The following is a 56,370-nucleotide window of genomic DNA, read 5'->3' as shown; positions in this document are numbered from 1 at the left end:
GCCAGCACCCGGTCTTAACCCTCAATTTATCAGAATAAAACCCTAGTAAAATTATAGTTCATGACATTATGAACCACAAACTCACTTTACCTTTGCTTATCATAACTAAAATCCCTCGTTACGACATGCATTTGCACCAAAGGCGTGCAAAACCCTTCAAAAGCAACTACGCCAGGAGTACATTGGGCGGGTTGCGGCGTCCCACGGTAGGAGCGCCCCTATCCCAGCAAAAGGCTCAACTTTTTATGTCCCCCATTGAGAAATCCAGCAAACTGGACAACGTCTGCTATGACATTCGCGGCCCGGTGCTTAAAGAAGCTAAACGTCTTGAAGAAGAAGGCAACAAAGTCCTGAAACTGAACATCGGCAACCCTGCCCCGTTCGGTTTCGACGCCCCGGACGAAATCCTGGTCGACGTGATCCGCAATCTGCCCACGGCGCAAGGCTACTCCGACTCCAAAGGCCTCTTCTCGGCGCGTAAAGCGATCATGCAGCACTATCAGGCGCGCAACATGCGTGACGTGACCGTTGAGGATATCTACATTGGCAACGGCGTCTCGGAGCTGATCGTTCAATCCATGCAGGCGCTGCTCAACAGCGGCGACGAAATGCTGGTGCCGGCGCCGGACTACCCGCTGTGGACTGCCGCAGTGTCGCTGTCCGGCGGCAAGGCCGTGCATTACCTGTGCGACGAGCAGGCCGGCTGGTTCCCGGATCTGGACGACATCATCAGCAAGATCACCCCGCGCACCCGCGGCATCGTGATCATCAACCCGAACAACCCGACCGGCGCGGTTTACAGCAAAGCGCTGCTGGAACAGATCGTCGAGATCGCCCGTCAACACAACCTGATCATCTTCGCCGACGAGATCTACGACAAGATCCTGTATGACGAAGCCGAGCACCACTCGATCGCCGCGCTGGCGCCGGATCTGCTGACCGTGACCTTCAACGGCCTGTCGAAGACCTACCGCGTGGCGGGCTTCCGCCAGGGCTGGATGGTGCTCAACGGGCCGAAAAAGCACGCCAAAGGCTATATCGAAGGGCTGGAAATGCTGGCTTCGATGCGCCTGTGCGCCAACGTGCCGATGCAACACGCCATTCAGACCGCGCTGGGCGGCTATCAGAGCATCAGCGAGTTCATTCAGCCCGGCGGCCGTTTATATGAGCAGCGTAACCGCACCTGGGAACTGCTCAACGACATCCCGGGCGTCTCTTGCGTGAAGCCGCAGGGCGCGCTGTATATGTTCCCGCGCATCGACGCCAAACGCTTCAACATCCGCGACGACCAGAAGCTGGTGTTGGATCTGCTGCTGCAGGAAAAAGTGCTGTTGGTGCAGGGCACCGCGTTCAACTGGCCGTACCCGGATCACGTGCGCATCGTCACCCTGCCGCGCGTGGACGAGCTGGAAATGGCGGTCGGCAAGCTGGGCCGCTTCCTGGAAGGCTACCACCAGTAATCGCCCTGGGGCGCAGCGCCTTGCTGCGCCCTTCCCTCACAGCCCGGTTGCAAAATTCGCCGTCACTGCTTCACAATGGGGCCCTCACTTGCCGTTAAAGAGAGCACCATGAGCCAGAGCCATTTCTTCGCCCATCTGTCCCGCCTGAAACTGATCAACCGCTGGCCGCTGATGCGCAACGTGCGTACCGAGAACGTTTCCGAACACAGCCTGCAGGTGGCCTTTGTCGCCCATGCGCTGGCGGTGATCAAGAACCGCAAATTCAACGGCAACCTCAACGCCGACCGCGTTGCGCTGCTGGCGATGTACCACGACGCCAGCGAAGTGATCACCGGCGACATGCCGACGCCGATCAAGTACTACAACCCGCAGATCGCCCACGAGTACAAAAAGATCGAAAAGATCGCCCAGCAAAAGCTGCTGGATATGATCCCCGCGGAGCTGCGCAACGATTTCCGCACCATCCTCGACGAGCACTACTACAGCGAAGACGAAAAATGGGTGGTGAAGCAGGCGGACGCGCTGTGCGCCTACCTGAAATGCCTGGAGGAGCTGTCCGCCGGTAACCACGAGTTCACCCTGGCCAAGGCGCGGCTGGATAAAACCCTGGAACAGCGCCGCAGCCCGGAAATGGACTACTTCATGGACGTGTTCGTTCCCAGCTTCAGCCTGTCGCTGGACGAAATCAGCCTCGACAGCTCGCTGTAACCCCGCCGGCGCAGCCTGGCTGCGCCGTTAAAAACCGTAGAGCCACGGCACCACGATCACGCTGACTACCATCACCAACAGGGTGAACGGCACGCCGAGACGCACGAAATCGCCGAACTTGTAATTGCCCGGCCCCAGCACCAGCGTGTTGACCGGTGAAGAGACCGGCGTCATAAAGGCGGCGGACGCGGCGATGGCGATAATCATCGCGAACGGGTATGGCGAGACGCCCATTTCGCGCGCGGCGGCGATGGCGATCGGCGCCATCAGCACCGCCGTCGCGGTGTTGGAAATAAACAGCCCGATGGCGGCGCACAGCACGAACAGGCACAACAGCATCACGCGCGGCCCCGCGCCGCCGGCGACATCCATCAACCCGCTGACGATCAAATCGACCCCGCCGGTCTTTTGCAGCGCCTGGGCGAACGGCATCATACCGACGATCAAAATGATGCTCGGCCAATGGATCGATTTATAGGCGCTTTCCATATCGATACAGCGGAACTTGCCCATCAGCAGGCAGGCGATCAGCGCCGCGATCGGGTTGGGGATTTCATCGGTCAGCATCATCGCCACCATCAACGCCAGGCAAAACAGCGCGTGCGGCGCCTGCGTGATGGCCGGCGCCACTTCGTCCACCTCGGCCGGCAGGTTGAGCACGATAAAGTCGTGGGTTTTGGCCTGCAGCTGACGGATCGCCTTCCAGTCGCCGATCACCAGCAAAATATCGCCAAGCTCCAGCGGCTCATCCACCAGTTTGCCCCCCAGCGTCTCGCCGTGGCGGCGGATGCCGACCACGTTCAGATCGTAGCGGCTGCGGAACGCCGCTTCGCGCAGGCTTTTGCCCAGCAGTGCCGAGTCCGGGATCAGCGACACCTCCGCCATGCCGACGTTACGCGACTGTTCAGAGAAGTAGTCGCCGCGCAGCACCATCGGCTCCAGCCTCTGCTCGCCACAGAATTCGCGCAGATCGACCTGGCTGTCCGACATGTCGATCAAGAGTACGTCGCCCTCGCGCAGTTCGGTGCTGCCGGAGGCACTGACCATCACCCGCCGGAAGCGTTTCCAGCGCTCGATACCCACCACGTTGGCGCCATAACGCGCACGCAGATGCAATTCATCCAGCGAGTGTCCGATCAGCGGCGAGGCGCTGCGGATCGCCAGCCGCCGCGCGCGGCCGGTCAGCTTGTAATCGCGGATCAGATCGCGGAAGGTACGGCGCTGCCAGTGGTCGCCGGTTTTACCCGTTTCGCTGCTGCCCAACCAGCGACGGGCGATCAGCATGTAACCGACGCCCAGCGCCAACACCGCCAGGCCAATGGGGGTCACGCTGAAGAAACCGAAACCATGGATGCCTTCACGCACCAATTCGCTGTTGACCACCATGTTGGGCGGCGTGGCCACCAGCGTCATCATGCCGCTGATCAGCCCGGCGAAGCTGAGTGGCATCATCAGCCGCCCCGGTGCGATCTTCATTCTGGCCGTCACGCTGAGCACCACCGGGATAAAGATCGCCACCACGCCGGTCGAACTCATGAACGCCCCCAACCCGGCGACCGTCACCATCAGCAGCATCAACATTTTGGTTTCGCTGCTGCCGGCCACTTTCACCAGCCAATCGCCAACTTGATAAGCCACGCCGGTGCGCACCAGCCCTTCGCCGATCACGAACAGCGCGGCGATCAAAATCACGTTGGGATCGCTGAAACCGACCGTCGCCTCCTGCAGGCTGAGCGTGCCGCTCAGTACGAAGGCGATGATCACCAACAGCGCCACCACGTCCATACGCAGCTTGTTGGTGGTAAACAGCACGATGGCAATCAGCAGTAAACTCAGCACCCACAGTAATTCGCTGTTCAAAACGGCCTCATCCGGCAAATGTCCAAGGGCTTAAAAAATAGCATAAAAAAAACCCGCCGAGGCGGGGTCTAATCAATTAGAGTGAAGATAATGCCGCTCAGACCAGGCGACGGACGATCGCGCCCTGCGCCGTTTTATCGACGGCGATCTGTTCCAGCGAATCCAGCCGCAGGTCGACCTGATCCAGCTTCGGCGCATCCGCCGGCGCGTTAACGGCGATCACCTGGCAACCCGCCGCCAGACCCGAGAGAATGCCGGCCGGCGCGTCTTCAACCACCACGCACTCGTGCGGCGCCAGCCCCAGACGCTCGGCACCCAGCAGATAGGCGTCGGGCTGCGGCTTACCGTGTTTAACCTGCTCGGCGGTGATGAACACCTCCGGCTGCGGCAAACCGCCGGCCTGGCGGCGAGCGCCGGCCACCGGCACCGAGCCGGAAGTGACGATCGCCCAGGGAATGCCGAGCGCGTTCAGGCGATCCAGCAAGGCAATGGCGCCCGGCAGCGCGCGAACGCCGTCGGTATCCTGCGCTTCCACCTGCTCCAGCAGCTGAAACTCGCGCTGAATTTCCGCTTCGCTTTCGCCCGGCATAAAGTGGCGCAGAGAAGTAATGGCCTGTTTACCGTGAATGAAATCCAGCACCGCTTGCGGATTGACGCCGCGGCGTTCGGCCCAGTGCGTCCAGGCGCGCTCTACCGCCGGCAGCGAGTCCACCAGGGTGCCATCAAGATCGAACAGAAAACCCTTACACTCCACAGAAAACCTCTTTTTAATCAAGCATTGATGATTTGCGCTATCTCAACGGCGCTCAAGTGATACTGGCGCGGACAGGCCAGCCAGATCGCCAGCATGCGCTGGTATTTTTCCCACATTTTGGTCTGTGCGTTGAAGCCGTGGCTGCCGGAATCGAAGTGAGTATAGCGCCCCTCGGTGCTGACCAGGAAACGCACGTAGCTCAGGTAACGAGCCTCGGTGGCGGCGTCGAAACCGAGAAACGCCAGGCGGCGCTCGTCCAGATCCTGCTTCTCTTTCAGGTTGCCCCAGGAAACCTGCAGCGCATGGTGCATCTCCATCACGTTGATGATAGTACGGCACACTTCTTCGCTCAGTTCGCCGAAGTCGCGATCCAGCTCGCGCATTTGCAAACCGAAGCCGCGTTCGACGATGGTTTGCAACCGGCGATAACGATCGCCGTTGTCCGGATCGAGCAGGGTCATCATCTTGTACTGGTTCGACAGGATCAGCCGCTGGGCGTTGGTCATTTCCATCAGGATTTCCTCATTTCTGTGTGATGGCGGGAGCATCGCACAGCGCAAGAATGCTGGAAATCACAACTCGACCGTTCTTTGATTTAAACCGGGGTTATTGGCGCTTAGACGAAAAAGGCCGCACAACGCGGCCTTTTTTCATTTACAGATCGTCGAGGAAAGTTTTGTCCAGCTGCTTGAAGGCTCGCTTGAGCAAATCGGCCAACGTCTGATAGGTCGGTGTACCTTCGAGCGGCGCCACCGCCTGCCCGGCTTCCGTCAGCTTGTTGCGCACCTCATGGAACCATTGCAGCAGCGTCGGCGGCAACGGCGTGACCGAACGGCGCCCCAGCCACCATAGCCCCTGCATCGGCAGGCTGCAGGCGAACAGCGCGGTGGCGATAGCCGGGCCGAGCTGACCGCCGAGCGCAATCTGCCAGGTCAGCGTGAAAATCGCCAACGGCGGCATGAAACGGATGGCGAAACGGGTGGCACGCGCAACGCGGTTCTCCGGAAAGACCGGTGCCAGACGTTTGTCTGACGGCCAGGTTTTCATATAATGCTGCCCGCGCTGGAAGACCTGAAACCAGCTTACGGAACCGGACGGTTTGCTCGTCATCGCGTACCTCAACTTCACGTAAAGAGACTAAAAGCGTGCTGTCAGCACACAATACTAAAAAATTTGAAGCTTTAAATTTATTTTGTGTTTGCGCCGGGCTATCGGTATCCTAAGCCGGCCTTGTGGCCGGTAGAAGATGACGCAAATTTTGTCAACTTTTAGCCCTATAAAAATCAAGATTATTTAAACCGCAGAGAAATCTTCGGTTTTTCCATCATCCTGTGATTTGTGCACTTCACATGATGTTAATCATAAATGTCATCGGCACTATGCGCTACGCTTGTTGTCTGATTGACGATTAATTCACCACGTGTTTTCGATTTTCTTTTAACAACACGACTATTTAAGTAGGTACTTCCATGTCGAGTAAGCTAGTACTGGTTCTTAACTGCGGCAGTTCTTCTCTGAAATTCGCCATCATCGATGCCGTTAACGGCGACGAATTCCTCTCCGGTTTGGCCGAGTGTTTCCACCTGCCTGAAGCTCGCATCAAGTGGAAAATGGACGGCGCCAAACACGAAGCTGCCCTGGGGGCCGGCGCGGCACACAGCGAAGCGCTGAACTTCATTGTTAATACTATTCTGGCACAAAAACCAGAGCTTTCCGCGCAGCTGACCGCTATCGGCCACCGCATCGTGCACGGCGGCGAGAAGTTCACCGCTTCTGCCGTGATCAACGACGAAGTACTGCAGGGTATCAAAGATTCCGTGCCGTTTGCACCGCTGCACAACCCGGCTCACCTGATCGGCATCGCGGAAGCGCTGAAATCCTTCCCTAACTTGGCCGACAAGAACGTTGCCGTGTTCGACACCGCGTTCCACCAGACCATGCCGGAAGAATCTTACCTGTACGCCCTGCCGTACAGCCTGTACCGCGACCACGGCGTTCGCCGCTACGGCGCACACGGCACCAGCCACTTCTACGTGACTCAGGAAGCCGCGAAGATGCTGAACAAGCCGGTGGAAGACGTAAACGTGATCACCTGCCACCTGGGCAACGGCGGTTCCGTAACCGCAGTGCGCAACGGCCAGTGCGTTGACACCTCCATGGGTCTGACCCCGCTGGAAGGCCTGGTGATGGGCACCCGCAGCGGTGACATCGATCCGGCTATCATCTTCCACCTGCACGATTCTCTGGGCATGAGCGTTGACCAGATCAACAAGATGCTGACCAAAGAATCCGGCCTGCTGGGCCTGACCGAAGTCACCAGCGACTGCCGTTACGTTGAAGACAACTACGACAGCAAAGCCGACGCCAAACGCGCCATGGACGTGTTCTGCCACCGTCTGGCCAAATACATCGGCGCATACAGCGCGCTGATGGAAGGCCGTCTGGACGCGGTGATCTTCACCGGCGGCATCGGCGAGAACGCCGGCATGGTGCGTGAGCTGACCCTGAACAAGCTGGGCCTGCTGGGCTTCGAAATCGACCACGACCGCAACATGGCCGCTCGCTTCGGCAAATCCGGCGCCATCACCAAAGACGGCAGCCGCCTGGCGCTGGTGATCCCGACCAACGAAGAGTTGGTCATCGCGCAGGACGCATCCCGCCTGACCGCGTAATGCTCTCAAAACACCGTCAGCCCAGGCTGACGGTGTTGTTTTAGCCTCATGTTAATCGTGAAGAGGACTATTCTGTGTCACGTACTATTATGTTGATCCCCACCGGCACCAGCGTCGGCCTGACCAGCGTCAGCCTGGGTGTCATCCGCTCCATGGAGCAAAAAGGCGTTCGTCTGAGCGTGTTCAAACCTATCGCTCAACCGCGCACCGGCGACAACGCGCTCGACCAGACCACCACCATCATCCGCAGCAACTCCACCATCCCGGCGGCCGAACCGCTGCGCATGGACTACGTTGAGGGCCTGCTGAGCTCCAACCAGCAAGACGTGCTGATGGAAGAGATCGTGGCGCGCTACCACGAGAACACCAAAGACGCGGAAGTGGTGCTGATCGAAGGCCTGGTGCCGACCCGCAAGCACCAGTTCGCCAACGCGCTGAACTACGAGATCGCCAAAACCCTGAACGCCGAGATCGTCTTCGTGCTGGCGCTGGGCAACGACTCCCCGGCGCAGCTGAAAGAGCGCATCGAACTGGCGCGCACCAGCTTCGGCGGCAGCAAGAACAAAAACATCACCGGCGTGATCATCAACAAGCTGAACGCACCGGTCGACGATCAGGGCCGCACCCGTCCTGACCTGTCCGAAATCTTCGACGACTCCACCAAAGCCAGCATCACCCACGTCGATCCTGCACAGCTGTTCGCCAACAGCCCGCTGCCGGTTCTGGGCTGCGTGCCGTGGAGCTTCGATCTGATCGCCACCCGCGCCATCGACATGGCTCGCCACCTGAAGGCCCGCGTGGTCAACGAAGGCGACATCATGACCCGCCGCGTGAAGTCCGTGACCTTCTGTGCGCGCAGCATCCCGCACATGCTGGAACACTTCCGCCCAGGCTCCCTGCTGGTGACTTCCGCAGACCGCCCTGACGTGCTGGTCTCCGCCTGCCTGGCGGCGATGAACGGCGTGGAAATCGGCGCCATCCTGCTGACCGGCGGCTACGCCATCGACGAGCCGATCAAGAAACTGTGCGAACGCGCCTTCCAGACTGGCCTGCCGGTGTTCATGGTCGACACCAACACTTGGCAGACCTCGCTGAGCCTGCAGAGCTTCAACCTCGAAGTGCCGGCGGACGACCACCAGCGCATCGAGAAAGTGCAGAACTACGTGGCCAGCCACATCAACACCGAGTGGATCGACTCGCTGACCGCCACCTCCGAGCGTTCACGCCGTCTGTCTCCACCGGCGTTCCGTTACGAGCTGACCGAACTGGCGCGTAAAGCCGGCAAACGCATCGTGCTGCCGGAAGGCGACGAGCCGCGCACCGTGAAAGCGGCGGCCATCTGCGCCGAACGCGGCATCGCGGAATGCGTGCTGCTCGGCAACCCGGACGAGATCCAGCGCGTCGCTGCGGCGCAAGGCGTTGAGCTGGGCAAAGGCATTGAAATCGTCGATCCGGTCGCCGTGCGTGAAAACTACGTGCCGCGTCTGGTTGAGCTGCGTAAGAGCAAGGGCATGACCGAAGTGGTCGCGCGCGAGCAGCTGGAAGACAACGTGGTGCTCGGCACCCTGATGCTGGAACAAGGCGAAGTCGACGGTCTGGTCTCCGGCGCGGTTCACACCACCGCCAACACCATCCGTCCGCCGTTGCAGCTGATCAAAACCGCACCGGGCAGCTCGCTGGTGTCCTCCGTGTTCTTCATGCTGCTGCCTGACCAAGTGCTGGTCTACGGCGACTGCGCGATCAACCCGGATCCAACCGCCGAGCAGCTGTCTGAAATCGCCATCCAGTCTGCAGATTCCGCCGCAGCCTTCGGCATCGAGCCGCGCGTGGCAATGATCTCCTACTCCACCGGCAACTCCGGTGCGGGCAGCGACGTAGAGAAAGTGCGCGAAGCGACCCGTCTGGCGCAGGAAAAACGCCCGGATCTGATCATCGACGGCCCGCTGCAGTACGACGCCGCCATCATGGCCGACGTTGCCAAGTCCAAGGCACCGAACTCACCGGTGGCCGGCCAGGCGACCGTGTTTATCTTCCCGGATCTGAACACCGGCAACACCACCTACAAAGCGGTACAGCGTTCCGCTGACCTGGTCTCCATCGGGCCGATGCTGCAAGGCATGCGCAAGCCGGTGAACGACCTGTCGCGCGGCGCACTGGTTGACGATATCGTCTACACCGTCGCGCTGACGGCGATCCAGTCTTCCCAGGCTGACGCTGCCGCCGCCAAGGCCTGATCCCCTTCGGGTTAGGTGATAAAAAACGCCGGTCATTGACCTAATGCCAGTCAGTTAAACCTGACTGGCATTTTTTATCCCATCTCTGTACGCGCCGTGCAAGAGGAATTGCCGTCAATATCCCGCATTTCTCTGATGCCGTAGTGAACGGCAATTGTAGGGGCCGAAGGCGCGGCCCCTACACCCGCGCCTTCGCTTAACACTGTCTGCCCGCGATGCGGGTACCCTCGCCGCGCCTGCGCTGTCGGGCGGGTCGGCTACGACAAACGTCCCTGTTAGTCTCGCCTCAACCGGCCTTCCCTGGCCGGTTGCCCCTGACAGCGCCGTCTTGCTCGGCAGCCAGTGATGCGCGCCAGGGGCAACACCAGAATCGGCCGCCACCGGGCTATTCATTCTGAAAGACAGTGAAAAGAGTGGGATAAGCAGGGTGTTGGGCGCCCTTGAAGACGTCGAACGCAGGCGCGACGCATAGGCGAAACCGTCAGGGACGGCGGTTTCAGGCGAGACAGGCAGGGACGCCTGTCGTAGCCGGCCGTGATGCGGCGCGATGAAGTGAGAGCCGTTGGCGCAGCCAACCGTCTGATAGGGCAAAGGCGCGGGTCGCCAGGGGCCGCGCCTACGGCCCCTGGCTCGGTCGAGGCGCGTAAGCCGCATGGCGCACCTCGCCTTTATCGACCGAAAACGTCACGAGCATCTGCAGAAAAAGGCTAAGTGACCAGCATTAGGTCATTGACCGGCGTTTTTCTTTTTACTCCCTCTAACGCGCCAGCAACTGCCCGGCGGCCTCCAGAATATGCTCGGCGGTCAGGCCGTACTCTTGCTGTAGAAATGCCTGGGTGCCCACCTGGCCGTAACGCTCCTTCACCCCCACGCGCCGCATCGGTGCCGGGCACTCTTCCGCCAGCACCTCCGCCACCGCCGATCCCAGCCCGTTATGAATACTGTGGTTTTCACAGGTGACGATGCGCCCGGTCTTGGCCGCGTAGGTTTTGATGAGTTCACGGTCGATCGGCTTGAGGGTAAACATATCGATCACCGCCGCGCTGACGCCCTGTTGCGCCAGCATCTGCGCCGCCTTCAGCGCCTCTGCCACCATGATGCCGTTGGCGATCAGCGTGATGTCGTCGCCGTCGCGCAGCAGGTTGCCCTTGCCGATGGTAAAGTGCGAGCCCTCCTGATAGATGCGCGTCGCCTGCTTGCGAATGGTGCGCACCCAGTAGAAGCCGCGCAGATCCATCAGCTGGCGCAGAATGTCGGCGAACATGGTGGCGTCGGTCACTTCCAGTACCACCGAATGCGCCAGCCCGCGCACGATGCCCATGTCCTCGAACGACATGTGGGTGCCGCCGTTGTGGCAGGCGCTCACCCCGGCGTCGGAGGCAATCACCTTGACGTTATTGCGCTGGTAATCCAGCGACATGAACAGCTGATCGAAGCAGCGGCGGCTGGCGAAGGCGGTAAAGGTATGCACGAAAGGCACCCGGCCGGTGAGCGACAGCCCGGCGGCAACGCCGATCACGTTGGCCTCCATTATGCCGCAGTTGATCACGTGCTGCGGGTGATCCTTGTGCACGCCGTCCATCGCCATCGAGCTCATCAGATCCGCCTCCAGTGCGATGATCGGTGCGCCCGCTTCAATCTGCCGACGCACCGCGCCGGCATAGACTTTGCGCATTTCGATGGCGTCGTTTTCCAACTGCGTCACTACGTTAAACATGGGCGGCCTCCAGTTCGGCGATGGCTTTTTCGATCTCCTGCTGCACGTCCGGCGTCAGGCGCAGGTGGTGAGAATTCGACAGGTTTTCCAGATAGGTCACGCCTTGCCCCTTGATGCTGTCGAGCACGATCGCCAGCGGCCGCTGCTCGCCGCTGCGCACCGGTGCCACCGCCGCCAGCAGCGCTGCGATGTCGTCGCCCTTGATGGTCTGTACCTCAAAACCGAAGGCGCGGAACTTGGCGGCCAGATCGAACGGTTGAATCACCTCGTCCAGCGCACCGTCCAGCTGCTGCTTGTTGTAATCGATAAACAGCGTCAGGTTGTTCAGGTTGTGATGGGCAATGAACTGGAACGCCTCCCAGCACTGCCCTTCGTTCAGTTCGCCGTCACCGAGGATGCTGAATACCCGATTGCGGCGCCCCGCCAGCCGATGGGACAACGCCATGCCGGCGGCGATCGACACGCCCTGCCCCAGCGAGCCGGTGGTGGCGTCCACCCCGCGCGTGCGCAGCCGATCCGGATGGCTCGGTAGACGCGTGCCGTTCTGGTTGAGGGTCTTCAGCTCCGCCAGCGGGAAGTAGCCTTTGATCGCCAGCGTACTGTACAGCGCCGGGCCGGCGTGCCCTTTCGACAGCACGAAGTCATCGCGCTCCGGCCAGTCCGGATCCGCCGGATCGATGCGCATCACGCTGCCGTACAGCACCGCCAGCGTCTCCACCACCGACATGCAGCCGCCGTAGTGGCCGAAGCCCAGCCCGGTCAGCGCTTTCAGCGTTTCCAGGCGGATCGCGCGCGCCAGGGCGTGCAGCTCTTCAATTTCCGTTTCGCTCGTTATGTAGTTCATCAGTCTGCCCTCGTTATTTCTCGACGCGGTCAGCGGCCGGTACGCCTTTGCGTTTTCCCAGGAAGTTATGCGCCACCAGCAGCGCGAACACGGCGACGATCGCCAACATGATCATCTCCTTCGACATAAAGCGCGCCATATTGCCCAGCAGGATGCCGACTACGCCGAAGTCGGCATCGGAGAAGGTGGTATTGGCGAAGCCGAGCGCCCCCAGCACCGGCAACAGCAACACCGGCAGGAAAGTGATCAGCAACCCGTTGGCGAAAGCACCCAGCATCGCGCCGCGCCGCCCGCCGGTGGCGTTACCGAATACCCCGGCGGTGGCGCCGGTGAAGAAGTGCGGCACTACGCCGGGCAGGATCAGTACCATCTTCAGTTGCCCCAGCAGGAACAGCCCGGCCAATCCGCCAAGGAAGCTGAACAGGAAGCCGATCAGCACCGCATTGGGGGCATAGGGATAGACCACCGGGCAATCCAGCGCCGGCCGCGCGTTAGGCACCAGCTTTTCCGAAAAGCCGGTGAACGCCGGCACGATTTCCGCCAGAATCAAGCGCACGCCCTGCAGGATGATGAACACCCCGGCGGCGAAGGTGATGGCCTGGATGATCGAATACACCAGGTAGTTCTGGCCGCCGCTGAGCTCGCTTTCCACATAGGCCCGCCCGGCGCAGATCGCCAGGATCAGGTAGATGACGATCATGGTCATCGAGATCGAAATGGAGCTGTCGCGCAGGAAGCTGAGGTTTTTCGGCAGGTTCATCTCCTCGGTCGAACGCGAGTTTTTGCCCACCTTCGAGCCGATCCAGCCGGACAGCACATAGCCCAGGGTGCCGAAGTGGCCGAAGGCAATATCGTCGTTGCCGGTGATGCGGCGCATATAGCGCTGGGCGATCGCCGGGAAGAACGCCATCACCAGCCCCAAGGTCAGCGCGCCGGTAAACACCAGCTGCACGCCCTCAAAGCCCGCCACCGTCAGGATGATGCCGATCATGCAGGCCATGTAGAAGGTGTGGTGGCCGGTCAGGAAGATGTATTTCAGCCGGGTGAAGCGCGCCACCACGATGTTCGCCACCATGCCGAACGCCATGATCAGCGCGGTGGAGGCGCCGTATTTCTCCAGCGCGATGGAGACGATCGCTTCGTTGTTCGGAATAATGCCCTGAATATTAAACGCGTGTTCGAACATGCCGCCCAGCGGATTGAGCGATCCGACCAATACCGTGGCGCCACCGCCCAACACGATAAAGCCGAGAATGGTTTTTACCGTGCCTTTCACCACGTCGGAAAACGATTTCTTTTGCGCCAGCAAACCGATCAGCGCAATAAGCCCGACCAGTACCGAAGGCACCTTTAATATATCCACCACAAACTTGAGCGTTTCCTGGATAAACATATCCACCTCGCCAGTCGTTTTATTCAGAGGATTGAGTGAGCTTCGAAGTAAGCGCGCAGCTTGGCTTCCAGCTCATTGATGTCGATGATATTGCTGATCACCACCAACTGCTCGGCCGGTACGCTGGCGCTGTCGGCGATGTCTTTCGCCATCACGAACACGTCGGCGGCGCCGGGGGTGGCGGACGACAGATCGGAGTGTTCGACCTCGGCCTCCACGCCCATCTTTTTCAGCACCTTTTTAATGTTCATTTCCACCATAAAACTGCTGCCGAGACCGGAACCGCAAATCGCCATGATTTTCATGATATCCACCTGTTGAATTTAGCGTGTAGGGTAGCGCCGCCGGTCATATTCCCGGCGTTGTTAGCATTAATAGTGTTCCTGGTGATTAAGCGTTAATAGCGGGCGATAATATCCTCAATGTGTCGTTTATCTTTGGCGTGAAATAACGCCTCCATCGCCTGATTGTCTGAAAATAATTCCGCCAGTTGCGAAATCAATTCGATGTGGCTGTCACCGTCGGGCGCGGACAGCATCACCACCACCTGAACCGGATCGTTATCCGCTGAATGAAAGTTCACCCCCTGATGGATCTTCAACAGCGACAGCCCCAGCGCGTTGGCCCCCTCCTCCGGCCTGGCATGTGGCATGGCGATACCCGGCGCCAGGACGAAGTAAGGGCCGAGCTTCTCCTGCTGATGAAAGATAGCCGTCAGGTAATTCGGCGTAATTACGCCGTCTTGCAACAGCGGCTGGGCGCTCAGCGTTACCGCCTGGCGCCAGTCCTCCACCCGTTCGCACAGCTGTATATGATCGGCGGTCAGCCACGCTTTCAGCACGTTATCCTCCCGAGAGTCGATGATTGCGGCCGGTGATTAATTCACCGGAGACGGTAAAACTTTAATCAACCCCTCCCGGCCACACAGTGATGGATATCACAAAGATAGCGCTACCAAAACGCTATCATGCAGATCTGTGATAGCGCTATCAAAACGCCGCGCCGCGGCATGGCGTTGACCACAATTTTTTCTCGCTCTTTCGGGTAACGGGGTAGAATGTGCCGCATACGGGGATCGTCGAAGCCGCGCCGTCGGCTTCCCAGCCTCACAATTTTTATGCGCCGCGCGCGCATTTCAGTCGGGATTAGGCATGTCGATCGGTAAAAAACGACGCAGCACAGGCAGGGTGACGTTGGCTGACGTTGCGCAGTTGGCGGGCGTCGGCACCATGACGGTGTCGCGCGCGCTGCGCACGCCGGAGCAAGTTTCAGACAAACTGCGCGAGAAGATCGAAGCGGCGGTGAGCGAACTGGGCTACTTGCCCAATCTGGCCGCCAGTTCGCTGGCGTCGGCCTCGTCCTACACCATCGCCATGGTGGTGCCCAGCCTGTCCGAATCCGGCTGCGCCGAGATGTTCGCCGGCCTGCAGAAAGTGCTGCAGCCGGCCGGTTATCACATCATGCTGGCGGAGTCGCAGCATCACCTCGAACGCGAAGAGAAATTGCTGGAGACCCTGCTCTCTTACAACCTGGCGGCGGCGGTGCTGCTCAGCGTCGAGCATTCGCAAAATGCCCGCAACGCGCTGATCGCCGCCAACATTCCGGTGGTGGAAATCGGCGCCGTGCGTGCCGATCCGATCGACATGAGCATCGGCATCGACTACGTGGCGGCCATGTATCAGCTGACGCAAACGGTGATCGCCAGCGGCTATCAGAACATCGGGCTGCTGTGCGCCAATCAGGAACAGTGGATTTTCCAACAGCACCTGCAGGGCTGGCACAAGGCGTTGCTGCGCAACCATATGTCGCCGCATCGGGTGATCAACGCCGCGCAGCCCGCCAGTTTCAGCACCGGCGCGCAGCAGCTGCCGGAATTTTTGCTCGCCTGGCCGGAGCTGGACGCACTGGTGTGCGCCTCGGACGAACTGGCGGGCGGTGCGCTGTATGAGTGCCAGCGGCGGCGCATCAAGGTGCCGGACAATCTGGCGGTAGTGGGTTTCGGCAACAGCGAGTTCAGCCGGGTCTGCCAGCCGCCGCTGACCACCATGACCATCCCGCATCGCGACATCGGCATTCAGGCCGGCCAGGCGCTGCTGGCGCGGCTGAACGATCAACCCTGGCAGCCGGCAGGCTCCCTGCCCGCCACGCTGTGCCGTCGCGACAGCTGCTGAATTCGCGCCATAAAAAAAGCCGGTCGATGACCGGCTTTCTCGCGCGTTGGCGTATCAGTGGTTGTCGAGCGGCTTACCGTAATCCTGTTCGTTGTTGCGTGTCAGCCACAGTGACAGCGCCTTCAGCGAATCCGGGGTAAACTCGTCGCAGCGCGCGGTGATCTCTTCCGGCGTCAGCCAGCACACCTCAGCCACTTCTTCTTCCTGCAGCGCGAACGGCCCGTGCGACACACAGCTGAACAGCGCCCCCCACACCCGGCACTGCTCTTCTTCGAAGTAGAACAGGCCGTGCTCGGCGAAAGGCACGCCGGCGATACCCAGCTCTTCTTCCGCTTCGCGGCGCGCCGAATCCAGCACATTTTCACCGCTTTGCACTACGCCACCCGCCGTCGCGTCCAGCCAGCCCGGGTAGAAGTCTTTGATCTCGGTGCGACGCTGCACCAGAATTTTTCCCATCCCATCATGCACCACAATATAGGTAGCACGATGGCGCAGCCGCTCCGCCCGCATCTGTTGACGACTGGATTGAGCAATCACCTCGTTTTGCTCGTCGACGATATCAACCCATTCGGTATCTGCAGCCTGACCCTGTTCCGCCATCCTCTAAAACCTTCTATTTTGGCGCGATGCATCCCGCGCGCTGGTTAATCAATGAGTGTTTTTCAAAGATTTTTATTGTGTGTGTATAAATTAGTGCGTTTAGCGTGTTAACGCCACCTCCGCGACGACCTTGCCGTCGTCGAGCGTCAGCACGCTCAAAGTGCCCCGATCCAACATGCCGTAGCTGGCCGGAAAGCCCCCTTTCGGGATACTGACCGAGCCCGGATTGAAGCAATAGATCTCACCCTGCCGCTCCGCCTGCGGCAGATGCGTATGGCCGTAGGCCAAGACGTCTCCGCGGGATAACGGCGGCAGTGCCGAGGGATGATAAAGGTGACCGTGGGTCAAAAACAATCGTCTTTTTTGCAGTAAAACCTGTTGCCAGGACGCCTCGATGGGAAACGTCAGCAGCATCTGATCGACCTCGCTGTCGCAATTGCCGCGAACGGCGATGATCTTGTCGCTATAGCGATTCAATCGTTCGGCAACCTGAGCGGGCTGATAGCCGACCGGCAGCGCGTTGCGCGGGCCGTGATTCAGCAAATCACCCAGAAGAATCAACCAGTCGGCGCCGTTTTGTTCAAACAATCCCAGCACGCGTTCGGCGGCCGGCAGCGATCCGTGGATATCCGAGGCGAACATCAGTTTCATAACCTTATCCTTTACAGGGAAATAAGCGCCATTTTACCGCGCCGCCGCCGTGCGGCAAACCGCCGCCCACCCCGGTGGAGAATTGTGATCCAACCGCGCAGATAGCATCGGACGAATCCCACATAGCCTGCTATCCTTAGCTGCTATTGTTGGATCTCTGATATACCTTTGTGCGCGGCGAAGACCGCAGCAACGTGTAATGAATTACAGATCACCTTACCGCAGGAGGCAACATGATTGACCTGTATTACGCGCCTACTCCCAATGGTCACAAGATCACCTTGTTTTTGGAAGAGGTCGGCTTACCCTACCGTATCCATCGCGTAAACATCAGCGCCGGCGAGCAGTTCAAACCGGACTTTCTGAGCATTTCTCCCAACAACAAAATCCCGGCGATCGTCGATCAGCAACCGGTGGACGGCGGCGCGCCAATCAGCCTGTTCGAGTCCGGGGAAATCCTGCTGTATCTGGCGGAGAAAACCGGCAAGCTGCTGAGTAAGGGCCTACGCGAACGCGCCGCCACCCTGCAGTGGCTATTCTGGCAGGTGGCCGGGTTCGGGCCGATGCTCGGGCAGAATCACCACTTCAACCACTACGCGCCGCAGCCGGTGCCTTACGCCATCGAGCGCTACCAGCTGGAGACCAAGCGGCTGTACGGCGTGCTGGAAGCCGAACTGCAAAAACACCCGTACCTGGGCGGCGACAACTACAGCATCGCCGATATCGCCACCTACCCGTGGGTGGTGTCGCATCCGCGCCAGCGCATCGATCTGGCGGATTACCCGGCGGTACGCAACTGGTTCGAGCGCATCAGCAACCGCCCGGCGACCGAGCGCGCCTACAAGCTGGCCGAACAGGGCTAAGCTCGCTCCTCCGACTCCCCGCCGGCCGGGGAGTCGCATCGTCCCCGCGTTATCATTTCCCTACTTTCCGTGTATTCTGAACGCCAATAATCAGACCTATGGAGAATCTCTGATGTCTTTCAGTCAACCCGACGCCGTTATTCGCATCAAAAATCTGCGGTTGCGCACGTTCATCGGTATCAAGGAAGAAGAAATCAACAACCGACAGGACGTCCTGATCAACGTGGTGATCCACTACCCGGCGGACAAGGCGCGCAACAGTGAAGACATCGCCGATGCGCTCAACTACCGCACCATCACCAAAGCGATCATCCGCCATGTGGAAGATAACCGTTTCGCGCTGCTGGAAAAATTAACGCAGGATGTGCTCGATATCGTAAAAGAACACGCCTGGGTAACCTATGCTGAAGTAGAGATAGATAAACTTCTGGCCCTGCGCTACGCCGATTCGGTTTCCATGACCATGAGCTACCGCCGGGACTAACCCAGGGAGGTTGACCATGCGGATCCTGATCACCGGCGCAACGGGATTGATAGGCAGCAGCCTGACGGCGAGGCTGCTGGAGCTTTCTCACCAGATCACAGTGCTGACCCGCGACGAGCGGCGAGCGCGGGCCAAACTGGGCGATCGACCGGACTACTGGCAAACGCTGGACGACCGGCAATCGCTGGACGAGTTCGACGCGGTGATCAATCTGGCCGGCGAGCCCATCACCGACAAACGCTGGAGCGCGCAGCAGAAGGAGCGCCTGTGCCACAGCCGCTGGGATCTGACCGAGCGGCTGGCGGCGTTGATCAAGGCCGGCAACGCGCCGCCCAGCGTGCTGATTTCCGGTTCCGCGCTCGGTTACTACGGCGATCAGGGGCAAGCGGTGGTCACCGAAGAGGAGCCGCCGCACGACGAATTTACCCACCGGCTGTGCCAACGCTGGGAAGCGCTGGCGCTGCAGGCGCAGAGCAGCGCCACCCGCGTCTGCCTGTTGCGCACCGGCGTGGTGCTGGCGCCGCAGGGCGGCGCGCTGGCCAAAATGCTGCCGCCGTTCCGCCTCGGGCTGGGTGGCCCGATCGGCGACGGCCGTCAATACCTGCCGTGGATCCATCTTGAAGATATGGTCAACGGCATTATTTATTTGCTGGATCACGCCACTCTGGAAGGCCCGTTCAACATGGTCGCCCCCTACCCGGTACATAACGAACAGTTCGCCGCGCAATTGGCCAACGTGCTCGATCGCCCGGCGTTTCTGCGGCTGCCGGCGTTCGTTATTCGTCTGTTGCTGGGGGAAGCGGCGGGGCTGGTGCTCGGCGGTCAACGGGCGGTACCGAAGCGGCTGGAAGAGGCCGGTTTCCACTTCCGCTATCTGGAACTGGAACAGGCATTGGATGACGTGATCAATCAGCGGGCCGAAGCCCGCTGATCCGAGGTTACTTCAGCGCGCCGGACAGGAACTGCTGCAGGCGCGGGCTCTTGGGGTTGCCGAACAGTTCTGCCGGCGGCCCCTGCTCTTCAATCAACCCTTTGTGCAAGAAGATCACATGGTTGGAAACGTGGCGCGCAAACTCCATTTCGTGCGTTACCACCACCATGGTCTTCCCCTCCTCCGCCAGCTTCTGCATGATGCGCAGCACTTCGCCCACCAGCTCGGGATCCAGCGCCGACGTCGGTTCGTCGAACAGCAGCACTTCCGGCTCCATCGCCAATGCGCGGGCAATCGAGACACGCTGCTGCTGGCCGCCCGACAGATGCACCGGGTACTTGCCGCGCGCCCGCTCATCGATGCCCACCTTATCCAGATAGCGCACCGCGCGTTCGCGCGCTTCGGCCTTGCTCAGCCCCAGCACCTGCACCGGCGCCTCCATCACGTTCTCCAGCACCGTCATGTGGCTCCATAGGTTGAAGTGCTGGAACACCATAGTCAGGCGGGTGCGCAGCAGCTGCAGCTGTTTCTTGTCGAACACCTTCAGCTGGCCGTCCTTGTCGCGCACCATGCGAATGTCTTCGTTGTTCAGGCTGATAGAGCCTTCACTCGGCTTCTCGAGGAAGTTGATGCAGCGCAGAAAAGTGCTTTTACCGGAGCCGGAGGAGCCGATGATGCTGATCACATCCCCGGCGTTGGCCGCCAACGAGACCCCCTTCAGCACTTCGTGGTCGCCATAGCGTTTGTGCAGTTCCGTGACGGCTAATTTATTCTCAGTCATGGTTTTTCTTCCCGTCATTTATCAGTGACTAACGTGTGCCATCCAGCGTCTTTCAGCTTTGCGGAACAGGCTGATTAACACGTAGGAGATGATCAGGTACAGCACCGCCGCGATGCCGAAAGCATAGAACGGCTGATAGGTCGCGGCGTTGATGTCGCGCGCGATCTTCAGCAAATCCGGCACGGTGGCGGTAAACGCCAGCGCGGTGGAGTGCAACATCAGGATCACTTCGTTACTGTAAGCCGGCAGCGCGGTGCGCAGTGCCGAAGGCAAAATAATGCAGCGATACATCTTGAAGCGTGAAAAACCGTAGGCGTTGGCGGCCTCGATCTCGCCATGCGGCACCGCGCGGATCGCCCCGGCGAAGATCTCGGTGGTATAGGCGCAGGTGTTGAGCGTCAGCGCCAGGATGGTGCAGTTGAGCCCGCTGCGGAAAAACGCATTGAGAAACTCGCTGCCGCGCACGATTTCCAGGCTGTACATGCCGGAATAGAACACCAGCAGCTGCACGTACAGCGGCGTGCCACGAAACACATAGGTGTAGAGCCACACCGGGAAACGCAGCCAGGGAATGGAAGAGACGCGCGCCACCGCCATCGGGATCGCCAGCAGCCCGCCCATCACCACCGAGGCAATCAGCAGCCACAGCGTGACCGCCACGCCGGTGAAGCGGTAACCGTCGCTCCACAGCAGCGACTGCCAATACTGTTGCAAGATATCGATCATAGTTCGGCCCTCTTGACGCCCAGTGAGTAACGCCGTTCAAGCCACAGCAGCACGCCGTTGGAAACGGTAGTGAAGATCAGGTACACCACACCGGCCACGATGGCGAAGAAGAACGGCTGGTAAGTGCCTTTCCCCGCCAACTGCGTGGCTTTCACCACATCGTTCAGGCCGAGTATCGACACCAGCGCCGTCGCCTTCAGGATCACTTGCCAGTTGTTGCCGATGCCCGGCAAGGCAAAGCGCATCATCGCTGGGAACAGAATGCGCCGGAAGATCTGCGCGCCGCTGAAGCCGTAGGCCGTCGCCGCCTCGATCTGCCCTTTCGGCACCGCCAGATAGGCGCCGCGGAAGGTCTCGGTAAAATAAGCGCCGTAGATAAAGCCGAGGGTAATGATGCCGGCACCGAGCGGATCGATATCGATCTGCGCGAAGCCCAGCAGCGTGGTGATATTGTTCAGCGCAATCTGCAGGCCGTAAAAGATCAGCAGCATCAGCACCAGATCGGGCACGCCGCGGATCAGCGTGGTATAGGCGCCGAACAGACCGGAGATAAAGGGATTATGAGACAGTTTGCCGCCGGCGCCGATCAGACCGATCACCACCGCCAGCACCACGGAACTGAGGGCCAACTCCAGCGTTACCAGAGCCCCCTCGAAAATCAGTTGGGAATAGCCTTGCAGCATCTACTTCACCCTGTGGTCTAGGATCCGAACCATCGGGGCCGGCGCACCGGCCCCGCAGTCACAGCATGGAACGGGAAGCGGATTACCCGCCGTAGACGTCAAAGTCGAAGTACTTTTTCGCGTATTTGTCGTAGGTGCCGTCTTTACGCATTTCGGCGAAGGCTTTGTCCAACGCCGCTTTCAGTTCGGTATCGGTCTTGCGCAGCCCCATGCCGGTGCCAACGCCGAAGAACTTGTCATCCTTCACCGACTCGCCGGCGAACGCATAGTCTTTGCCCGGCGGCTGTTTCAGGAAGCCGTCGCTGCCCGCCACTTCATCCTGGAAGGCGGCGTCGATACGGCCGGAGGCCAGGTCGGCATAGGCCAGATCCTGGTTCTGGTAAGGCACCACGGTGACGCCCTTCGGCTGCCACATAGCGTTGGCGTAGGCTTCCTGAGTGGTGCCCTGCAGCACGCCCACGCTCTTGCCTTTCAGCGCTTCGGGGGTTGGCAGCAGCTTGGAGCCCTTCGGCGCGATCAGCCGCGCGTTGGCGGCATACAGCTTGTCGGTAAAGGCGATTTCCTGCTGGCGTTTTTCAGTAATGGACAGCGAAGAGATAATGGCGTCGATCTTCTTCGCTTTGAGGGATGGGATCAGCGCGTCAAAGTCGCTCTCCACGAAAGTGCATTGGGTATTGATGCGTTTGCACAGCTCTTTGGCCAAATCGATGTCAAAGCCGACCAGCTCGCCTTTGGCATTTTTGGATTCAAACGGTGCGTAAGTCGGATCGGTGCCAATCTTCAGCGTTGAAGGAATGGCGGCAAAGGCGCTGCTGGCGGCGCTCAAAGCCAGAACTAACGGCAGAATCAAAACCCGCTTTTTCATAAATTACCCTCAAATTGATTTTTTTGATGCCACTACGGGCATTACTTTCCCCACCAAATCAATTTGCAGTAATCGTGCCACATTAAGTGCTACGGACGGAGGGAACGGCTCCGGCCTTCACAATACTGTTTCCTGGGACGATAACCGCAAAATTGAATCGGCCGGTCGGGGCCGCGCCACTGGCAGCCGCGACAGGGCGGCGCCATGAAACAGTGAGCGTGATGAAGTGGGATCATTATGGTGCATACTCCGCCCTAATTCAGTGCGGTGTTGCACAAATGTACCAATTTAGGGATAAAACTGTTAATTAGCACCCTGCCAGCGGGTGAACAGATCGGTCGGCAGTTCGATATCAAACTGGTCGATCACCCGATTGACGGTCTGATCGATGATGTCTTCCACGCTTTTGGGCTGGTGGTAAAACGCCGGCACCGGCGGCATGATCACCGCACCCATCTCCGCCGCCTGGGTCATCAACCGCAGGTGTCCCAGGTGCAACGGCGTTTCACGCACGCACAACACCAGACGACGGCGCTCTTTCAGCACCACGTCGGCGGCGCGGGTCAGCAATCCATCGCTGTAGCTGTTGACGATGCCGGACAGGGTTTTGATCGAGCAAGGCAAAATCGCCATGCCCAGGGTTTTGAACGAACCGGAGGAAATACCGGCGGCGATGTCGCGCGCATCGTGCACCACATCGGCCAGCGCCTGCACTTCACGCAGGCTGTACGGCGTTTCCAGCGCCAGCGTCTGCCGCGCCGCATTGCTCATCACCAGGTGGGTTTCCACCTCTGCGACGTCGCGCAAAACCTGCAACAGGCGCACGCCGTAGACCGCGCCGCTGGCGCCGGAAATGCCGATGATGAGTCGTTTCATGGGGGAATGGCCTCTGCCGTAAAAAAGTAAGATCAGGCAGACTTTGCCGCAATGGCGAGGGATAAGCAAGTCACAGGAGCAAGGGGCAGCGCCGCGTTTGCGGCGCTGCCCCCTGAAGGTTCAACGCAGGCGGTTAGCCCTCGTTGTGCAGTTCCAGATTTTCCGCTTCGGTTTGTACCCGCAGCGCCTTGGCGTCATCGCTGCGCAGCGACTCCAGGTACTCCAGATAGCTTTGATCGACGTCTTTGGTCACGTAGATGCCGTTGAACACCGAACATTCGAACTGGGTGATATCCGGGTTCTCTTCACGCACCGCGTCGATCAGATCGTCCAGGTCCTGGAAAATCAGGCCGTCGGCGCCGATGATCTGACGGATTTCATCCACTTCGCGCCCATGAGCGATCAGTTCGGTGGCGCTCGGCATGTCGATACCGTACACGTTCGGGAAGCGCACTTCCGGCGCGGCGGAAGCCAGATACACCCGCTTGGCGCCCGCTTCGCGTGCCATCTCAACGATTTGTTCCGAGGTGGTGCCGCGCACGATGGAGTCATCCACCAGCAGCACGTTCTTGTCGCGGAACTCTGCGCGGTTGGCGTTCAGCTTGCGGCGCACCGACTGGCGACGCGCCTGCTGGCCCGGCATGATAAAGGTGCGGCCGACATAGCGGTTCTTCACAAAGCCCTGACGATAAGGCTTGTCGAGGATGCGGGCGATTTCCAGCGCGATGTCGCAGGACGTTTCCGGAATCGGGATCACCACGTCGATGTCCAGATCTTCCCACTCGCGGGCGATCTTCTCGCCCAGCTTTTGGCCCATGCGCACGCGGGCGCTGTAGACCGAGATCTTGTCCATAAAGGAGTCCGGGCGCGCGAAATAGACGTATTCGAACAGGCACGGGTTGGTTTTCGGGTTCTCCGCGCACTGGCGGGTGAACAGCTGGCCTTTGGTGGTGATGTACACCGCTTCGCCCGGCGCCACGTCGCGCAGGAACTCAAAGCCCAACGTATCCAGCGCCACGCTCTCGGAGGCCACCATGTACTCGCTGCGGCCGTCTTCCAGCGTGCGCTTGCCGATCACCAGCGGGCGAATGCCGTTCGGGTCGCGGAACGCCAGCAGGCCGTGGCCGATGATCATCGCTACACAGGCGTAAGCGCCGCGCAGTTGCTGATGCATCGCGGCGACCGCGGTAAAGATGTTGTCGGCCTCCAGCGGGTAGTGCGGGAAACGATCCAGCTCGCAGGCCAGCACGTTCAGCAGGATTTCCGAGTCGGAGGTGGTGTTGACATGGCGGCGGCCGCTTTCAAACAGCTTTTGGCGCAGCTCGTGGGCGTTGGTCAGATTGCCGTTGTGGGCCAGCGTAATGCCGAACGGCGAGTTGACGTAGAAAGGCTGAGCCTCTGAGGCGCTCGAGCTGCCGGCCGTCGGGTAACGCACATGGCCAATGCCCATGTTGCCCTGCAAGCGTTGCATATGGCGCGCCTCAAACACATCCTTCACCAGGCCGTTGGCCTTACGCAAACGGAACCCGTTGTGGGCGTCAATGGTGACGATGCCTGCGGCATCCTGGCCACGGTGCTGAAGCACCGTCAGCGCATCATAAATCGACTGGTTTACCGGCATAAAACCGGCGATACCGACAATACCGCACATGTTGTCTTTTCCTCATCAGCGCTACCGCCCCGGCAATTGGGTCGGCAAGAAACTCGACGTGCTCTGCAGGTAGTCAAAGAACCACCTGATGACGTAACTGAACTGGGGAATGAGCTGCGACTGTTTCCAGTCGGCGCTTTGTGAAAAGCCGGTAAAGGTATCCAGGAAGAACAGGATCGCCGCAACGATCAACACCCCGCGCAGCGCGCCGAAGCAGATGCCCAGCACCCGGTCGGTGCCCGACAACCCGGTTTTCTCTACCAGTGAGCTAATCACATAGTTAACAATAGCCCCGACGATCAAGGTCGCGATGAACAAAATCGCGATCGCAATGCCGTTTCGCACCAGTTCATCTTCAAAACGAGTGAAATAGACCGCAAGGTAAGAGTAGAAATGGCTGGCAACAAAAAACGCACATCCCCATGTCACAAGTGACAATGCTTCGCGAACAAACCCTCGGATCAGGCTCACCAGAGCCGAAAATCCAATCACCGCTATAATGACGTAATCAATCCAGACCATGAACTATTCCAATAATGAATCGCCCCGCATCCAATTCGCGGCGAATTCTAACAGAAAAAGAAAACGTTTGCGTAGGGGATTTCCTACCACGTTACAAATAAAAAGCGGCGATCGAAAAATTCCCAATCGCCGCATCGCATTAAGAGGCCAACATGCTAGCAAGCTCTCTCTCAGTCATCGCTAGACTTCTTCGCTGGTTTCACACCACCTCTCCTTCCTAGCCCAAAACCAACACGATAGAGATCCGGCATATTGACCCGACCATCTTTCATCGTTTCGAAAATACCAAGCCCTTTCATATCTGCAAAAACACCTTGAGCACCTTCAGTAACGTTCTCTGGAGGCAAACTAGCCGTAGAATCAAGCATTGTTACATTTGACCATGCCTGCTCTATCGCCTCAAAAGGGCAGGGTACAGTGATACCACGCAGTGGCTGCATGTACGTTTCCACCCAAGGGTAGTCTTCCGCCATTTCTTTGACACGAATTTCTGAAGCTGCCAATACCCCACGTTTAATACTATCGTAGTGCAGAGGTATCCCGTGCTCAGCATGATGTAATCGCGAGTCATCCGCCGCCGATCGCAGAGCACATAAAAAAGAACGGGGGGATGTTAAACCCCGGGTATCCGCTAAATGGCCTACGCTCCATGTATAGGGGACTCCACGTCGTCGGTCTCGCCCCATCCAGTTACCCGCAATTTGTATAAACAGTTGGCGCTGAATATCTTCATTTTTTTTCACTTTGGCATCCAGTTGCCAAACACCGTTAGGTAACTTTTCAGGTTCATTACCAACGACGCTACGATAGATTTCTCGTAACACTTTCCCCGAACTATCAGAAGCATTACAGAAATACTGCCAAATCAAACCATGCAGATCATAACTGGCCCACGTTAATTCTACACGTGTTGCAAGAATTTTAGATGCATCAGTAAAATCCGTTACCTTACGGCGGAACTGGTCTTCACGCAGAAATACCTTAGTATGGAGGTGTGGGTATCTCTTTAGCTGCAAGACTAATTGCAAAAGGCCGCGCACGATAGCATCCACTTTTTGCCACTCATTACTCGTGCGATCCAATGCATCAAAAACAATAAGTATCGCACTACCTCGTTGAGCGTAATGCTGCTCAGCTTCCTCCAGCAACATACTGAAAAATTCAGGATCATTCTTTAACCAAGCCGTGCACTCGCTCCATCGCCCACCCATTTCTGATTTATTCAGCTCACAGCACAGGCAACGAGCAACGATGGCACGCCATACATCAGCAGGGGAAAAACCCTGACTTAAGAGTGAGGAAAAAACCTCAGCATCTGGATACTGCTGATTTGATGGTGTAAGTGAAAACCCTGCTTTAACATCCACATGGGAAAGATCTGGCACGTCTTTACCCAGTGCTTGCCGAATGGCAGGATTGGTTAATGCATTACTCCAGAAAGTTTTACCTACACCACGCCCGCCAATCACTAAATTGGACTCTAAACGTAGGGCTTTGATATGCGAAGGTGGTACGTATACCCAACGAGCGTCTTTAGTCAACTCACCATCATCATTCGAGGTTCCCGCCGGTAAAGCTTTGGATATAGCATCTCTGATTTCTTGACTACTCATCATATTCTCCTGGCTGCTGTAACTTAATGTAGTCAATCAACGGCCCGAAAATAGCGCTAACTTCGCTACCATCAATTTCATTGAAGCGGCCATGCAAACTTTTTAAACCAGCAAAACTACGATGCCAGCGAATAGCTAAAGGATAATGAGGGGCGCTTTCATCAGCAATGTCGAAGTTCCAGAAATCCCCCTCAGTTGCGGCAGGAATCTCATCATAGAGTTCCTCTGCGAACAAATTCCAAGCATCTTCCCGTAACTCATCAAAATAACGAGCAGTGTCCAGTTCAGGCAACATGGCGCCCACCAATTGCAAGCGTTCCCTGATATCTTGGATCACGCCAGTCCGGCGCCAATGCTGGAATAAGATGCGATATCCTGACCAAGTTTGAGAGCCATTTAAGGCAAAGAGCAAAATGTTAGAAGCCCCTAACTCAGTAATACAGGCAGAAGCGACCTCATCAATACCTGCTCTTGAATCAATGAGCACCACATCCGGCTGCCAGCGCTCCTCTAACTTATCAAGCAAACGCCCCAATCGTTTGGCCCAAGTCTCCATGCCATCTTGACTTTTCAAGGGCATCCAAGCGCGGCCAAGTTTTGCAATATATTCACCGGGTTCTCGCCCATGTGCTGGCACAACCCAAATATCGCCATTATGAGAAAGTGAGCTAGCAGCTACCATATCGTCAAAAATAGCATCCCCATTTCCCACTAAATCCTCTACCAACCAATCGGCTATACCATAGCCAGGGCGACGATCATCTGGTAGTAAAGCCGAAGACAAGCCTGGCGACTCAAGATCTAAATCTAGCACCATGACTTTCTTCCCACTCTCAGCAAGAGCCCACGCGGTAGCCGCCATAGAGGATGAGCGCCCTACACCGCCTTTGATGGAGAAAAATACCGTTCTATTTTTTTTCTCACTAACCGGTGTTATTTGCGACCAATCGGTTGGAGTTGCAAAGCGATCTACAATGTAAATTCCATCCAATCTACTGTCTAATAAAAAGGCATGAGAGGCCAATCGCTCTGACTCAATATCCTCTTCAAATAACAGTGCTCTTTCAGGAGGATAAGCATGTTTGTCAGCCAGTACCTGGTATATTTCAGATACCAATTTTTCTAAGAGTTTACGAGTCTCTTCAGTTTCATGCTTTTCATCAACGATCAATCGAATCCGAGCATTTAGATCTCGGTTTATCAGGATAGGTTTGCATGTCGTCAAGTCATCTTCGAAACGTAAGAATAATGATTTCAACGCTGGCAAAATCTGATCAAATGTCATTCAATTATTCCTCGTTTGCGAGCTGTCTTGACCAAGGAACGAATCACTTTAGCCGCACTCCGATGAGCCGCAACATACTCCACTGTAAACCCTAATTGCTTGGCATAGCGGTCACTAACTTTCCAATTGGAAAATGCATCCACATCCTCACAACGATAGTCAGCAAACTCCCCACCTGAACGATAGGCCTCATAACGCACAGACAGATTATCGATATGCTTCCAATCCTTCTTTTCCTGAGGACTTCCGGCTTCATTGCAAGGCATGCCGAAAGCGATCATCAATGCTTTGAGGCCACATTCCGCAGAAAAACCGTATAAATGATCTGCATTGGCAAAGCGTTCTTTTTCTAACAATAACTCAGCATCAAACCAGTGGCGCTCATTGGCATCCGAAAAATCTGTTTGCATACTTATATGACCTCCCTGTCAACGAGCCCCGTATGGCTTCACCTGCCCGCTCAGCCCGCTGATCGAGTTCAGCGACGGCAGCGCCGATTGCAGCTTCTGCTTCGAAGCGTCCGGCCCGACGTAGATGCGGGTAATCTGCCCCTGCACCGGCGTTGACGGCACGGTAAAGGCGCGATAGCCCGAGAGCCGCAGCGAGGCGACGATCTCGTTCGCCTTGGCGGCGTTTTTCAACGCGCCGAGCTGCACGACGTAGGCCTGCCCGGCCGGCGCTTTCTCTTCCGCCAGTTTCGGCTGCGGCGCCGGTTCCGGTTTCGGGGCTGGCTCCGGTTTCGGTTCCGGTTTAGGCTCCGGCTTCGGCGTCGGTTTCACTTCCACCGGCTTCGGCTGCGGCGCCGGCTTCGGTTTCACTTCCACCGGTTTGGTTTCCACCGGTTTCGGCTTAGGCTGCGGTACCGGCTGAGGACGTGTCTCGACCGGTGGCACCACCTGCGCCGGCGGCTGGGCGTTCGGCCGCACCGCCTGCTGCGTTGCCGCTTCATTGGCAGCCTGCTGTTCGACCAACGCGGCGGCCCCTTCCGGCGGCTGCGCCGGCAGCGGTTGCGTCACCGGCGGCAGTACGTCGTTTTCTTCAACGTCGCCCGGCTTCGGCACCAGGGGAATGGCCGCGAACTCATCCTCGTAATGCTTCTTTTTGCCATCCAGCAAGCCTGGCAGGATGATCACCCCCAGCGCCACCAGAATCACGGTTCCGACCAGTCGGTTCTGAAATTTACTCGCCACTCACACTCCCCGCATCTCGTCTAACGCCGCCATCACCTGCGCAACGGTGTGGAACGATCCACAGACGATCACAATATCCTGTTTATCAGCATCCTGCATAGCCTGCCGCCAGGCAGTTTCGACATCGGCAAAGCGCCGCGGTTCCGTCAGATGTTGCGCCAACTGTTCGACGCCGGCGCCGCGCGGCCCATCGAGCGGTGCGCAGTACCATTCATCCACCTGCTCGCTCAAGCAAGCCAGCGTGCCGGCGATATCCTTGTCCGACAGCATGCCCACCACCGCGCGCACCTTGCCACCGTCGCGCGGCAGCTTGGCCAAGCGCCCGGCCAGATAGCCGGCGGCGTGCGGGTTATGCGCTACGTCGAGGATCAGCGTCGGCTCCCGCCGCACGATCTGGAAACGCCCCGGCAGCGTCGCCTGCTGCAGCCCGGTGAAGATCGCGCGTTCGTCGATTTCCAGCGGGGAACAGTTCAGCGCCGCCAGCGCAGTGGCAGCATTGGCCAACGGCACGTTCGGCATCGGCAGATCGGTCAGCAGCGTATCACCGCCCTGCCACTGCCAGCGATCGCCCTGCTCGCTGAAGCTCCAGGCTTCACCGCGGCGATACAGCGGCGCGCCAAGCGTTTCGGCAACCTGGCGAATGCTTTCCGGCATATCCGGTTCACCCACCACCGCCGGTTTGCCGCTGCGGAAAATGCCGGCCTTTTCACGGCCGATGCTTTCGCGATCGTTGCCCAGCCAGTCGGTATGATCGAGCGCGATGCTGGTGATCACCGCCACGCTCGGATCGACGATGTTGGTGGCGTCAAGACGCCCGCCCAGGCCTACTTCCAGGATCACCACATCCAGCCGCGACTGCTTGAACAGCTGCAGTGCCGATAAAGTGCCGAATTCGAAATAGGTCAGCGAAGTCTCGCCGCGACCGGCTTCGATGGCGGCGAACGAGCGGCTGTGCTCCGCTTCGCTCAGCTCTTCCCCCTGAATGCGCACGCGCTCGGTATAGCGCACCAGATGCGGCGAACTGTAAACGCCGACGCGCAGGCCGGCAACCAGCAGAATGGCTTCGAGGGTGCGACAGGTTGTGCCTTTGCCGTTGGTACCGGCAACGGTGAACACCGTGGGGGCGGGGGTCAGTAAATCCAGATGCGCCGCGACGCGCTGCACGCGCTCGAGGCCGAGTTCGATCGCCTGGCTATGCAGACGTTCCAGATAATAAAGCCACGAGCTCAATGGCGACGTGGCTTGGGGAATTTGGTGGTTTTGCATGAGTCCCATCACTGAACTTGGGTTCATTAATCCATCAGGGCACCACCCTCACCGCGGTAAAGGCGATGCGCTTCGTTACGTCCGCCAACCTGCAGACCGCAGCGCGATGCGCAGCGGCCCGCCAGGCTACGGGCATCAGCCGTCACTTAGCCACAAAGTGACGGCTGAACCCGGCGGGATCGGCCTTTGCCTCAGGCGTCGGCCTGTTGCTCCAGGACGACGGCCGGCGCAGCTTCATCGAAATGCGTCTGCGGCTGATTGGTCAGCTTGGACAGAATGCTCGCCAACGTTTGACGCATTTCCGGGCGGCGTACGATCATGTCGATCGCGCCTTTTTCGATCAGGAACTCGCTGCGCTGGAAGCCCGGTGGCAGTTTCTCGCGCACGGTCTGCTCGATCACGCGCGGACCGGCGAAGCCGATCAACGCTTTCGGCTCGGCGATGTTGATGTCACCCAGCATCGCCAGACTGGCGGAGACGCCGCCCATGGTCGGGTCGGTCAGCACAGAGATATACGGCAAGCCGCGCTCCTGCATTTTAGCCAACGCCGCACTGGTTTTCGCCATCTGCATCAGCGACATCAGCGCTTCCTGCATACGCGCGCCACCGCTGGCAGAGAAGCACACCAGCGGACAGTTGTCCTCCAGCGCCTGCTCAACCGCGCGCACGAAACGCGCGCCGACCACGGAAGACATCGAGCCGCCGATAAAGGCGAATTCGAAGGAGGCCGCGACGATCGGCATGCCGTACAGCGTGCCCTTCATCACCACCAGCGCGTCTTTCTCGCCGGTCGCCTTCTGGGCGGCGACCAAGCGATCCTTATAGCGTTTGGAATCCTTGAACTTCAGAACATCTTTCGGCTCCAGATCGCTGCCCAACTCCACTTCGCTGCCTTCGTCCAGCAGGGTGTGCAGACGCGCGCGCGCGCCCATACGCATATGGTGGTCGCACTTCGGGCACACTTCCAGATTACGCTCCAGTTCGGCGCGGTAGAGAACCTGGCCGCAGCTGTCGCATTTGGTCCAGACCCCTTCAGGAATGCTCACCTTACGGGTTTGTGTGATATTGCTCTTGTTAAGAATTCGTTCAATCCAGCTCATCGATGACCTTTCTGTTTGAACCTGGCATACGCCAGTCTGCTGTTCATGCTTTAACAATCCCCCCGAAAACATCCCAATGAAAAAATGCCCGTTCGCGGCGCGGCAAGCGCGCGACTGAGGCATTCGGCTTCAGGGTTGTTCACAGGAACAGACCATTATGTCGCTCATTAAACCATATCGGCCCGACGCTGTGGACAAAAAACTGGTCGAACCGACAGGTCAAGCGCTGTCTTTACTGTTTTTGCTGGCGGGCAGCCGCGCGCTTGTGGCGCCAAATTTCAATCACGCCCGGCAGAATCGAAACGATGATGATCCCCACGATCAACAGTTTCAGGTTTTCCTGCACCACCGGCAGATCGCCGAACAGGTAGCCGGCATAAGTGAAGAGCAGCACCCAAACCAGTGCGCCAATCACGTTGTAAGCGGCGAAGTGGCGATAGGACATATGCCCCATACCGGCGACGAATGGCGCAAAAGTGCGCACGATCGGCACGAATCGCGCCAGAATAATCGTTTTCCCGCCGTGCTTCTCATAGAACTGATGCGTCTTGTCCAGATAGCTGCGGCGGAAAATCTTCGAATTCGGGTTGCTGAACAACTTCTCGCCGAACAGCCGACCGATCGTATAGTTCACCGCATCGCCGAGGATCGCCGCCGTCACCATCAACGCCACCATGGTGTGCACGTTCAGATCGTTGGTCGGCAACGCCGCCAGCGCGCCGGCGACAAACAGCAAAGAATCCCCCGGCAGGAACGGCGTCACCACCAGACCGGTTTCGCAAAACAGGATCAGGAACAGAATAGCGTAGACCCACATGCCGTATTGTGCGACCAGTTCGGCCAGGTGCACATCAATATGCAAAATGAAATCAATAATAAACTTGATGATGTCCATAAATTCTCTCATTGATACCGGGCGTTTCAATCACCCGGCAGAAGCACAAGGGAGCGACGCTTTCAGGCGTGCCGGCGTTTAATCGTCGGGTAAAAACAGCGGCCCCATCGGCGGCCGCGGTAAGCCAAAGTGTTCGGGATAATCCACAGAAACCAGATACAGCCCTTCGGCTCGCGCCGTCGCCGCCGCCAGATTGCGATCCTTCAGCGCCAGCAACTCGGCCATCCAGTTCTCATCCTGATTGCCGCAGCCGATCTCCATCAGGCTGCCGACGATGTTGCGAACCATGTGATGCACAAAGGCATTCGCCTTGATATCTACCACAATATATTCGCCGTAGCGCGTAACCTTAACGTGTTTTACGCAACGCCACGGGGTGCGCGACTGACATTGCACCGCGCGGAACGAAGTGAAGTCGTTCTCGCCCAGCAGCGCCTGCGCCGCCCGGTGCATGCGTTCGGCGTCCAGCGGATGATAAAAATGCGTCACCCCCTGTTGCAGCACTGCCGGCCGATAGCGATGGTTGAAAATAATATAGCGGTAACGGCGCGCGGTGGCGCTGAAACGTGCGTGAAAATCATCGGCGACGGGGCTTACCCAGCGCACCGCGATGTCCGGCGGCAGATGGGTGTTCACCCCCATCGTCCAGGCGGCGTCCTTGCGGCGCGCGGTAGTTTCGAAATGCACCACCTGCCCGGTAGCATGCACCCCGGCGTCGGTCCGACCGGCGCACAGCACGGTAATCGGCGCATCCGCTACCTTGCTCAACGCCTGCTCCAACCGTTCCTGCACGCTGGCCACTTCTTGCTGCCGCTGCCAGCCGTAGTAACGGCTGCCGTCATATTCAATGCCCAGCGCGATCTTCAGCGTCGGCTGAGCGGGTGAGACCGCCTCAGACATCAGTACATCTGCTCCTGCACCAGACGCTCGGCGGTTTCGACAGCCATCAACGCACCGCCAAAGCGCACGTTGTCCGCCACCGTCCAGAACTGCAGCAGTTCAGGCATGCCGTAATCATTGCGCAGGCAGCCGATGCTGAGCGCATCGCTGCCGGAGGCGTCAGTGACCTGCGTCGGGTAATCGTCTTCTTCGCTCAGCTGAACGTCCTCGACCTCTTCAAGCTCGCTGCGCGCCTCTTCGGCGGACAGCGGACGCAGCGCCTCCAGGTGCACCACCTGCGCATGGCCATAAAACACCGGCGACTGAATGCAGTTCACCGAAATCGGCAACCCTTCGTCCTGTAGCACCTTGCGCACCTGATCGACGATCAGGCGTTCTTCGCGCACACTGCCCTGCTCGTCGGCGATCAGCGGCAGCAGGTTGAACGCCAGCTGTTTACCGAAAATGCCTTCCTCGGCCGGAATGCCGTTCAGCAGACGCGCGCTCTGGCCGGCCAGATCGTCCACTGCCGCCTTGCCGCGCGACGATACCGACATCAGCGTCGTAACGTGCAGACGCGACAGCCCTGCCTGTTCGGTCAGCGGTTTGATCGCCGTCAGCAGCTGGCTGACCATGCTGTCGGCGACCGCGACGATATTGCGGTTGCGATAATCCGCCAGCACCTGCGGGTTAACGCCAGGCACCACCAGCGGCACATCCGGTTCCATGGCGAACAGGCCGCTGGTGTCGATCACCAGGCAGCCCATGTTGCCGGCCTCTTCGGCATAACGCGCGGAAGCTTCGCTGCCGGCGACGAAGAAGGCCAGTTGCGCCTGCGACCAGTCGAACTCTTCGGCGTTTTGCACCAGAATAGACTTGCCGTTGAAGCGCACATTGGCGCCCGCGCTGCGTTCGCTTGCCAGAGGATAGAGTTCACCCACCGGGAACTGGCGTTCCTGCAACAATTCCAGCAACGCTTCACCTACCGCGCCAGTGGCGCCGAGCAGCGCGATATTCCAGCCGTCAGACATCGGGTTTTCTCCAGAGTATTTCATTCATAAAAGCAGACGGGCAGTGCAGCCACCGCCCGATAATCTTTGCCGCTCACTGTAGCGGCGTTGGCTTAAGACAACCTTACGCGCTACGCCACGCTGAAGCCCAGCTTGCCGAGCAACTCGGCGCTGGCGCTGTCGTCGCATTGCACGGCCAGCGAAGACCACTCGCGGCGTTCCTGGTAGTGCTTGCGCAGGCGATCGAATTCACCCGGTTGCCCGGCAATTTTGCGCAGCGGCGCATCATCGCGGCGCACATCATACACCAAGTGCATCAAACGTTTTAACCGCGCTTCATCCAGCGGCCCGTTGAGGCGGATCTGGCTAAACTCCGGCACCGGCAGCAGCGTGGCCAGCGCCACCTGCTGCGGCTGCCCCAGATGGCGGCTGAAGGCCTCGAACACCTGAGTGGTGCCGCGCGCTTTGCCTTCCAGCGTATACCCGGCGATGTGCGCGGTGCCGATATCCACTCGCGCCAGCAGCGGCAAGGAGAGATCCGGTTCCGGTTCCCACACATCCAGCACCGTGCTCAGTTTTTTGCCTTTTTCCAGCGCCTGCAGCAGCGCGGCGTTATCCACCACCGGCCCGCGGCAGGCGTTGATCAGAATGCGGTTGTCCGGCAACGCCGCCAGCAGCTCGGCATCCGCCAGATGCAGCGAATGGTATGGGCCGGATTTATTCAGCGGCGTATGGAAAGTCAGCACGTCGGCCTCGGCCACCAGCTTCTCCAGCGGCCAAAACTCCCCGGCATCGCCGCGATCGGCGCGCGGCGGATCGCACAGCAGCGTGCGCACACCCAGCGCTTTGAGGCGCGCGTCCAGGCGCGAACCGACGTTGCCCACGCCGACGATACCGACGGTCTTATCCCGCAGGTGGAAGCCGTCGCGCTCGGCCAACAGCATCAACGCGGAGAACACATACTCGACCACCGCGATGGCGTTGCAGCCCGGTGCGGCGGAAAACCCGATGCCCTGCCGTTGCAGCCAGGCGTCATCGACGTGATCGGTGCCGGCGGTCGCGGTGCCGACAAAGCCAATGCGGCTGCCGGTCAATAATTCTTCATTGACCTTGGTGACTGAACGCACCATCAGCGCGTCGGCATCCGCCAGCGCCTCGCGCGGGATCGGGCGGCCCGGCACCGCCTGCACTTCACCCAAACGGCTGAACAGCTCGGCCGCGTACGGCATATTTTCATCAACCAGAATTTTCACTGCGTTCTCCGACGGTTTACGGCTATTTGTCTGCGAAATAGTGTGCCACTGAATCAGGCACGGCGAAAGCGCTCAGGGGTGGTGCCGGCGATCTGCTGGAACATGACGATAAACGCCGACGCGGAGCTGTAGCCGACGTCCAGCGCCACTTCCTGCACGGTTTTGCCCTGCTCGAGCAACGACACGGCGTGCAGGAAACGCAGGCGCTGGCGCCATTCGCTGAACGACATGCCCAGATCCTGCTGGCAGCGGCGCGACAGCGTGCGCTCGGTGGTGTATACCCGGCCGGCCCACACCGCCAGCGAGGTGTTATCCGCCGGGCAATGTTCCAGCGCCTCCAACACCGGCGCCAAAAACTTGTCGTCCGACGACGGCAAATAGGTTTGCTGGCGCGGTGACCGGCTCAGTTGGTCGATCAGTACCTGACACAGGCGCATATCCTCTTCCGTCTGCGGAATGTACTGCTTGCGCGCATAGAAATCCTCGGCGATGGCACGAAAGATCGGCGTCACGCTCACCAGACAAGGCTCGGCCGGCATGCCGGCGCACAGCGTCTGCATGATGTCCACCATGCGGCACTGCGCCAGCCGCTGGTTGTAGCAGGAGTGTTCGGCGCCCGCCGGCGCCCATAGCACGAACTCCGGCGGTGCCAGAAAGCGCTGCCCGCCGATGCGCAGCACCATCACCCCGGCTTTTACCCACATCAACTGGCCCCAGGTATGGCTGTGCGGCTGGAATTCGGTGCGGGCGTTGAACTCCTCGCAGCGGAACTGCACCGGATTGGGCGCGGGGATCAGCGACTCGGGAAAATGGCGGATTTCTGGCATGATTTCGTCCCGTGATTTGTCTTGTTTACGCCGATTTTTGTCTGAATATCACTATATATGATAAACCGGACACGCGTAGACTAGCCAGCATGTTAGACGTTATTGAGAATAATTATCATGAATATGCTTTTCCCGCTGTTGGCCGTGCTGATTTGGTCGATTAACGCCGTCGTCAGCAAACTCTCCGCCACCGCCATCGATCCGGCAGCCATCTCGCTCTACCGCTGGCTGCTGGCGCTGATCGCCCTGACGCCGTTCGTGCTGCCAGGCGTGATCCGCCACTGGGCGCAGGTGCGCGCCAACTGGTGGAAACTGATGATCCTCGGCCTGCTGGGCATGGTGCTGTACCAAAGTCTGGCCTATTACGCGGCACACAGCGTCAGCGCGCTGTTTATGGGTATCATCGTCTCGCTGATACCGCTGCTGACCATTCTGATCAGCATCGTGCTGTTACGCATCGCGCCGACCGTCGGCGTGCTGCTCGGCAGCATACTCTCCTTCGGCGGCTTGATCTGGTTGGTCAGCGGCGGCCAGCCCGGCGTGCTGCTACAGCACGGTATCGGCAAGGGGGAATTGATGATGCTGGCCGCCACCGCGTCTTACGCGCTGTACGGCGTGTTGACCAAGCGCTGGGCCATCGCGCTGCCGAACTGGCAATCGCTGTACGTGCAGATCTTCTTCGGCGTGCTGCTGTTGCTGCCTAATTTCCTGATGGCGCAGGATGTCGGGCTGAACGGCCACAACCTGCCGCTGGTGCTGTTCGCCGGCATTCCGGCTTCGATCATCGCGCCGTTCCTGTGGATCCAGGGCGTCATGCGCCTGGGCGCCAACACCGCCTCGATCTTCATGAACCTGGCGCCGGTGTTTACCGCCGCCATCGCCGTGCTGTTCCTGCATGAGCAACTGCACGGGTACCACCTGATCGGCGGCGGTATCACCCTGCTGGGCGTGGTCTTGTCGCAACGGCTACGCACGCCGCTAACCCGCAAGATCAAGGCCCCGGCGGCCAACGCCGAGTCCTGCAAAGAACAAGCCTAACGCAAGAGTCTGAAACGCACCCGCACCAACAGGCCGCCCAGCGCGGCGGAGCTCAGCAGCTCCGGGCGGGTGCCGTGATAGGCGGTGATATCCTTCACCAACGCCAATCCCAAGCCGGCTCCCGGCTGATCGCCAACGTTGTCCAGCCGATGAAACGGCTGCAACGCCAGCGCCTTGTCCTGCAAGGCGATGCCGGGGCCGCTGTCTTCAATCTCCAGCACACCTTCCCCCGCCGCCTTGTCCAGCGTTAAGCGTGCGGTAACCACGCCCTGACGCGGCGTGTATTTCAACGCGTTATCCAGCAGGTTGGCGCACAGTTCGGCCAACAGCAGCGGCTCCCCCGCCACCTGACACGCCGCTTCGCCTTCGAAGCCGAGATCGATCTGTTTGCTGCGCGCCTGCGGCAAGCGCGAAAAACAGGCGTCGCGCAGCACCTGCGCCAGATTGACCGGCTGCAGCTTACGGTCGGCGTGGTGTTCGCTGGCCTTCAGGCGTGAAAGATGCAACAGACGGTCAGTCAGCGCCACGGTGCTATCCAGCGTGGCGCTCATCGCCTGCAGGCTTTCGCGCCACTGCTGCGGCTGATCGCTGGCCAGCGCCACCCCGGCCTGGGTCTTCAGCACCGCCAGCGGCGTGCGTAACTGGTGAGAGGCATCGGCGCTGAAGCGTTCCTGACGCGCCACCATCAACCGTAACCGTTCGATATAGCGATTGAACGCCAACAGCAGCGGCTGCATCTCCGACCACGGCAGAACCCGCGGCAAGGGCGTCAGTTCGCCCGGATCGCGCCGCAGCATGATGCCGGAGAGTTTACGCATCGGTTTCAACACCCGTTTCAACAGCGCAAACGCCAGGATCAGGGTCAACACCACGACCGTGCCCTGGCTCAGCAGCGCCGCAATCATCATCTGCCGCGCCAGATAACGGCGCGATTCCAGGGTTTCCGCCACCAGAATGGTCGCCATACCGCTGACGCCCGACTCGTTGACCGGTTGAAACAGCGCCGCCACGCGGATCGGCCGGCCGAGGTATTCCGCATCGTAAAAATGCACCAGCGCCGGATAGAGCGTGGAGCGCGGGATATGGGGCGGCAGCGACGGCAGATCGTCATAGCCCGAGATGCTTTTCCCCTGCGGCGAGATCACCTCGTAATAGAGCTGATCGTTCATGTTGCGCTCGAAACTGTCGAGCACCACGTAGGGCACATCGACCGCCAGTTTGCCTTCGCGCACCACCAGCCGCTCCGCCACGGTGCGCGCCGACGCCAGCAGCGTGCGGTCGTAAGCCAGGGTAGCGGCGCTCATGGCGCTGAAATAGTGGGTGTAAATCGAGATGCCGCCCAACGCCAGCAGCGGCAGGCCAAAAAACAGCAGCAGTTGATAGAACAGCGAGCGCGGCGCGTTAAACCACCGCATTGCACAGCTCCAGGCTATAACCCAGACCGCGCAGCGTGACGATTGCCACATCGCTGCCCTGCAGCTTTTTCCGCAGACGGTGTACGTAAAGCTCGATGCTCTCCGGATTGGCCTCGTCGGACAGCGTAAACACCTGCTCAAACAGCTGTTGCTTGGCCACCGGGCGGCCACGCCGGTGCATCAGCGCGGTCAACACCGCCAGCTCGCGCGGCGTCAGCGCCAGCGGCTTGCCTGCCAGCAGGAAATAACCTTCATCGTGATAAGTCAGCGCGCCATACTGTAACGCCAACTGCGCGGCGCCGACGCTGCGGCGCAGCAGCGCCCGAATGCGCGCCTCCAGTTCATCCAACTCGAACGGCTTGGTGAGATAATCGTCCGCACCCAGGTTCAGGCCTTTCACCCGATCGGTCACGTCGGTGCGCGCCGTCAATAACAGCACCGGCAGATCCTGCCCGCGCTTGCGCAGCCGCGCCAACAGATCCAGGCCGTTCAAACGCGGCAACGCCACATCCAGCACCGCCAGCGCATAGCGTTCATGAAGCAGCAGGTGATCGGCTGCCACGCCGTCAGGAGCGACGTCGACGGCGAACCCGGCGCCGGTCAGCGCCTTTTGCAGCCAGTGAGACAGTTCAGGATGATCTTCAACCAATAACAGTCGCATGTTTCCATTCCATTGATTTGCCTGAACAACCTGGCGCCGATACGGCGTCCGTTAACAGGCCGATAACAGAGGATGGCATGGAAAATGGAGGGATAGAAGAGCGCCACACCGCCAGTTTTGAGAGCTGGTACACAATTATGCGTATGGGGCGCGATCGTATGGCGGCGTCAGGCTAGCGGGACGGGGCTGTTGGCAAGGGCCAGCTCCAGCACCGGACGCAACTTTTCCGGGGTGAACGGTGATGAAACCAATACGGAACGGTTGTTGGTGGCAAACACCAGATCGATACCGGTCACGCAGGCGCTCATCTGGCACGTATATTTTTCACCGTCAACGTTAGAAAAGTGCAATTCGAACACACCGATTTCCGCACGCAAATGCTTCAAACGGCAGCCGCCGGCTTCGCCAACCATATCGGCGTAAACCTCTGGCAGCCTTTTGATTGCACGGACTTTGGCATTATCCTTACCGCCAAATAGTTTCCCTAATAAAAACATACAATTATCACCATATTGATTTTATTTATCATCATTTTATCGCGAAAGAAGCACGGCAAACCTGATATTACGCAGGATTTTGGCGGGCTTTGCGCCCTGTTCTTCTTTTCTGTTCTATGTTAACACCCCCGCTATTTGCTCGCGACAAGAGACCCTAGTCACAGACTGGAAAATTTTCCGGCCGCTGAAAGGTAAATGAAAGGTTGTTGTTTTAACAATCCTGCAACCGCACCCGGCGGGATTCACAACCAGACAATACCGAGGGCAAGTCACAATGAAAAAAATAATGACCCGTACCTTTACCGCCGCCGCCCTGTTGCTGGCGGCCAATCAGGCCTTTGCCGTGGAAGCCCCCAAACGCACCGAATGCATCGCACCGGCCAAGCCCGGCGGCGGCTTCGATCTGACCTGCAAGCTGATTCAGGTCTCGCTGCAGGACACCAAGGCCATCGATAAACCGATGCGCGTTACCTATATGCCCGGCGGCGTCGGCGCGGTGGCCTACAACGCCATCGTCGCGCAGCGCCCGGCGGAATTCGGCACCGTGGTGGCCTTCTCCGGCGGTTCGCTGCTCAACCTGTCCCAGGGCAAGTTCGGCCGCTACAACGTGGATGACGTGAAATGGCTGGCGGCGGTCGGCACCGATTACGGCATGATCGCGGTGCGCGCCGACTCGCCTTACAAAACGTTGAAAGACCTGATGGACGCCTTCCAAAAAGATCCCAACAGCGTGGTGTTCGGTGCCGGCGCCTCCATCGGCAGCCAGGACTGGATGAAAACCGCGCTGCTGGCGCGTGAAGTCGGCGTGGATCCGCGCAAGATGCGTTACGTGGCGTTCGAAGGCGGCGGTGAGCCGGTGACCGCCCTGCTGGGCAACCATATCCAGGCGGTCTCCGGTGACCTGAGCGAGATGGTGCCTTACCTGCAGGGCGACAAAATCCGCGTGCTGGCGGTGTATGCCGAGCAACGTCTGCCGGGCCAGTTGGCCGACATCCCGACCGCCAAAGAGCAGGGATACAGCCTGGTGTGGCCGATCATTCGCGGCTTCTACGTCGGGCCGAAAGTCAGCGATGAAGAGTACCAATGGTGGATCGACACCTTCCAGAAAATGATGGCGACCGACGAATTCAAGCAGCAGCGCGATTTGCGCGGCCTGTTCGAATTCAACATGACCGGCAAAGAGCTGGACGCCTACGTGAAAAATCAGGTTGCCCAATACCGTGAGCAGGCGAAAGTGTTCGGCCTGGCCAAATAACCGCAGGGGAAAACCATGAGCGATCGTATTTTTGCCGGCTTTTGGCTGCTGCTGTGTATCGGCGGGCTGTTCATCGGCTGGGGCATCCAGAGCGAATACAGCTATGAACCGCTGGGGCCGCGCCCGTTCCCGCTGGCAATCCTCAGCCTGATGGCGCTGTGCGCGGCCCTGCTGTTGCTGCGCCGCCCGCAGGCAGTGGAGTGGCCGCACAACAAAGTGCTGCAACGGCTGCTGGTACTGGTGATCACCCTGGTGCTGTACGCCTGGGGCTTTGAATGGCTGGGCTTCCCGCTGGCGACCGCGCTGCTGACGTTCAGCATCGGCCTGCTGTTTCAGGCCAGCCTGCCGGCGGCGGCGATCTCCGGCGTCATCATGGGCACAGCGCTGTACTACGCCTTTGACCGCCTTCTCGATGTCACACTGCCGCTCGGCGCCTGGCTGAGCTAACGGGAGCGATGATGGAAACCTGGATGTATTTGACCCAAGGGTTCGAAGTGGCGCTGGTGCCGCAGAACCTGATTATCGCCCTGATCGGCTGCTTCGTCGGCACCATCGTCGGCCTGCTGCCGGGCCTGGGGCCGATCAACGGCGTGGCGATCCTGCTGCCGCTGGCGTTCGCCCTCAAGCTACCGGCCGAGTCGGCGCTGATCCTGCTGGCGACGGTATACATCGGCTGTGAGTACGGCGGGCGCATCTCGTCGATTTTGCTCAACGTGCCGGGCGACGCGGCGGCGATCATGACCGCGCTGGACGGCTACCCGATGGCGCAGCAAGGGCGCGCCGGCGTGGCGCTGTCCATTTCGGCGGTCAGCTCGTTCTTCGGCTCGATGATCGCCATCGGTGGCATCATCCTGTTCGCACCGCTGCTGGCGCGCTGGTCGCTGGCCTTCGGCCCGGCGGAGTATTTCGCCCTGATGGTGTTCGCCATCGCCTGCCTCGGCAGCATGATGAGCCAGAACCCGCTGAAATCGCTGCTGGCGGCGCTGATCGGTCTGGGGCTGGCGACGGTGGGCGTCGATGCCAACACCGGCGTTTACCGTTTTACCTTCGACAGCGTGCACCTCTCCGACGGCGTGCAGTTCATCGTGGTGGTGATCGGCCTGTTCTCGGTCAGTGAAATTCTGCTGATGCTGGAAAGCACCAGCGCCGGGCAAAAACTGGTACGCAAAACCGGCCGGCTGCTGTTCAACCGCAAAGAGGCGGCGCAGTGCGCCGGCCCGACCCTGCGCTCGTCGGTGATCGGCTTCTTCGTCGGCATTCTGCCGGGCGCCGGCGCCACCATCGCCAGCGCACTGACCTACATGACCGAAAAGAAAATCAGCGGCAACAGCGACACCTTCGGCAAAGGCGACATCCGTGGCGTAGCGGCGCCGGAAGCGGCCAACAACGCTTCGGCCTGCGGTTCGTTCATTCCAATGCTCACGCTGGGCGTGCCGGGTTCCGGTACCACGGCGGTGATGATGGGGGCGCTGACGCTGTACAACATCACCCCCGGGCCGGCGATGTTCACCGAGCAACCGGATATCGTCTGGGGGCTGATCGCCGCACTGCTGATCGCCAACGTCATCTTGCTGATCATGAACCTGCCGCTGGTCGGCCTGTTCACCCGCATGCTGACCATTCCGCTGTGGTTCCTGGTGCCGGCGATCGCCGCGGTTTCAGCGGTGGGGGTTTATGCGGTGCACAGCACCACCTTCGATCTGCTGCTGATGGTCGGGTTGGGGGTATTCGGTTATATCCTGCGGAAAATGCATTTCCCGATGTCGCCGCTGATTCTGGGCTTCGTGCTGGGTGAGATGCTGGAGCAAAACCTGCGCCGTGCGCTGTCGATCAGCAATGGCGAATTCGGCATCCTGTGGAGCAGCAGCATCGCGCAAACGCTGCTGGTTTTGGCGGTAGCGGTGCTGGCGCTGCCACCGCTGCTGCGCCTGATGCGCAAACGCCGCCAACCGGCGACGGCGGCCAAGGCCGAGTAAAACGAAACGGGCGGGGATTTCCCGCCCGTTGTGTTTAACGGCGCAAGGCCGCAATTCCCCTTTCCAACGCATCGATATCGTCATCGGCGAGCAGGGGCTGAATCACCGCAAAGTCCGCCTCGGACAAGTCATAGAGGCGCAAAGCAAGCAACCGCGCGATGGTTTCCGGCGTGAACCGCCAACGGATAAACTTCGCCGGATTACCGCCGACGATGGCGTAAGGTTCGACATCGCCGGTCACCACGCTGCCGGCGGCGACGATCGCACCCTCGCCTATCGATACCCCCGGCATCAACATCGCCCGCATGCCGATCCAGCAACCGTCGCCCAGCCGGGTATCGCCTTTGGGCAAGTACGCCTGTTTGATGGTCGCCATAAACGGGTACAGGCTCAGCCAGTCGATGCGATGGGTGTGGTTACCGCCCATCAGGATCACCGCTTCGGCCGCGATGCAGACGTAGTCACCGATCAGCAAGCGGTCTATTTCACCCAACGGCTGCCACTGCCGGCTGACCGCGTCGCCGTGCAGGTAGCGCACCACCGAGCGTTCGAAGCCGTTATCCCAGCAGTCGCTGTAGTAGCTGTGGGTGCCTTTGACGATAATATTCGGGTTGGTCACCGTCTGATGCAGCAGTTCGGTTTTGGACCAGTGTTTTTCGGACATGGCGTATTCTCTTGTCACGGGAATAAAAGCCACGGAACGGAGTGTCTGTGGCCGTGTTGTCGTTCACTCAACACGGCCGATCAAGCGATAAGCGCTCGTTTCAATCTCGGGTTATTCATCATTACCGCCTCTTTTGCAAGGCGCAATGGTAGCCGATCACGCCTCGGTAGTCTTGCTTTTCAACAGCAGAACCCCGCCCATCACCAGTGCGCTGCCCAGCAGCTGCAGCTGATTCATGTTCTCCCCCAGCAGGAAATAGGCGATCACCGCGGTGAACACCAGCTCCAGCGACAGGATCAGGTTGGCCACCGCCAGCGGCAGCGTTTTCAGGCTGATGTTATACAACCCGAAGCCCAGCAGCGTCGGCCCGGCGGCCAGCGCCAGCAGCAACAACCAGCCGCTCCACTGGATGCCCTGCGCGCCATGCGACAGGAACCACAGATCGCCGGCCATGCCGTGGAACGCCGCCAGCGGGAACGCCGTCAGCGCCGCGTTGAATACCAGCTGGTACAGCGCCGAAAAACCGAACACGTACAGAATGGTGTTCCACACCGGATAACCGCGTTCGCTGGCCACCCGCCCACCGAGGGTATACAGGGTGTAGCCGATACCCGACAGCATCCCCACCAGCAGCCCCAGCAGATCGAAGTGGCTGTTCCCCATGCTGTCGCCGTTGCTGACCAGGAAGCAGCCGCCCAGGCTGATGGCGATCACCAGCAATTGGCGCAGCGCCAGACGTTCGCTGTACATCACCCAGCCGAGGAACACGGTAAAGCCCACCGAACAGTAGGACAGAATGGTCGCCACCGACGCGCCGTTCAGCGCCACCGACAGCGTCCACAGGCTGTTGAACAGCGCCAGCAGCAGCCCGTAAAGCGCGTAGAACACCACCTGTTCACGGCGCAAACGCGCCCACTGCGGTTTCACCAGCAACAGCAGCGGCAACAGCACCAGCGCCACCAGCGCCGCGCGCCAGAACGCCAGCACGAAGGTCGGCAGCTGATAGTACTCGGTCAGCGCGCGGATGATGATGGCGGTAAAGGCCAGCAGCATGGCGCTGATAATGGCGATGACGTAACCCTGACTGCTGCCCTGAAAAAGACGCGCACCGGGCAGCGCCGGCCGGGCGGAAACGCCTGACGGTAATGACATGGGATCCTCGGGAAAATGGCGACAAACATGCTCAGGCACACAGTGTAACGCGGCCATTTTTTCTCACTATAGCCACTTTGCGGCGTTGTCATGCAGGCCACTTTTCTGCGCTTGAAGCCCTGTTTACATGGGGTATAGTAAAAATCTCTCTCCATAACCGGGCCAATTTCGCATGCATATCCCGTTAGATCGCGAGCAAGACGTTCCGCTGTATTTGCAGATCGAAGAAGCGCTGCGGCGCGCCATCCTCACCGGCGTGTTCGTCGACGGCGACAAGCTGCCCTCGACGCGCACGCTGGCGGCCGAACTGGCGGTCAGCCGTCTGACGGTGGATAACGCCTATGCCGAACTGGCGGCCAAGGGATTTCTGCGCCAGCGGCGCGGCAGCGGCGCCTATGTCGCGCATCCGCAGGCGCAAGCGCGCCCGGCCCGGCCAAGCAGCGATTCCCCTTTCCCGCTGGAGAGCTTCACTACCCTCACCTCGCGGCTGGACGGCTATGCCGACGCCCCGCTGCCAGAAGGGCTGATCAACTTCGCCGCCGGCATCGGCAGCCCTAAGGTGTTTCCGCTGGAGGCATTTCGCAAGGTGCTGCTGTCGGTGCTCAGCCGCCACGCGGAAGAGGCCTTCAGCTACGGCGAATATTGCGGCTACTACCCGCTGCGCGATACGCTGAGCCGTATCCTCAGCGCACAGGGCATCCCCACGCAGGCGGAACAGGTGCTGATCACCAACGGTTCGCAGCACGCCATCAGCCTGGTGGTACAAAGCCTGCTGGCGCCGGGCGATACGGTGATCGTCGAAGAGCCGACCTACGCCGAAGCGCTGGGCCTGCTGCGCCAGCACCGCATCAATATCGTCACCGTACCGGGCGACCGGCACGGTATGCTGGTCGAGCGGCTGCCCGAGCTGCTGGCGCGCCACCGCCCTAAACTGATCTACACCATCCCCAATTTCCACAACCCGACCGGCCGTTGCCTGAGCGAAGCGCGTCGGCGACGCCTGTTGGCGATCGCCCAACAGGCCGGCGTGGTGATCCTGGAGGACGATTTCGTCGGCGATCTGCGTTACCAGGGCAAACAGCTGCCGTCGCTGCGTGCGCTGGCGCAGCCGGGCGCGGTGATCTACGTCAGCACCTTCTCCAAAATGCTGCTGCCCAGCATGCGCATTGGTTATCTGGTGGCGGACAGCGAACACTATCAGCGTTTCGCGCGGCTGAAACACGTCGACAGCTTCACCAGTTCCAGCCTGATCCAGCGGGCGCTGGACGCTTTCGTCACCGTCGGCCGTTATGACAAACAGCTGCGGCGCGCCGGGCGCGTCTACCGCCGCCATCTGGAGGTGATGATTGATGCCTTGCAACGGCGCTTGCCGCCGGGGTGCCGCTTCGAAACGCCGCAGGGAGGCTTGTTTATCTGGCTGACGCTGCCGGCGGCGGTGACCACCGCCGAGCTGATGCCGGTCGCCTGGCGATACGGAGTGACCTTCGCACGCGGCGAGTGCTTTTATGCGCAGGAACACCTGGGCGCGCACAGCCTGCGGCTGAATTTCGCCGCCAACTCGCCGCCGCAGATTGAAGAAGGTGTCGCCCGGCTGTGCCGGGCGATTGAGGAAGTGATGACGGAAAAAAATGCCGGTTAGAGGGCGGCCCACCACAGCCGCAGCTTCATCCCCCAGTAGCTGGTCCAGCCGGTGGTGCTTTGCACCACCTTGCCCTGCGAGACCACCACGAAGGTCGGCGTCACGCCAATCTGCCACTGCGCCGACAGCACGCCGGCCGGATCGTTGACCACCGGCAACGCCAGCCGTTTACGCGCCAGCCATTGCTCCACCTGGGCATCGTCGCCCGAACGCAGCGCGACGGTCAGCACGTTGCCCCCCTCCGCCTGCAAGCGGGCGACGTCCGGCGTGGTAAAACGGCAGACGCCGCACCAGCTGGCCCAGAAGTAAACCAGCAGCGGTCGCTCATGGCTGAGCTGCGCCAACGACACGCGCTCGCCGTCCAGCGTGGTCAGCGCCTGAGCATCGAAGGCCGGCGGCGCCTGCGGCGCGTTCAGCCAATCCATCACCGTCACCACTGCCAGTACGATCAGCGCCAGCAGCAACAACTCGCGCCCCCAGCGCTTGAGCTTAGCCATTTTTGGCCTTCGCCAGCTGCTGTTTCACCATCGCTTCCAGCTCTTCATACGATACCGCCCCCGGCAGCATCTGATCGCCGATCAGCGTCGCCGGCGTCCCCTGCACCCCCAATTGTTCCGCCAATTCCATATTGGTGCGCAGCGTGGTCATGCTCTGTTCGCTGGGCGCCACCGCCTTGACGCCGGTTTTCTCTTGCGCGGCAGCGATGCTGGCATTGTCGTGGAAACCTTTTTTCGCCATCAGCCGCTGGTGCAACACCCAGAACTGATCAGGGTGCTGTTGCCAGGTGGTGAGCGCCACGCGCGCCGAACTGACCGAGCTTTCGCCCTTGAACGGCAGCAGTTTCACCACCAGCGCCACGTCCGGGTATTGCTTGACGATCTTCTCCAGCATCGGGTCAAAACGCTTGCAGTACGGGCAGTTATAATCGGTAAAAGTCACCAGCATCAGTTTGGCGTTGGCGGCGCCCAAGCGCGGGCTGGCCGGATCCTGGTACAGCGTTTTGGCGTTCTGCTTGATAGCCTGGCTGATTTGCTGGCCGGCGGTTTGCTGCTGCCAGGCGTCTACCGCCTGCGCCAGAATGTCCGGGTTGGACACCAGCGTTTCGCGGATCATCTCTTTGATACGCGCCTCTTGCGCCGGGGTGAAAGGCTCGGCGGCCCACACAGGGGAGGCGATAATCATCAGTAAAATCAGTAGTTTTTTCATTGTTCGGTTCCTTTGGCATGGGAAAGCGTTTGCAGCACGGCGTCACGGGTCAACAGCGGGGATAACACCTCGCCGTCCGGGCGGCCGGGGCCATAGATTTGGTTGAAAGGCACGGCGACGCTGCCGCGCTTTTGCAGAAAGGCGCTGATGTCGGCCGACGGGCGGCTCCAGTCGCCGCGCAGCGCAACTACGTCGCCGGCGCTCAGCGCGCGCTGTACGTCATCGCGCAGCAGCACATTGAATTTGTTGGCTTTACAGGTCACGCACCAGTCGGCAGTCACGTCGACGAACACCCGCTTATGCTGGGCCAGCGCCTCGGTAATCGCCTGTTCGCTCAACGGCTGCCACTGCACCCGATCCTGCAACGGCTGGCGCCACAGGCTGGCGGTCAGCGATCCGGCCAGCAAGGCCACGCCCGCCAGCACCAAAATGCCCGCCGCCAGCTTGGCCGCCAACCGTGTGCCCTGTTGGCGCCACACCGCCAGCAACAACGCCAGCAGCGCCAACGCCCCCAGCCACAGCGTGGCCTGCACGCCGATATGATTGCTCAGCAGGCTCAGCAGCCACAGCGACGACGCCAGCATCAGCAGCCCCATCGCCAGCTTGACGGTATTCATCCAGCGGCCGGGGCGCGGCAACCGCAGCGCCAGCGATGGCCAGGCGGCGATCAGCAGCCACGGCAAGCTCATGCCGATACCGAGTGCGATAAACATGCCCCACAGTACCGGCAGCGACGCCGCCAGCGCGAAGGCCACCGCCGTACCGAGAAACGGCGCCGAGCACGGTGTCGCCAACAACGTGGCGAACGCCCCCTGCCAGAAATGGCCGCTCAGACCGCGCCCGTTATGGGTCGCCAGCGACGTATTCAGATCGGACGAGAGGCGCAGATGGAACAGGCCAAACAGGTTGGCACTGAACAGCAGCGTCACCAGCACCATAAAGCCGATAAACCACGGATTCTGGAACTGAATGCCCCAGCCGAGCGCATGGTTGCCGAGCCGCAGCAGCGTCATCAGTAATGCCAGCGCCATAAACGAGGTGACGATACCCAGCGACGACGCCAGGAACTGCAGCCGTACGCTGCGCCGGTCGCGCCGCTCCACCTGCAGGATGGAACCGAGTTTGATGCCCAGCACCGGCAGCACGCACGGCATCAGGTTGAGGATCAACCCGCCCGCCAGCGCCATCAGCACCGCCTGCCATAACGGGAATGCCGCACCGGCAGGCGCGGCCAGCGGATCGCCAATGGGTAACGTAATCTGCTGCGCCATGCCGCCGTCGTCAATCACCAGCGTCAGCGTTTTGCCGCGCAGATCCGGTGCCGCGTCGCCCCAGCCATCGCTGACCGGCACTCGCGCCAACAGCTGAGCGCCGTCGGTCGCGACCTGCGGTTTACCGAGATCGGCATCCGCCAGCGTATCGAAGAACAGCGCAGGCTGTTGCCAGCCGGCGGCGCGTTCGGCGAAGATCTGCAGCTCGCCGCTGCGGTACCCGGCCTTGACGCTCTCCGCCAACCCGGCGGCGATCGGCACCTGGCCCATCGCCTGCGCGAAGTCGTGGTTAAACTGCGGATCGTTCGGCGTCGTCAGATCCAGGCTGAACGGGTAGTCGGTCAGAATGCAGACGTTGCTGCAGGTGGACAGCGTCAGGGTGCCCGCCAGCGGGGTGGATACCTGACCTGGCATCACGATCGGCAGCGTGACCCGATCGTGATAGCCCTGGGTGGAAATGCCGGCCACCTCGAAACGCTGCGGCGTCGGCCAGTGCCAGGTCGCCGGCGGCGGGTTGCCCTGCCAAACGATAGCCGGCGCAATGCCGCCTTCGCCCGGCGAACGCCAGTAGGTTTTCCAGCCCTTTTGCAGCTCGACCGACAGCAGCAGGCGGGTCTCCCCCGGCTGTGACGTATCGGCGCGCAGCCGCACCTTGGCATGATCGTTGGCCGGAGTTTGCAGCCAGCCGCTGTCCGCCGCCTGCAAGGCAGGCAGCCACAGCATGAACAGGCAAGCGCAAGCCAGCCTGATAGTTTTCAACATGTTAATTCTCCATAAATGATTAATTCACCACGAAAATCGGGCGATTAACTCATTCATGGAAGACGCATAATCGAAGGTGCACCCTGAGGGTGGGCGGTGAAATGGCGCGGGGAGGAGGAATGCGCAGGCGCGCGGCAATGGTCGGCGCCAACAGCGCCAGCAACAGGCCCAGCCCGAACAGCACCGTTTCGAACATCACCGGCGGCGCGGCCAGCAATGACTTGGCGCTCAGCTCACAGGGCGTAGGCTGCGCCTCGGCGGCTTCATCGCTGGCCTGAACGGCGGTGGCGGCCGGGATCCCCAACGTTTGCTGCAACGCATGCAGACCCGCCATGCGCTGGGTCATGCACGTCAGCACCACCAGGCAAGCCAGGCATAAAAACCATTTTGCAATCCGCTGCCGTTTAACCATGCCATCCTCACGTTCGGGTCTGGGGTTATCTTAGCGACGCGGGCGCGATTAGCAACGTTTTGTCGGTAAAGAAATGTCTGAACGGCGGTATTGATGGCGGTGATTTACAGGTATCATAGTGAGTAAGCCTGCGCTTTTCGCCGGGTACGATGATGATTCTCTCCTCCAGGCACACAGGGGATACACAGCGAAGGACTGGTGATATGCAACCTTTGAGTGGGCCGGGCGCCCCAATCGCCGGCGAACGCCCCCCCTCCCCGGGTAAAACGGCGGCCACTGACGATCAACCCCTCTCTCCGGCGCAGCGCACGACGCTGGAAAAGCTGATCGTGAAAATCATGACGCTCAGCCCGGCAAAGTCGGCGGAGATCTGGGCCGCCCTGCGTCACGATCTCGGCGCCAACAACGGCGGGGAACTGCTGGCGCGCCATTTTCAACCGGCGGAACAACTGCTGCAAACGCGCCTGGCACAGGCGCAGCAAAACCACGCCGGGCGCCAGCTGTTGCAACAGCTGGCTGAACTGCTGCCGCAGGGCAACAACCGCCAGGCAGTCAGCGATTTCATTCGTCAGCAGTTCGGCCATACGGTACTGAGCCAGCTGAGCCCACCGCAGCTGCAGCAAGTGCTGAATCTGTTGCAGACCGGCGGTCTGACCATTCCCCAGCCACAACAAACCGCCACCAGCGATCGTCCGCTGCTGCCCGCAGAGCATCAAAGTCTGCAACAGCAGGTCACCAAACTCAGCGCCGCCACCGGCGAAGCGCCGGCTAAAATCTGGCAAACGCTGTTTGATCTCACAGGCGTGAAAACCAACGATCCACTGCCGGCGCGCCACTTCCAGCTGCTGAACCAGTTTTTGCAGGTGAAGGTGGCCCTCAGCCCGCAGAGTGCACCGACGCTGAACCATCTGCTGGCGGCGCTCAAGCAGCCGGCGGACGAGCAAGAGCTGCAGCAGATGAATGAATACTGCCAGACGCGCTTCAACTGCGGCGCCAATGCGCCGCTGACGCATCCGCAAATGAGCGACGCCATTCATCAGCTGTTTGCTCGCCGCCTGGAGAAGGCCGGCCAGGCTCAGCCGATCGTCAGCCACCCTGTCGAGCCGCAGCCGCTGCTCAACCCGCTGATCGCCGCCCTGCCTCTGCCGCTGCAAAAAGCGCTCAGCAAGCCGGCCGTGGCGCTGATCCTGCTGCTGTTGGCGCTGGCGGTCATGCTGGCGCTGGTATTTTAACGCCTCAGGCGCAGCCGCAGTCCGCAACAGCCGCCCGATCGCGCAGCGATCCCGGCTGTTCGCCGATGGCCAACGGATGGCCGTCGCGCAGCCAGAAATCCAGCCCGCCAATCAGCTCCTTCACTCTGAATCCCAGCTTCGCCAGCTTGTAGGCGCCTTTGGTGGAACCGTTGCAACCGATGCCGTCGCAGTAGGTCACATACACTTTTTGGCGATCCAAGTGCGCCGTACCGGCTTCATCCATCAGGCGGTGCGGCAAGCTGAGCGCGCCGGGGATATGCCCGGCTGCGTACAGCGCCGCCGCGCGGGTGTCGATCACCACGATCCCTTCCGCGCCGCTGCGCAGATCTTCCGCCACATCCCAGGCATCCGCATAGCGGCTCAGCTTGGCCGCCAGGTAAGCCAAACTCTCTTCCGGCGCCGCCGGTGGAAAAGCCAGCACCAATGATTCTTTCGACATACCACACACTCCCGTGCATCAAGACAGATGACAATAGTGACCCATTTTGGTCTTATGTTTGATACCCATTTGTCACCCATAATAAGGCCAATTATGAGGCACTCGCTGATCACGCTGTTCCAGCAATCGCCCCACGCCGCCGGCACGCTGCGCGATCGCCTGTGCGGCACATTGCGGCAGGCCATCCACCAAGGTGCATTAAGCGTTGGGCAACGCCTGCCTTCCAGCCGGGTGTTGGCCGGCGATCTGAGCCTCTCGCGGGTGACCGTCGAAGCGGCCTACGGCCGGCTGGAGTCAGAGGGATATCTGCAGCGCCGCGTCGGCCAGGGCACCTTTGTGGCAATCCGCATCGCCAAACCGCCACCGCCGGCGACCGGCACCGGCATGCCGCGCCTTTCGCGGCGCGGCCAACAGATCGTGCAAACCGGCGGCTGCCGCGATCCGCAGCAGCCACAGGCATTCGCCGCCGGATCGCCGGATCTGCGCGCGTTTCCGATCGCCCTGTGGAAGCAACTGACCGCGCAACGCCTGCGATTACAGGGAGAAAACCTGCTGCGCTACGGCGATCCGCAGGGCTATTTGCCGCTGCGAGAAGCGATTGCCGCCCACGTCAACCAAACGCGCGGCGTGCTCTGCGATGCGCGGCAGGTTATCGTGCTGACCAGTTCGCAGCAGGCGCTGCAGCTGATCGCCACGTTGCTGCTGGACAGCGGTGACTGCGTCTGGATGGAAGAGCCGGGTTACGCCGGGGCAAGAAACGCTTTTATCAGCGCCGGTGCCGCCCTGACGCCGGTGGCGGTGGACAGTGACGGCCTGCGTGCTGCACCGCCCTTACCCGATCCGCGTTTGATTTATCTGACCCCATCGCACCAATACCCGACCGGCGCGGCGCTCAGCCTGGCGCGCCGGTTGACGCTGCTGGCACTGGCGGAGCGGCAGCAGGCCTGGATCATCGAGGACGATTACGACAGCGAGTTTCACTACGACGGTCTGCCGATACCGGCGATGCAAGGGCTGGATCGCCACGGCCGGGTGCTGTACCTCGGCACCTTCTCCAAATCGCTGTTCCCTTCACTGCGGCTGGCGTACCTGATCGTACCGCCCGCGTTGGTTGAGCCGTTCGTCACCGCGCGCACGGTCTATGACGGCCACAGCGCGCAGCTGATGCAGGCGGTCACCGCCGAGTTCATCCGCCAGGGGCACTTCACCGCGCATATCCGCTACATGCGCCAGCTCTACCGCAGCCGGCGCGATGTGCTGTTGGCGGAAGTGCGCGAAAAACTCGGCCACTTTGCCACGCCCAATCCCGCCGCCGGCGGCCTGCAGCTCAGCGTCTGGCTACCACCCGGCCAGGAGGTGGCGCTCAGCCTGCAGGCGCAGCGGCTCGGCATCCTCACCCCGGGGCTGGCGGCACAGTACCAGACGACACAAACGCAGCGTGACGGGTGGCTACTGGGCTTCTCGGCCCTGACGCCGGGGGAGATCCGCAGCGCCGTCGAACGGCTGACGCAGATCGCCGTGACTTAACCCCCGGCGGGATGCCGCCCCGCTTATTGCTCGGTCAGGCGCATCTCAGCCACCAGCGGCAGGTGGTCGCTCACCGCCGGCCAATGCACGCCGTTCCAATCACCGCTGGCGTTCGGCACCGTCAGGCTGTCCAGATGCCAGCGCTGCGCATTGCCGCTGAAGATGTAATCCACCTTGATCTCGGCATTTTCCGCCGGCCAGCTGCGGCCATCCTGCCCGTTAGGCATGATGTCGTTCCAGTAGCGGCTCAGCTCCAGCCAGGTCACGCTGCCCGGCACGTCGTTCATGTCGCCGAACAGCAGCTTGATGCCGCGCACTTCGATGGTGCGATCGTTCAGCTCCCGCACCTGATCCAGACGCATGGTCGGATCTTCCTTGGTATCGAGGTGGGTGTTGAACAGAGTGATCGGCGCCGGGAATTCCGGCACGTCGACCTTGGCGCTGAAGACGATGCGTTGTTCGCGCTGGCCGGACGGCAGCGGATAGATCACGGTGTCGTGCAGCGGGTACTTGGAGAGAAACGCCAGGCCATATTCGCCGCCGTCGAAATCGATCGCCCGGCCGAACACCGCCTGCATGCCGGTCAGCTTCGCCAGCTCCGCCGCCTGATCGACCCGGCCGCTGCGGGCGGTGAGTTTGTCCACCTCCTGCAGCGCCACCACGTCAACGTTCATCGCGCGAATCGCCTTGGCGATGGCAGTCATGTCGCTGACTTTGCCGGCGGCGATATTGAAGCTGGCGACGCGGATTTTCGGCGCCTGTTCCAGTTCGTAGGTTTTGTTCTTCAGGCCGCCCAGCGCGCTGGCCACTTCGCGGCTGTTGGCGTTGCTGTTGGCGTGCCCGACGTCGGCGGACGACCAGGCGCTGTGAGAGAGGCCCAGAGACAGTAAGGTGATAAGCAGAGCGTGACCGGTGTGCATGAATTCTCCTTGAGGTACGTATAAGTGTTATGCGGGCGCTTCCCGGCCCACAGCTAACACCGATTTTGCCGCAGAAACCTGCGACTATTTCCTAGTTGTACGGCTATTTTTCGTTTCTGCGCGATGCTTCGCATTATGGCGGTTTACGCATTGCACCGTTGGACAAACGGCTGATTTCGTTTTAAAACCGGTAGATTGCCAACCGCGAGGAGTCCCGATGGCCAACCCGATTGCCGAACAGCTTACCGAACGTTTCTTCCGCTACCTGGCGGTGACCAGCCAGAGCGACGCCGCCGCAACCGCCCTGCCCAGCACCCCAGGGCAGCATGAGATGGCGCAGCTGCTGGCGGACGAGCTGCGCCGGCTCGGCCTGGCCGACGTGCAGATCGACGAACACGCTACCGTGACCGCCCGTAAGCCCGGTACCCAACCCGGCGCGCCACGCATCGGCTTCATCACCCATATCGACACCGTGGACGTCGGCCTGTCGCCCGAGATTCGCCCGCAGCGCCTGCGCTTTACCGGCGACGATTTATGCCTGAACGCCGAGCAGGACATCTGGCTGCGTACTGCCGAGCATCCGGAGATCCTGCCCTACCGGAACGAAGAGATCCTGTTCAGCGACGGCACCAGCGTGCTGGGCGCCGACAATAAGGCGGCGGTCACCGTGGTGATGACGCTGCTGGCCAACCTGACCGCTGCCGATCGCCACGGCGATATCGTGGTGGCGTTCGTGCCGGATGAAGAGATCGGCCTGCGCGGCGCCAAGGCGCTGGATCTGCAGCGTTTCGCCGTCGATTTCGCCTATACCATCGACTGCTGCGAGCTGGGTGAAGTGGTGTATGAGAATTTCAACGCGGCGGCGGCAGAGATCCGTATCGAAGGCGTAACCGCGCACCCGATGGCGGCGAAAAACGTGTTGGTCAACCCGATACGCATCGCCAACGACATCATCAACCGATTCGACGTGCAGGATACCCCGGAGCACACCGAAGGACGCGAGGGCTATTTCTGGTTCACCGATCTGGCCGCCAACGCCAATCAGGCGACGCTGAAGGTCTCGATTCGCGACTTCGATCGGGTTGCGTTCGACGCGCGCAAAGCCCGTCTTGAGGAAACGGTGCGCCAGGTGGCGGCCGACTATCCGCGCGCCAACGTCAGTTGCAGCGTCAGCGACATCTACGGCAACATCAGCAACGCCATCGGCGAAGACCGGCGCGCCATCGATCTGATCTTCGGTGCCCTCGCCGCTCACGGCATCCCACCGAAGGTGATCCCGATGCGCGGTGGCACCGACGGCGCGGCGCTCTCCAGCCGCGGTATCCTGACGCCCAATTACTTCACCGGCGCGCATAACTTCCACTCGCGTTTCGAGTTTTTACCCGTCAGTTCCTTCGTGAAATCCTACCAGGTGACCCGCAGCATTTGCCTGCTGGCCGCCCGGCAGAGCGGTAACCAGGGCTAACTCAACAGCCAGCCGAGCAGCGCGGCCCAGGCCAGCAGCGGCAACGAGTAATAG

General features: G+C 60.2%; 57 protein-coding genes (1 of these 57 cut by a window edge). 16 read left to right on the top strand and 41 right to left on the bottom strand.

What is annotated here, in order from left to right:
* The first annotated feature begins 245 nt into the window (after positions 1-245).
* Both BHU62_RS14090 and yfbR read left to right on the top strand, forming a co-directional pair.
* Positions 246-1,460, top strand: a complete 1,215-nt coding sequence (locus BHU62_RS14090; protein WP_073532564.1) for a pyridoxal phosphate-dependent aminotransferase — start codon at positions 246-248, stop codon at positions 1,458-1,460.
* 108 nt (positions 1,461-1,568) lie between these two features.
* Positions 1,569-2,168: a 5'-deoxynucleotidase gene (gene yfbR / locus BHU62_RS14085; RefSeq protein ID WP_073532563.1), complete on the top strand. Its 600-nt coding sequence runs from the start codon at positions 1,569-1,571 to the stop codon at positions 2,166-2,168.
* A 27-nt stretch (positions 2,169-2,195) separates the two neighbouring features.
* Here yfbR and BHU62_RS14080 read toward each other — a convergent pair whose 3' ends face one another.
* The 4 genes from BHU62_RS14080 to yfbV form a co-directional block, all read right to left on the bottom strand.
* Complete coding sequence (locus BHU62_RS14080) at positions 2,196-4,028, bottom strand: SLC13 family permease (protein ID WP_078062069.1); 1,833 nt, start codon at positions 4,026-4,028, stop codon at positions 2,196-2,198.
* 97 nt (positions 4,029-4,125) lie between these two features.
* Positions 4,126-4,782: a sugar phosphatase gene (locus tag BHU62_RS14075; protein ID WP_073532561.1), complete on the bottom strand. Its 657-nt coding sequence runs from the start codon at positions 4,780-4,782 to the stop codon at positions 4,126-4,128.
* Between the two features lie 17 nt (positions 4,783-4,799).
* Complete coding sequence (locus tag BHU62_RS14070; protein WP_016926898.1) at positions 4,800-5,294, bottom strand: YfbU family protein; 495 nt, start codon at positions 5,292-5,294, stop codon at positions 4,800-4,802.
* 142 nt (positions 5,295-5,436) lie between these two features.
* Positions 5,437-5,892, bottom strand: a complete 456-nt coding sequence (gene yfbV, locus BHU62_RS14065; RefSeq protein ID WP_004936061.1) for a terminus macrodomain insulation protein YfbV — start codon at positions 5,890-5,892, stop codon at positions 5,437-5,439.
* Positions 5,893-6,251: 359 nt separating this feature from the next.
* Here yfbV and ackA point away from each other — a divergent pair, with 359 nt between their 5' ends.
* Together ackA and pta are read left to right on the top strand one after the other, a co-directional pair.
* Positions 6,252-7,454 (top strand): acetate kinase, encoded by a 1,203-nt coding sequence (gene ackA / locus BHU62_RS14060; protein ID WP_073532560.1) that lies wholly within the window; start codon positions 6,252-6,254, stop codon positions 7,452-7,454.
* A gap of 74 nt (positions 7,455-7,528) precedes the next feature.
* Positions 7,529-9,688 carry a phosphate acetyltransferase gene (gene pta, locus BHU62_RS14055; protein ID WP_073532559.1) on the top strand — a complete coding sequence of 720 codons (2,160 nt, stop codon included), beginning with the start codon at positions 7,529-7,531 and terminating at the stop codon, positions 9,686-9,688.
* Positions 9,689-10,445: 757 nt separating this feature from the next.
* Here pta and BHU62_RS14050 read toward each other — a convergent pair.
* From BHU62_RS14050 to BHU62_RS14030, 5 genes are all read right to left on the bottom strand, one after another.
* Positions 10,446-11,405 carry a transketolase family protein gene (locus tag BHU62_RS14050; RefSeq protein ID WP_073532558.1) on the bottom strand — a complete coding sequence of 320 codons (960 nt, stop codon included), beginning with the start codon at positions 11,403-11,405 and terminating at the stop codon, positions 10,446-10,448.
* The gene (locus BHU62_RS14045; protein WP_073532557.1) at positions 11,398-12,249 is read right to left on the bottom strand and encodes a transketolase; all 852 of its coding nucleotides are present in this window, start codon (positions 12,247-12,249) and stop codon (positions 11,398-11,400) included. Before BHU62_RS14045 ends, BHU62_RS14050 begins: the two co-directional genes overlap by 8 nt.
* Before the next feature lie 13 nt (positions 12,250-12,262).
* Positions 12,263-13,642, bottom strand: a complete 1,380-nt coding sequence (locus BHU62_RS14040) for a PTS ascorbate transporter subunit IIC (RefSeq protein WP_073532556.1) — start codon at positions 13,640-13,642, stop codon at positions 12,263-12,265.
* A gap of 23 nt (positions 13,643-13,665) precedes the next feature.
* A complete protein-coding gene (locus BHU62_RS14035; RefSeq protein WP_015378585.1) occupies positions 13,666-13,947 on the bottom strand; it encodes a PTS sugar transporter subunit IIB in 282 nt (93 codons plus the stop codon).
* 92 nt (positions 13,948-14,039) lie between these two features.
* Positions 14,040-14,483: a PTS sugar transporter subunit IIA gene (locus BHU62_RS14030; protein WP_073532555.1), complete on the bottom strand. Its 444-nt coding sequence runs from the start codon at positions 14,481-14,483 to the stop codon at positions 14,040-14,042.
* Positions 14,484-14,793: 310 nt separating this feature from the next.
* Between BHU62_RS14030 and BHU62_RS14025 the strand changes: the two genes are divergently transcribed.
* Complete coding sequence (locus tag BHU62_RS14025; protein WP_049200170.1) at positions 14,794-15,813, top strand: LacI family DNA-binding transcriptional regulator; 1,020 nt, start codon at positions 14,794-14,796, stop codon at positions 15,811-15,813.
* A gap of 54 nt (positions 15,814-15,867) precedes the next feature.
* Here the strand turns inward: BHU62_RS14025 and yfcD are convergent, their stop codons facing one another.
* Both yfcD and yfcE read right to left on the bottom strand, forming a co-directional pair.
* The gene (gene yfcD, locus BHU62_RS14020; RefSeq protein ID WP_004936086.1) at positions 15,868-16,413 is read right to left on the bottom strand and encodes an NUDIX hydrolase YfcD; all 546 of its coding nucleotides are present in this window, start codon (positions 16,411-16,413) and stop codon (positions 15,868-15,870) included.
* A 99-nt stretch (positions 16,414-16,512) separates the two neighbouring features.
* Complete coding sequence (gene yfcE, locus BHU62_RS14015; protein WP_073532554.1) at positions 16,513-17,064, bottom strand: phosphodiesterase; 552 nt, start codon at positions 17,062-17,064, stop codon at positions 16,513-16,515.
* A gap of 233 nt (positions 17,065-17,297) precedes the next feature.
* On the opposite strand from yfcE, the gene yfcG reads away from it, so the two are divergent.
* From yfcG to BHU62_RS14000, 3 genes are all read left to right on the top strand, one after another.
* On the top strand, positions 17,298-17,927 hold the full coding sequence (yfcG, locus tag BHU62_RS14010; protein ID WP_038876430.1) for a GSH-dependent disulfide bond oxidoreductase: 630 nt from the start codon (positions 17,298-17,300) through the stop codon (positions 17,925-17,927).
* A gap of 112 nt (positions 17,928-18,039) precedes the next feature.
* Entirely contained in the window at positions 18,040-18,411 is a 372-nt protein-coding gene (gene folX, locus BHU62_RS14005) for a dihydroneopterin triphosphate 2'-epimerase (protein WP_025303682.1), read from the top strand.
* A 16-nt stretch (positions 18,412-18,427) separates the two neighbouring features.
* Positions 18,428-19,342 (top strand): TIGR01777 family oxidoreductase, encoded by a 915-nt coding sequence (locus tag BHU62_RS14000; RefSeq protein WP_073532553.1) that lies wholly within the window; start codon positions 18,428-18,430, stop codon positions 19,340-19,342.
* 7 nt (positions 19,343-19,349) lie between these two features.
* On the opposite strand, the gene hisP is transcribed toward BHU62_RS14000, so the two are convergent.
* The 18 genes from hisP to BHU62_RS13910 form a co-directional block, all read right to left on the bottom strand.
* A complete protein-coding gene (gene hisP / locus BHU62_RS13995; protein ID WP_073532552.1) occupies positions 19,350-20,123 on the bottom strand; it encodes a histidine ABC transporter ATP-binding protein HisP in 774 nt (257 codons plus the stop codon).
* Positions 20,124-20,144: 21 nt separating this feature from the next.
* A complete protein-coding gene (locus BHU62_RS13990; protein ID WP_073532551.1) occupies positions 20,145-20,849 on the bottom strand; it encodes an ABC transporter permease in 705 nt (234 codons plus the stop codon).
* Positions 20,846-21,532: a histidine ABC transporter permease HisQ gene (locus BHU62_RS13985; RefSeq protein WP_049200166.1), complete on the bottom strand. Its 687-nt coding sequence runs from the start codon at positions 21,530-21,532 to the stop codon at positions 20,846-20,848. Before BHU62_RS13985 ends, BHU62_RS13990 begins: the two co-directional genes overlap by 4 nt.
* Before the next feature lie 82 nt (positions 21,533-21,614).
* Entirely contained in the window at positions 21,615-22,397 is a 783-nt protein-coding gene (hisJ, locus tag BHU62_RS13980; RefSeq protein WP_073532550.1) for a histidine ABC transporter substrate-binding protein HisJ, read from the bottom strand.
* Between the two features lie 303 nt (positions 22,398-22,700).
* Positions 22,701-23,273, bottom strand: coding sequence for a UbiX family flavin prenyltransferase (locus BHU62_RS13975; RefSeq protein ID WP_073532549.1), 573 nt, complete (start codon positions 23,271-23,273; stop codon positions 22,701-22,703).
* A 133-nt stretch (positions 23,274-23,406) separates the two neighbouring features.
* On the bottom strand, positions 23,407-24,924 hold the full coding sequence (purF, locus tag BHU62_RS13970; protein ID WP_073532548.1) for an amidophosphoribosyltransferase: 1,518 nt from the start codon (positions 24,922-24,924) through the stop codon (positions 23,407-23,409).
* A gap of 21 nt (positions 24,925-24,945) precedes the next feature.
* On the bottom strand, positions 24,946-25,446 hold the full coding sequence (gene cvpA / locus BHU62_RS13965) for a colicin V production protein (protein ID WP_004936119.1): 501 nt from the start codon (positions 25,444-25,446) through the stop codon (positions 24,946-24,948).
* 170 nt (positions 25,447-25,616) lie between these two features.
* Complete coding sequence (locus BHU62_RS13960) at positions 25,617-27,062, bottom strand: hypothetical protein (protein ID WP_073532547.1); 1,446 nt, start codon at positions 27,060-27,062, stop codon at positions 25,617-25,619.
* Positions 27,052-28,344, bottom strand: a complete 1,293-nt coding sequence (locus BHU62_RS13955) for a ParA family protein (protein WP_073532546.1) — start codon at positions 28,342-28,344, stop codon at positions 27,052-27,054. The genes BHU62_RS13960 and BHU62_RS13955 overlap by 11 nt, the downstream gene beginning before the upstream one ends.
* Positions 28,341-28,754, bottom strand: a complete 414-nt coding sequence (locus BHU62_RS13950; RefSeq protein WP_073532545.1) for a hypothetical protein — start codon at positions 28,752-28,754, stop codon at positions 28,341-28,343. Before BHU62_RS13950 ends, BHU62_RS13955 begins: the two co-directional genes overlap by 4 nt.
* A gap of 18 nt (positions 28,755-28,772) precedes the next feature.
* On the bottom strand, positions 28,773-29,534 hold the full coding sequence (dedD, locus tag BHU62_RS13945; protein ID WP_073532544.1) for a cell division protein DedD: 762 nt from the start codon (positions 29,532-29,534) through the stop codon (positions 28,773-28,775).
* Complete coding sequence (gene folC / locus BHU62_RS13940; protein ID WP_073532543.1) at positions 29,535-30,800, bottom strand: bifunctional tetrahydrofolate synthase/dihydrofolate synthase; 1,266 nt, start codon at positions 30,798-30,800, stop codon at positions 29,535-29,537.
* Between the two features lie 191 nt (positions 30,801-30,991).
* A complete protein-coding gene (gene accD / locus BHU62_RS13935) occupies positions 30,992-31,900 on the bottom strand; it encodes an acetyl-CoA carboxylase, carboxyltransferase subunit beta (protein ID WP_073532542.1) in 909 nt (302 codons plus the stop codon).
* A gap of 232 nt (positions 31,901-32,132) precedes the next feature.
* Positions 32,133-32,795, bottom strand: coding sequence for a DedA family protein (locus BHU62_RS13930; protein ID WP_073532541.1), 663 nt, complete (start codon positions 32,793-32,795; stop codon positions 32,133-32,135).
* A 78-nt stretch (positions 32,796-32,873) separates the two neighbouring features.
* A complete protein-coding gene (gene truA / locus BHU62_RS13925; RefSeq protein WP_073532540.1) occupies positions 32,874-33,695 on the bottom strand; it encodes a tRNA pseudouridine(38-40) synthase TruA in 822 nt (273 codons plus the stop codon).
* Positions 33,695-34,705, bottom strand: a complete 1,011-nt coding sequence (locus BHU62_RS13920; RefSeq protein ID WP_073532539.1) for an aspartate-semialdehyde dehydrogenase — start codon at positions 34,703-34,705, stop codon at positions 33,695-33,697. Before BHU62_RS13920 ends, truA begins: the two co-directional genes overlap by 1 nt.
* Before the next feature lie 110 nt (positions 34,706-34,815).
* Positions 34,816-35,937 carry a 4-phosphoerythronate dehydrogenase PdxB gene (gene pdxB / locus BHU62_RS13915; RefSeq protein WP_073532538.1) on the bottom strand — a complete coding sequence of 374 codons (1,122 nt, stop codon included), beginning with the start codon at positions 35,935-35,937 and terminating at the stop codon, positions 34,816-34,818.
* 53 nt (positions 35,938-35,990) lie between these two features.
* Entirely contained in the window at positions 35,991-36,764 is a 774-nt protein-coding gene (locus BHU62_RS13910) for an AraC family transcriptional regulator (RefSeq protein WP_073532537.1), read from the bottom strand.
* Positions 36,765-36,881: 117 nt separating this feature from the next.
* Here BHU62_RS13910 and BHU62_RS13905 point away from each other — a divergent pair, with 117 nt between their 5' ends.
* Entirely contained in the window at positions 36,882-37,802 is a 921-nt protein-coding gene (locus BHU62_RS13905; RefSeq protein WP_073532536.1) for a DMT family transporter, read from the top strand.
* Here the strand turns inward: BHU62_RS13905 and BHU62_RS13900 are convergent.
* From BHU62_RS13900 to BHU62_RS13890, 3 genes are all read right to left on the bottom strand, one after another.
* Positions 37,799-39,217 (bottom strand): sensor histidine kinase, encoded by a 1,419-nt coding sequence (locus tag BHU62_RS13900; protein ID WP_073532535.1) that lies wholly within the window; start codon positions 39,215-39,217, stop codon positions 37,799-37,801. The genes BHU62_RS13905 and BHU62_RS13900 overlap by 4 nt on opposite strands.
* Positions 39,204-39,878, bottom strand: a complete 675-nt coding sequence (gene tctD, locus BHU62_RS13895) for a transcriptional regulator TctD (RefSeq protein WP_073532534.1) — start codon at positions 39,876-39,878, stop codon at positions 39,204-39,206. The genes BHU62_RS13900 and tctD overlap by 14 nt, the downstream gene beginning before the upstream one ends.
* Positions 39,879-40,045: 167 nt before the next feature.
* On the bottom strand, positions 40,046-40,375 hold the full coding sequence (locus BHU62_RS13890) for a hypothetical protein (protein ID WP_073532533.1): 330 nt from the start codon (positions 40,373-40,375) through the stop codon (positions 40,046-40,048).
* A 274-nt stretch (positions 40,376-40,649) separates the two neighbouring features.
* Here BHU62_RS13890 and BHU62_RS13885 point away from each other — a divergent pair, with 274 nt between their 5' ends.
* Genes BHU62_RS13885 through BHU62_RS13875 form a run of 3 tightly spaced genes read left to right on the top strand, consistent with a single transcriptional unit; the run spans position 40,650 to position 43,606 of the window.
* Positions 40,650-41,630, top strand: a complete 981-nt coding sequence (locus tag BHU62_RS13885; RefSeq protein ID WP_025160161.1) for a Bug family tripartite tricarboxylate transporter substrate binding protein — start codon at positions 40,650-40,652, stop codon at positions 41,628-41,630.
* 15 nt (positions 41,631-41,645) lie between these two features.
* Positions 41,646-42,077 (top strand): tripartite tricarboxylate transporter TctB family protein, encoded by a 432-nt coding sequence (locus BHU62_RS13880; RefSeq protein WP_073532532.1) that lies wholly within the window; start codon positions 41,646-41,648, stop codon positions 42,075-42,077.
* An 11-nt stretch (positions 42,078-42,088) separates the two neighbouring features.
* Positions 42,089-43,606, top strand: a complete 1,518-nt coding sequence (locus BHU62_RS13875; protein ID WP_073532531.1) for a tripartite tricarboxylate transporter permease — start codon at positions 42,089-42,091, stop codon at positions 43,604-43,606.
* A gap of 34 nt (positions 43,607-43,640) precedes the next feature.
* Here BHU62_RS13875 and BHU62_RS13870 read toward each other — a convergent pair whose 3' ends face one another.
* On the bottom strand, positions 43,641-44,270 hold the full coding sequence (locus tag BHU62_RS13870; protein ID WP_073532530.1) for a CatB-related O-acetyltransferase: 630 nt from the start codon (positions 44,268-44,270) through the stop codon (positions 43,641-43,643).
* Between the two features lie 156 nt (positions 44,271-44,426).
* A complete protein-coding gene (locus tag BHU62_RS13865) occupies positions 44,427-45,422 on the bottom strand; it encodes a DMT family transporter (RefSeq protein ID WP_073532529.1) in 996 nt (331 codons plus the stop codon).
* Positions 45,423-45,594: 172 nt separating this feature from the next.
* Between BHU62_RS13865 and BHU62_RS13860 the strand changes: the two genes are divergently transcribed.
* A complete protein-coding gene (locus tag BHU62_RS13860) occupies positions 45,595-47,061 on the top strand; it encodes a PLP-dependent aminotransferase family protein (RefSeq protein WP_073532528.1) in 1,467 nt (488 codons plus the stop codon).
* On the opposite strand, the gene BHU62_RS13855 is transcribed toward BHU62_RS13860, so the two are convergent.
* The 4 genes from BHU62_RS13855 to BHU62_RS13840 are packed head-to-tail and all read right to left on the bottom strand — an operon-like array spanning position 47,058 to position 50,712.
* The gene (locus BHU62_RS13855) at positions 47,058-47,558 is read right to left on the bottom strand and encodes a protein disulfide oxidoreductase (protein WP_073532527.1); all 501 of its coding nucleotides are present in this window, start codon (positions 47,556-47,558) and stop codon (positions 47,058-47,060) included. The two genes, BHU62_RS13860 and BHU62_RS13855, sit on opposite strands and share 4 nt — an antisense overlap.
* The gene (locus BHU62_RS13850; RefSeq protein WP_073532526.1) at positions 47,551-48,267 is read right to left on the bottom strand and encodes a DsbA family protein; all 717 of its coding nucleotides are present in this window, start codon (positions 48,265-48,267) and stop codon (positions 47,551-47,553) included. The genes BHU62_RS13855 and BHU62_RS13850 overlap by 8 nt, the downstream gene beginning before the upstream one ends.
* On the bottom strand, positions 48,264-50,300 hold the full coding sequence (locus BHU62_RS13845; protein WP_073532525.1) for a protein-disulfide reductase DsbD family protein: 2,037 nt from the start codon (positions 50,298-50,300) through the stop codon (positions 48,264-48,266). Before BHU62_RS13845 ends, BHU62_RS13850 begins: the two co-directional genes overlap by 4 nt.
* A gap of 49 nt (positions 50,301-50,349) precedes the next feature.
* Positions 50,350-50,712 (bottom strand): copper resistance protein, encoded by a 363-nt coding sequence (locus BHU62_RS13840; protein ID WP_073532524.1) that lies wholly within the window; start codon positions 50,710-50,712, stop codon positions 50,350-50,352.
* 203 nt (positions 50,713-50,915) lie between these two features.
* Between BHU62_RS13840 and flk the strand changes: the two genes are divergently transcribed.
* Complete coding sequence (flk, locus tag BHU62_RS13835; protein WP_073532523.1) at positions 50,916-51,944, top strand: flagella biosynthesis regulator Flk; 1,029 nt, start codon at positions 50,916-50,918, stop codon at positions 51,942-51,944.
* A 4-nt stretch (positions 51,945-51,948) separates the two neighbouring features.
* On the opposite strand, the gene BHU62_RS13830 is transcribed toward flk, so the two are convergent.
* Positions 51,949-52,404, bottom strand: coding sequence for a rhodanese-like domain-containing protein (locus BHU62_RS13830; protein WP_073532522.1), 456 nt, complete (start codon positions 52,402-52,404; stop codon positions 51,949-51,951).
* Between the two features lie 93 nt (positions 52,405-52,497).
* On the opposite strand from BHU62_RS13830, the gene BHU62_RS13825 reads away from it, so the two are divergent.
* Positions 52,498-53,931, top strand: coding sequence for a PLP-dependent aminotransferase family protein (locus BHU62_RS13825; protein WP_171971321.1), 1,434 nt, complete (start codon positions 52,498-52,500; stop codon positions 53,929-53,931).
* 23 nt (positions 53,932-53,954) lie between these two features.
* On the opposite strand, the gene BHU62_RS13820 is transcribed toward BHU62_RS13825, so the two are convergent.
* Entirely contained in the window at positions 53,955-54,851 is an 897-nt protein-coding gene (locus tag BHU62_RS13820; RefSeq protein ID WP_073532520.1) for an endonuclease/exonuclease/phosphatase family protein, read from the bottom strand.
* Positions 54,852-55,068: 217 nt separating this feature from the next.
* On the opposite strand from BHU62_RS13820, the gene pepT reads away from it, so the two are divergent.
* Positions 55,069-56,316, top strand: a complete 1,248-nt coding sequence (pepT, locus tag BHU62_RS13815; RefSeq protein WP_073532519.1) for a peptidase T — start codon at positions 55,069-55,071, stop codon at positions 56,314-56,316.
* Here the strand turns inward: pepT and BHU62_RS13810 are convergent.
* A protein-coding gene (locus BHU62_RS13810) for an SLC13 family permease (RefSeq protein WP_073532518.1) crosses the window boundary here: on the bottom strand, positions 56,313-56,370 show its end. It continues 1,055 nt past the right edge of the window; the window shows 58 of its 1,113 coding nt (coding positions 1,056-1,113); its start codon lies beyond the right edge, outside the window — the gene reads right to left on this strand; its stop codon occupies positions 56,313-56,315. The genes pepT and BHU62_RS13810 overlap by 4 nt on opposite strands.

This window comes from Serratia marcescens (assembly GCF_001902635.1).
Lineage (GTDB): Bacteria > Pseudomonadota > Gammaproteobacteria > Enterobacterales > Enterobacteriaceae > Serratia > Serratia marcescens_F.
This window is presented reverse-complemented; position numbering and strand designations above follow the sequence as displayed.

Bases quoted from the DNA above. Each gene is read 5' to 3' on its own strand.
- BHU62_RS14090 (WP_073532564.1), top strand. From the start codon at position 246: ATGTCCCCCATTGAGAAATCCAGCAAACTGGACAACGTCTGCTATGAC.
- yfbR (WP_073532563.1), top strand. From the start codon at position 1,569: ATGAGCCAGAGCCATTTCTTCGCCCATCTGTCCCGCCTGAAACTGATC.
- BHU62_RS14070 (WP_016926898.1), bottom strand. From the start codon at position 5,294: ATGGAAATGACCAACGCCCAGCGGCTGATCCTGTCGAACCAGTACAAG.
- yfbV (WP_004936061.1), bottom strand. From the start codon at position 5,892: ATGACGAGCAAACCGTCCGGTTCCGTAAGCTGGTTTCAGGTCTTCCAG.
- ackA (WP_073532560.1), top strand. From the start codon at position 6,252: ATGTCGAGTAAGCTAGTACTGGTTCTTAACTGCGGCAGTTCTTCTCTG.
- BHU62_RS14050 (WP_073532558.1), bottom strand. From the start codon at position 11,405: ATGTTTAACGTAGTGACGCAGTTGGAAAACGACGCCATCGAAATGCGC.
- BHU62_RS14045 (WP_073532557.1), bottom strand. From the start codon at position 12,249: ATGAACTACATAACGAGCGAAACGGAAATTGAAGAGCTGCACGCCCTG.
- BHU62_RS14040 (WP_073532556.1), bottom strand. From the start codon at position 13,642: ATGTTTATCCAGGAAACGCTCAAGTTTGTGGTGGATATATTAAAGGTG.
- BHU62_RS14035 (WP_015378585.1), bottom strand. From the start codon at position 13,947: ATGAAAATCATGGCGATTTGCGGTTCCGGTCTCGGCAGCAGTTTTATG.
- BHU62_RS14025 (WP_049200170.1), top strand. From the start codon at position 14,794: ATGTCGATCGGTAAAAAACGACGCAGCACAGGCAGGGTGACGTTGGCT.
- yfcD (WP_004936086.1), bottom strand. From the start codon at position 16,413: ATGGCGGAACAGGGTCAGGCTGCAGATACCGAATGGGTTGATATCGTC.
- yfcE (WP_073532554.1), bottom strand. From the start codon at position 17,064: ATGAAACTGATGTTCGCCTCGGATATCCACGGATCGCTGCCGGCCGCC.
- yfcG (WP_038876430.1), top strand. From the start codon at position 17,298: ATGATTGACCTGTATTACGCGCCTACTCCCAATGGTCACAAGATCACC.
- folX (WP_025303682.1), top strand. From the start codon at position 18,040: ATGTCTTTCAGTCAACCCGACGCCGTTATTCGCATCAAAAATCTGCGG.
- BHU62_RS14000 (WP_073532553.1), top strand. From the start codon at position 18,428: ATGCGGATCCTGATCACCGGCGCAACGGGATTGATAGGCAGCAGCCTG.
- hisP (WP_073532552.1), bottom strand. From the start codon at position 20,123: ATGACTGAGAATAAATTAGCCGTCACGGAACTGCACAAACGCTATGGC.
- BHU62_RS13990 (WP_073532551.1), bottom strand. From the start codon at position 20,849: ATGATCGATATCTTGCAACAGTATTGGCAGTCGCTGCTGTGGAGCGAC.
- BHU62_RS13985 (WP_049200166.1), bottom strand. From the start codon at position 21,532: ATGCTGCAAGGCTATTCCCAACTGATTTTCGAGGGGGCTCTGGTAACG.
- hisJ (WP_073532550.1), bottom strand. From the start codon at position 22,397: ATGAAAAAGCGGGTTTTGATTCTGCCGTTAGTTCTGGCTTTGAGCGCC.
- BHU62_RS13975 (WP_073532549.1), bottom strand. From the start codon at position 23,273: ATGAAACGACTCATCATCGGCATTTCCGGCGCCAGCGGCGCGGTCTAC.
- purF (WP_073532548.1), bottom strand. From the start codon at position 24,924: ATGTGCGGTATTGTCGGTATCGCCGGTTTTATGCCGGTAAACCAGTCG.
- cvpA (WP_004936119.1), bottom strand. From the start codon at position 25,446: ATGGTCTGGATTGATTACGTCATTATAGCGGTGATTGGATTTTCGGCT.
- BHU62_RS13960 (WP_073532547.1), bottom strand. From the start codon at position 27,062: ATGATGAGTAGTCAAGAAATCAGAGATGCTATATCCAAAGCTTTACCG.
- BHU62_RS13955 (WP_073532546.1), bottom strand. From the start codon at position 28,344: ATGACATTTGATCAGATTTTGCCAGCGTTGAAATCATTATTCTTACGT.
- BHU62_RS13950 (WP_073532545.1), bottom strand. From the start codon at position 28,754: ATGCAAACAGATTTTTCGGATGCCAATGAGCGCCACTGGTTTGATGCT.
- folC (WP_073532543.1), bottom strand. From the start codon at position 30,800: ATGCAAAACCACCAAATTCCCCAAGCCACGTCGCCATTGAGCTCGTGG.
- accD (WP_073532542.1), bottom strand. From the start codon at position 31,900: ATGAGCTGGATTGAACGAATTCTTAACAAGAGCAATATCACACAAACC.
- BHU62_RS13930 (WP_073532541.1), bottom strand. From the start codon at position 32,795: ATGGACATCATCAAGTTTATTATTGATTTCATTTTGCATATTGATGTG.
- truA (WP_073532540.1), bottom strand. From the start codon at position 33,695: ATGTCTGAGGCGGTCTCACCCGCTCAGCCGACGCTGAAGATCGCGCTG.
- BHU62_RS13920 (WP_073532539.1), bottom strand. From the start codon at position 34,705: ATGTCTGACGGCTGGAATATCGCGCTGCTCGGCGCCACTGGCGCGGTA.
- BHU62_RS13910 (WP_073532537.1), bottom strand. From the start codon at position 36,764: ATGCCAGAAATCCGCCATTTTCCCGAGTCGCTGATCCCCGCGCCCAAT.
- BHU62_RS13905 (WP_073532536.1), top strand. From the start codon at position 36,882: ATGAATATGCTTTTCCCGCTGTTGGCCGTGCTGATTTGGTCGATTAAC.
- BHU62_RS13900 (WP_073532535.1), bottom strand. From the start codon at position 39,217: ATGCGGTGGTTTAACGCGCCGCGCTCGCTGTTCTATCAACTGCTGCTG.
- tctD (WP_073532534.1), bottom strand. From the start codon at position 39,878: ATGCGACTGTTATTGGTTGAAGATCATCCTGAACTGTCTCACTGGCTG.
- BHU62_RS13890 (WP_073532533.1), bottom strand. From the start codon at position 40,375: ATGTTTTTATTAGGGAAACTATTTGGCGGTAAGGATAATGCCAAAGTC.
- BHU62_RS13885 (WP_025160161.1), top strand. From the start codon at position 40,650: ATGAAAAAAATAATGACCCGTACCTTTACCGCCGCCGCCCTGTTGCTG.
- BHU62_RS13880 (WP_073532532.1), top strand. From the start codon at position 41,646: ATGAGCGATCGTATTTTTGCCGGCTTTTGGCTGCTGCTGTGTATCGGC.
- BHU62_RS13875 (WP_073532531.1), top strand. From the start codon at position 42,089: ATGGAAACCTGGATGTATTTGACCCAAGGGTTCGAAGTGGCGCTGGTG.
- BHU62_RS13870 (WP_073532530.1), bottom strand. From the start codon at position 44,270: ATGTCCGAAAAACACTGGTCCAAAACCGAACTGCTGCATCAGACGGTG.
- BHU62_RS13865 (WP_073532529.1), bottom strand. From the start codon at position 45,422: ATGTCATTACCGTCAGGCGTTTCCGCCCGGCCGGCGCTGCCCGGTGCG.
- BHU62_RS13860 (WP_073532528.1), top strand. From the start codon at position 45,595: ATGCATATCCCGTTAGATCGCGAGCAAGACGTTCCGCTGTATTTGCAG.
- BHU62_RS13855 (WP_073532527.1), bottom strand. From the start codon at position 47,558: ATGGCTAAGCTCAAGCGCTGGGGGCGCGAGTTGTTGCTGCTGGCGCTG.
- BHU62_RS13850 (WP_073532526.1), bottom strand. From the start codon at position 48,267: ATGAAAAAACTACTGATTTTACTGATGATTATCGCCTCCCCTGTGTGG.
- BHU62_RS13845 (WP_073532525.1), bottom strand. From the start codon at position 50,300: ATGTTGAAAACTATCAGGCTGGCTTGCGCTTGCCTGTTCATGCTGTGG.
- BHU62_RS13840 (WP_073532524.1), bottom strand. From the start codon at position 50,712: ATGGTTAAACGGCAGCGGATTGCAAAATGGTTTTTATGCCTGGCTTGC.
- flk (WP_073532523.1), top strand. From the start codon at position 50,916: ATGCAACCTTTGAGTGGGCCGGGCGCCCCAATCGCCGGCGAACGCCCC.
- BHU62_RS13830 (WP_073532522.1), bottom strand. From the start codon at position 52,404: ATGTCGAAAGAATCATTGGTGCTGGCTTTTCCACCGGCGGCGCCGGAA.
- BHU62_RS13825 (WP_171971321.1), top strand. From the start codon at position 52,498: ATGAGGCACTCGCTGATCACGCTGTTCCAGCAATCGCCCCACGCCGCC.
- BHU62_RS13820 (WP_073532520.1), bottom strand. From the start codon at position 54,851: ATGCACACCGGTCACGCTCTGCTTATCACCTTACTGTCTCTGGGCCTC.
- pepT (WP_073532519.1), top strand. From the start codon at position 55,069: ATGGCCAACCCGATTGCCGAACAGCTTACCGAACGTTTCTTCCGCTAC.